The organism is uncultured Arthrobacter sp., from assembly GCF_964021775.1.
Lineage (GTDB): Bacteria > Actinomycetota > Actinomycetes > Actinomycetales > Micrococcaceae > Arthrobacter.
This window is the reverse complement of sequence record NZ_CAXHZI010000016.1, coordinates 1-57,671: the sequence shown is the minus strand read 5'-3', so window position 1 is coordinate 57,671 and position 57,671 is coordinate 1. Positions and strand designations below refer to the sequence as shown.

The window sequence follows — 57,671 nt, the reverse complement described above, 5'->3', positions numbered from 1 at the left end:
GAACTCGACAGTCTCGTAGTTTTGTTTGTCAGCCGATGCCGATGGCTCCGGTGAGGACTCCTACTCCCAGCATGACCAGGGAGATGACGGCGGTGCGCCAGAGGACCTTCTTGTGGTGGTCGCCCAGGTCCACCTTGGCGAGGGAGACCAGCAGCAGGATGGCCGGCACCAGCGGGCTCTGCAGGTGGAAGGGCTGGCCGGTGATTGAGGCTCGGGCCATGTCCGCGGCGCCGACGCCGTAGTGGGCCGCCGTCTCGCTGAGGACCGGCAGGACGCCGAAGTAGAAGGCGTCGTTGCTCATGAAGAACGTCATCGGGATGCTCAGCACGCCGGTGATGACGGCCATGAACGGGCCCATGTCCGCCGGGATGATCGCCACGAGCCATTCGGACATGGCCTTGACCATGCCGGTGCCGTTGAGGACGCCGGTCAGGACGGCGGCCGCCATGACCATGCTGACCACGGCCACGATCGACGGGGCGTGCGCGATCAGCTGGGCCCCCTGGTCCTTGACCTTCGGGAAATTGACCAGCAAGGCGACGGCGGAGGCCACCATAAAGACGAACGGGAGCGGGATGATGTTGGCGACCAGCGTCACCATGACGGCCACCGTCAGGCCCAGGTTGAACCAGAACAGCTTGGGACGCAGCGTCTTGCGGTTGGGATCCAGCGCGGTGTCCGCCATGGCGGAATCGTGCTCGTCGACGAGGTCTTCGGTGCGTTCCAGCACGGCGACGGAGGACCCTCCGCCGGTGGTGGGGACTCCGCCGGCGGGGGTGGTGCCCGTGCGGGTGGTGCCCGTGCGGGTGGTGCCCGTGGGGGTGGTGCCCGTGCGGCCGGTGGAGGAACCGCCGTCGAACTCAACGCCCTCGGCCCAGATTTCCGGGGCCACGGTGCGCAGCCGGTTGCGTTCCTGCAGGCCCAGCAGCCAGGCGAAGACAAACACGACGACGAGGCCGGCGATCAGCGACGGGACCATCGGAACGAAGACCTCGTTGACGTCGATCTTCAGCGCGGAGGCGGCGCGGGCGGTGGGGCCGCCCCACGGCAGGATGTTCATGGTGCCGTTGGCCAGGCCGGCCACGCAGGTCAGGACCACGGGGCTCATCTTCAGCCGCAGGTAGACCGGGAGCATGGCGGCGGTGGTGAGAATGAAGGTGGTGGAGCCGTCGCCGTCGAGCGAGACCGCCGCGGCGAGGATCGCGGTACCCAGGACCACCTTCGCCGGGTCGTTGCCCAGCTTGCGCAGAATGAACCGGACCAGCGGGTCGAAGAGCCCGACGTCGATCATCAGGCCGAAGTAGATGATGGCGAACATCAGCAGCGCGGCCGTGGACGTCATCGACTTCATCGAGTCGAGCACCATGGGGCCGATGCCCAGGCCGGCGCCGGCGAACAGTCCAAAAACGGTGGGGACGATGATGAGCGCCAGCACCGGCGTCAGCTTCTTCGTCATGATCAGCACCATGAAGACCGCAATCATGGCGAATCCAAGTAATACCAGCACGGCCGGCTCCTTCTTCTGTGTTCCGCACCACTCCGCTGTGATGCGCACTACAGACGTTAGGGTGGCGTGCGTCACGGGAGTGCCTTTGCCTCAATTGATTGGCATACTGCTTGTTGGACGCATTTTGCGCATTTAGCTCACAGGTCGATGAGGCCGCCGGATCACCAAAGGAGGGCCGCCGTGCAAGCCCTCAAACGCCGCACTCCGCTGACATTCACGACCCAGACGCTGCTGCTGCAGCTGGGGGTGGTGGCCCTGGTGGTGCTGCTCAGCAGCGCCGTGCACGCGTGGCTGACGTACGAACGGCTGGGCCGCGAGGCGGAGAACCAGGCACTGACCCTGGCCCGCACGGTGGCCTCGGACCCGGCGGTCCGGGCCGAGGTGCAGCAGATCAGCGCCCGGCCCGGCACTCCCCCGCCCGCCGAACTGCTCGCCGGTCCGCTGATGGCCGCCGCGGAGGGCGCCCGGGCCCGCACCGGCGCGTTGTTCGTCGTCATCACCGACGAGACCGGCCTGCGGCTGGCCCATCCCGACGCCGACCGGCTGGGGATGAGGGTCAGCACCGATCCCTCCGAGGCCCTCTCCGGCAAGGAGGTCACCACCCGGAACACCGGCACCCTAGGGCCCTCGGCCGGTGCCAAGGTGCCCGTGTTCGCACCGGGTTCAACCACGGTGGTGGGCGAGGTCAGCGTGGGCTACTCCACCGAGACCATCGGCCAGAGCCTCGCCCGGGACATCGTCCCGATCGCCCTGACCGCGGCCGGCGCGCTGCTGGCCGGCGTCCTGGCCTCCTTCCTGCTGCGGCACCGGCTCCGGCGGCTGACCCTCGGGCTGGAGCCTGAGGAAATCAGCACCCTAGTGCACGACCAGGTGGCGGTCCTGCAGGGCGTGGACGACGGCGTGATCGGCGTGTCCGCCGACGGCCGGATCAGCGTTTTCAACGCCGCGGCCCGGCGGATGCTGGAGCAGCCGGACCTGGCCGGAACCACCTGGGCGTCGGCGCCGGTGCCGGCCCCGTTGAAGGCCCTGACCAGGCCGGACGCCACCGAGGGTGACGCCGTGGAGTTCCTGGCCGGCGGCCGCGTGCTGGTGGCGAGCGCCCGCAAGGCCCTGCACGGCCGGGAGGACCTGGGCTGGGTGGTTATGCTGCGGGACCGCACCGAGCTCCAGCAGCTCACCCGCCAGCTAGACGCCGTCGGCACCATGTCCACGGCTCTGCGTGCCCAGCGCCACGAGTTCGCCAACCAGCTGCACACGATCGCCGGGTTCATGAGCATCGGGCAGCATCAGCAGGCGCGCGACTACCTGGCCCGGCTGGCCGCCACCGGGCCTTTGAAGTTCCCGGTGGACCAGGCCGAGCTGCTGCAGGACCCTTACCTCCAGGCTTTCCTGGGCGCCAAAGGGGTGGAGGCCGACGAACGCGGCGTCAGCCTGCGGCTCGGCCCCGAAACCCTGGTCCGCGGCCACGTCGTGGAGCCGCAGGAGGTGACCACGGTGCTGGGCAACCTGATCGACAACGCCGTGAACGCCGCCGTCGCTGGCGCCGCAACCGACCGCTGGGTGGAGGTCGAGGTGCTGGACGCCCCCGGCGACGGCGGGGCCCCGGGCACCCTGCACATCATTGTGGGCGACTCCGGTGACGGCCTGCCCGCCGCGGCGGACGGCGGGCAAGGCTTCGGCACGGGAGACGGCGCGGACGACGCCGGCGGCACGGAGGGGGTCTTTGCCGAGGGGTTCACCACCGCGGACCAGCCGGCGCGGGCCAGCGGCGGGCAGGGCCTGGGGCTGGCCCTGGCCCGGCAGCTGGCGCGGCGCCGCGGCGGTGACGTGACGGTGCTGGAGCGGGGTGCACCCGGCGGGCCGGGCGCGGTGTTCATGGCGACGCTCCCGGGGACCATCGCCGGTGGCGTTGAGGACGTGGCAGCAGACGTGGCAGAAGGAGACAACAATGTCTGAAGATTTCCGGGTGCTGATCGTGGACGACGACTTCCACGTCGCCAAGCTCCACGCCGCCTATGTGGACTCGGTGGCGGGGTTCCTGGCCCTGGCGCCGGCCGGCTCGGCGTCGCAGGCCCTGCAGTCCATCCACAGCCTTCGTCCGGACCTGGTCCTGCTGGATGTCTACCTGCCGGACGCCTCCGGGCTGGACCTGCTGCACCAGCTGGATGTGGACACGATGATCCTCAGCGCCGCCTCGGATGCGGCGTCAATCCGGGTGGCGTTCCGGCGCGGCGCCCTCGGGTACCTGCTCAAACCCTTCACGGCCGAGTCCCTGTCCCAGCAGCTGCGCTCGTACGCGCGTTACCGCCGGATCCTGGCCCAGCCCGGGAACCTGACGCAGGAGACGGTGGAACGGGCCAAGCGGGCCCTGATCCCCGGCGACGTCACGGCCTCCGCGCGGCCGCGCTCCGCCACGGAGGCGGCGGTGCTGGAGTCGCTGGAACCGGGGCAGCAGTACTCGGCGGCCGAGGTGGCGGCCCGGGTGGGGGTCTCCCGGGCCACCGCGCAACGCTACCTCTCTTCACTGGCGGACGACGGCGCCGTCGATATCCAGCTGCGCTACGGCACCACCGGCCGGCCGGAACACCGCTACGGGGTGCCCGCGGGCTCCGGAAGTTAAGCCGGTCCGTGTCCTCGCGGCCCGCCACGAGGCGGTGCTAGCCGGCGATGTCGCGGGCTTTATGGAAGGCGTTGCGGCGGGCGTGCTCGTGGACGCGGTCCAGTGCTGCGATCTGCGACCGTCCGTCGGCAATGAGGCCGGCGAACGTTGACGGATCGAGCCCGAGTTCCGGCGCCAGCTCCTCCAGTGTCTGCCAGCCGCCGATTTTGCCCAGGATCGCGGCGCGCATCAGTTCGGATTCCAGGACCAGGGTCATGGGCGACCGGCTCAGCACCCGGCCGTTGAGCTTCAGGCGGCCGGCGCGTTCGGCCAGCCAGGCGGCAGCCTGGCGGTGCGGGCGCTGGCGGATGCCGAGCTCGCGGATCAGATCCTTGAGCAGCCCGCGCTCCCGGCGGATCTCCGCCGCCAGGGTGGCCAGTTCGGCGTGCACCGGGGTGTCGGTGAAGTCCTTGGCCATCCGTTCGATCCGGCCCACTCCGGCGGTGGAACCGGTCAGGTGGTCCGACAGGTAGAGGCCGAGCAGTTTTTCGTCGATGGTGTCGGGGATGTGCGGGGCCATGCTTCCTCCGGCTGTACTCGTGCTGTTCCCAGCGTGGGTCACGGTGGTGCTCTGGGTGCATACCTTACCGCAGTGGGTCCCGCAGCAGCGGTGGCTTGTGACACCGCCGGACTGGAGCCGGGAAGGGGTGGGAGCCGGAAGGGGCTAGAGGTCCAGGCGGTAGACCAGCAGCTTGATGTCCGTCTCCGGGACGAACCAGTCGCGTTCCGGGGCCCGCTGGAAGCCCGTCTTCCGGTAGAGGCCGTGCGCGCTCTCCCAAGTCAGGCCGGTGGTCAGCGCCACGCCGGTGATGCCCGGAAGGGACCGGGCGTGCTCGATGATGGCCTGCACCATGGCTTTGCCGGCGCCGCTGCGCTGCACCGCCGGGTCCACCACGAGCATCCGGAATTCCAGCTCGTCCGCCTGGGCGATGTCCGCATAGGGCTCCCCCGCGACGGCGAGCGTCACCGAACCCACGACCCGGCCGGCGCGCTCCGCCACCCAGATGGTCGCGTCCTCGTGCCGCTGCGCGACCTTCTGGATCTGCTGCATGTAGGGGTGGTCCGCGTCCTCGAAGTGGCCCGCGGCCAGGTAGGCGTCCCGGGTGATGCGGGCGACGGCGTCGTAGTCGGCCGGGACGGCGGGGCGGATAAGGATCTGCGGATTCACCTGTCCATGGTACGGGCGCGTCCGGTTGTCGCGCCGCCAAACAGTACTTTCCGTGACTGAGCTATCAGTTCCGGTCCCCGTCGTCAGAGCGGGAACTTGCCGGAGAGCTCCAGGGGGCCGGCGCAGGTCCAGGCTGCGAGCCGTTCCTCGTCGGAGGGCCCGCCGTCGAGCACGCTGGTCAGCCGCGGACGGCGCACCCAGCAGCCGGCCTCCTCCGCGATCAGCGCGCCGGCGGCGAAGTCGTGTTCGTTGAGCCCGCGTTCGCCGTAGGCGTCGTGGGTGCCGTCCGCCACCAGGCAAAGGTCCAGCGCGGCGGATCCCAGCCGGCGGACATCGGCGAAGCCGTCCATCAGGCCGCCCAGTGCGGCGGCCTGCTCAGCCCGGACGCCCCTGTCGTAGCTGAAGCCCGTGGCCAGGATCTGGCCGGTCCGGCCCGGCACCGGCCCGTTCAGCGGCACACGCCGCCCGTGTTCTTCGAGCCAGGCGCCGTGGCCGCGGGCGGCGTAGTAGACCCGTCCCAGCGCCGGGGCGTGGACGACGCCGGCCAGCCAGGCGCCGTCGGGGCCGGCCACCGCCACCGAGGTGCCGTAGTAGACGATGTTGCGGATGAAGTTCGTGGTGCCGTCGAGCGGATCGATCGACCAGCGGAAGCCGCTCGGGCTACCGGGCAGCACGGTGCCGCCCTCCTCGCCGGTGATGATGTCCTGCGGCCGGGCGCGGGTGATGACCTCGCGGACGGCCGCCTCCGACGCGAGGTCGAAGGAGGTCACCCAGTCCCCCGAGTCGCCCTTGTTGCTCACGTCCAGCCCGGCCGCGCTGCGGCCGGCCAGCACCGCGGCGCCGGCGGCGGCGGCCTTCCGGGCCAGGCCCAGGAAGGCCGCGGGCGCGGGGAATTCTGCCGGGCCGGGTCTCACTCGGCCGCCTCCTGGTGGTCTTCGCCGCCGTCCTCGGCCGGGCCGCCCGGCGCTTCGTCGCCGCCGCCCGGCGCTTCCTCGCCGCCCAGGCCCGCCGGTCCGTGGGCGAGCAGCGCGCGGAAGCCGTCCTCATCCAGGACCGGCAGGCCCAGCTGTTCCGCCTTGTCCAGCTTGGTGCCGGCGTTCTCGCCGGCCACCACGTAGCTGGTGTTCTTGGAGACCGAACCGGCGGCCTTGCCGCCGCGGACCAGGATCGCTTCCTTGGCCTCGTCCCGGCTGAACCCTTCCAGGCTGCCGGTGACCACCACGGTCAGGCCCTCCAGGGTCCGCGGCGTGGACTCGTCGCGCTCGTCCTCCATCCGGACGCCGTCGGCTGCCCAGCTGTCCACGATCTCCCGGTGCCAGTCCTCGGCGAACCATTCCTTGAGCGCCACGGCGATCACCGGGCCCACGCCGTCGACGCCGGCCAGTTCCTCCTCGGAGGCCTGGCGGATGGCGTCCATGGTGCCGAAGGCGGTGGCCAGGGCGCGCGACGCCCGCGGCCCCACGTGCCGGATGGACAACGCCACGAGGACGCGCCAGAGCGGCTGGGTCTTGGCCTTTTCCAGTTCGCTGAAGAGCTTTTCGGTGCTGGCGGTCGGCTTGGACGGGGTCTTGGCCGTGCCCTTGGTGTAGAAGTACGGCACCAGCTCAAACTCACCGGTGGCCACGCCCTTGCTGCGCTTTTCACGGCGGATCCGGACCCCGGCGAGATCCTCGGGCTTGAGCCGGAACAGGTTCGCCTCGGTGGTGAGGGGCGCGACGTCGGGCTCGGCCGGCTGGGTCAGGGCGATCGCCGCTTCCCAGCCGAGCGCCTCGATGTCGAAGGCGCCGCGGCCGGCCAGGTGGAAGACACGTTCGCGCAGCTGCGCCGGGCAGGAACGGGCGTTGGGGCAGCGGATGTCCACGTCGCCTTCCTTGGCCGGCGCGAGCGGCGTGCCGCAGGCGGGGCATTCAGTGGGCATCACGAAGTCGCGCACTGGCGGGTCCTGCTGATCGCGGAGCGCCAGCACGGGTCCGACAATTTCCGGGATGACGTCCCCGGCCTTGCGCAGCACCACGATGTCGCCGATTTTGACGCCCTTGGCCTTGACGACTTCCTGGTTGTGCAGGGTGGCCATTTCCACCGTGGAACCGGCCACCTTGACCGGCTCCATCACGCCGTAGGGGGTGACGCGGCCGGTGCGGCCGACGTTCACGGCGATGTCCAGCAGCTTGGTGTTGACCTCTTCCGGCGGGTATTTGTAGGCGACCGCCCAGCGCGGCACCCGGGAGGTGTAGCCGAGGGCGCGCTGGGTGGCGAGATCATCCACCTTGACCACGATGCCGTCGATCTCATGGCTGAGGCTGTGCCGCTTGTCGCCGTAGCGCCGGATGAAGTCCAGCACCTCCGCCAGGCCGGGCAGCACCTCGAAGTACGGGCTGGTGGGCAGCCCCCAGTCGGCGAGCTGCCGGTAGGTATCCGACTGGCTGGCGGTTTCCAGGCCTTCGCGGGCGCCGATGCCGTGCACGTACATCTTGAGCGGGCGCTTGGCGGTTTCCGCCGGGTCCTTCTGCCGCAGCGAGCCGGCGGCGGCGTTGCGCGGGTTGGCCAGCGGTGCCTTGCCGGCCGCGATCAGCGCGTCGTTGAATTCAGCGAACGCCTTGGACGGGATGAAGACCTCGCCGCGGATCTCCATTTCAGCCGGGAAGTTCTCACCCTTGAGCTGCTGCGGGATTTCCTTAATGGTCAGCACGTTGTGCGTGATGTCCTCCCCCGTGGAGCCGTCGCCGCGAGTGGCCGCCCGGATGAGCACGCCGTCGCGGTAGAGCAGGTTCACGGCGAGGCCGTCGATTTTCAGCTCGGTGAGCCACGACGGCGGGTTGCCGCCGTTGCCGAGCTTCGCGACGCCGGCCTCGGCCTTGGCGATCCAGGCCTCCAGCTCCTCGAGCGAGAACACGTCCTCGAGGCTGTACATCCGGGTCAGGTGTTCGACGGCGGCGAAGGCGGCGGAGACCTCGCCGCCCACCTCCTGGGTGGGGGAATCGTTGGCGACCAGTTCCGGGTGCATCGCCTCGATGGTTTCCAGCCGCCGGAAGAGCTCGTCGAACTCGGCGTCGGAGATGATCGGGGCGTCCTCCTGGTAGTACGCGAAGCGGTGCTTGCGGACCGCTTCGACCAGCTCCTCGTACTCTTCGCGGACGGCCTCGGAGGGGACCAGTTCCCCGGCGGGGCTGCGGGTGTCGGTGTCTGTTGAAGTCTTCCCTGTGCTCACAGACCTATCCTGCCCTAGATCCCCGACGTTGTCCGGTCAGCAGCCCGCCCCGTTCCCAGCGCCGGCGCTGCCCGGTCGCCCGGCACTTAAACGGGAGGACCCGGACGCGGGTGCGTCCGGGCCCTCCGTTGACCATGTTCGGCCTTAGTTGGAGGAAGCGCTTTCCTGGTCGGCAGCATTGCGGCTGGCCTGCTGGCTGGCCTGCTGCAGAGCCTGGGCCGCCCGGGTGAGGTTGGCCGAGTGCTCGCCGTTCCACTCGTTGCGGAACTTCGTCGCGTCCGGTCCCATCCAATCGGTCGACCCCAGCGCCTTCGTCAGGAGCGACCTCTGGTTGTCGATCTCCTGCGAACCCGCCAGCAGCTTCGAACCCAGCGCCTTGAGCTGAGTAACATCCGCACCCCACATAGCCATTGAAAAAACTCCTTAGTTCATCGGACCCGAACACTCTCGGCATCCCCAGCGGCCCCCGGCTGTTCCGGAAGATCCAATGCCTCGAACCTACCCTGCCCGGCAAAAACCTGTCGATGGGCAGCACTCCCCATCCCCCGCGGACCCCGGGAGGAAGGGGTCAGGTGCGGTTCTCCGGCGGCAGGGCGACCTGGAGTTTGCGGACCTTGCCGCGGCCCACAATGTAGCCGCGGCCCGGGATGAACTCGCCGCTGACCCGGCCCAGCGAGGTGCTGAGCAGGCTGTCGCCCTCGATGTCGCCCGGGTTGAGCAGCAGCCCGCGGCGGCCGGACTTGAACGGCTGCGCCAGCGACCAGGCCGAGGACCAGGTGGAGGTCTCGGATTCGCCCACCACCCACTGCTCGGCCTTGATGGACGCCGTGACCAGCCGGCCGATGCCGGACTCGGCCAGGGTGTCGGTGAAGTCGGTCAGGCCCTCGATGAAGATCGCCAGCTTGCCCGGCGTGCCGGTGGAGTAATCCACCAGCTCGTCGATGGCTTCCTCGACGTCGTCCGCGCCCACCACGGAGCGGTCCCAGAGCTTGAGCGACGCCGCGGCGGAACGCCGCGAACCGAGGTAGATCAGCTCCACGCCCGGGTTGGAACGGCGCAGCGCGTAGGCCAGGGTCACCAGCGCCACGGTGCGGCCGGAGCCCGGCGGGCCGGCCAGCAGCAGCGGGCCCTTCGCCAGGATCTCGGCCGGCTGCAGCGTCTCATCGTCGACGCCGATTACCGGCAGGTCCGGGCTGCCCGCGGGGAGCAGGTCCAGGTCCACCGAGTCGGGCAGCCGTTCGATCTGCGGCGCCCGCTCCACGCCCTGGCGCAGCATGGCCTCGCGGAGCTTGTGCACCTCGCGGGCCTGCACGGCCAGGTTGGAGTTGCCGCCCAGCACCGCCAGCTGCACCTCGAGGTTGCCCAGCAGGCCGCGGCCCGGCGGCGTGCCGGCCCCGAGGACGTCCTTGGGCACGTCGAGGGACAGGTAGTCGTCCTCGGAGGAGAGCCGCAGCACCAGCCGGCGCTGGATCGAGGCGAGCAGCGAGGCCGGCACCGCGTTGGGCCGGTCGCCGCTGACCACGAGGTGGATGCCGAGCGGGCGGCCGTCGGTGGCCAGCTGCAGGAAGATGTCCCAGAGCGCCGACAGCTTGCTGTACTCATAGCCCTCGCGGAACGCGGACATGCCGTCCACCAGGACGAAGATGCGCTTCTCCTCCGGCATGTTGGCCAGCTTCCGGTACTCCACGATCGTGGCGGCACGGACCTCGGCGTAGCGGGCCGAACGGTCGTCCGCGAGGTCCCGCAGCCAGCGCAGCAGCCGGCCGACCCGTTCGACGTCGTCGCCGTTGATGATCTCGCCGACGTGCGGCAGCTCGTCGAGCATCTTCAGGCCCGAGGAGCCGCAGTCGATGCCGTAGACGTTGACCGGGCCGCCGCGCGGGGTGACGGCGGCGGCGATCGCGATGCCGCGCAGCGCGGCCGACTTGCCGGAACCGCCGGTGCCGTAGATGGCCATATTGCCGTCACGGTCGGGTTCGTAGAAGACCGTCGGCTGGTCCTGGTGCGCGGGGTCGTCCGCGACGCCGAGGAGCAGCCGCTCGTCGGTGCGCGGGTTCGGCAGCCGGGAGAAGTCGTAGGTGGTGGCGAGCTCGTCCAGCCACGGCTTGCGCGGCGGCTCGATGGCGAGCACGTCCGCGGCCTTGATGATGTTGGCCGTCATCCTGGCGATGTCGTTGGGCCCGGCGGGTTCCTCCCGCACCGGCGCCTCGGCGGCGGGCGCGGCCCAGGCTGCACCGGAGCCGAACGCCATCTCGACGACGTCGATCCGCGGCCGCTGCGGCTTCTCCGTGGTCCAGCCGCCGGCGTAACCGGTCTGGAAGCCCTGGATCCGGCCCGGTCCGGTTTTGGCCGCGCCGCGTCCCGGGATGGAGGGGTCGAAGTACGCGGCGGTGGGAACGCCGAGGATGTCCACCGCGTCGTCCTCGTCTGCCATGCGCAGCGCCACGCGCAGGTTGGTGTTGGCGCGCAGGCTGTCCTTGATGACGCCGGCCGGGCGCTGGGTGGCGAGGATCAGGTGCAGGCCCAGCGAACGGCCGCGGGCGGCGACGTCCACCACCCCGTCGACGAACTCCGGCACCTCGGTGGCGAGGGCCGCGAACTCGTCCACGATGATGATCAGGTAGGGCGGCGCTTCCGGGTCCGCCTGGCGCTGGAGTTCCAGCAGGTCCTTGGCTTTCTTGCGGTTCAGCAGCTTCTCGCGGTGGTGCAGTTCGGCCCGGAGCGAGGTCAGGGCGCGGCGGACCAGGTGCTGCGAAAGGTCCGTGACCAGGCCCACCGTGTGCGGCAGGTGCAGGCAGTCCGCGAACGCGGCCCCGCCCTTGTAGTCCACGAACAGGAAGCTCACCCGGTCCGGGCTGTACGCCGCGGCCATGCCCATCACCCAGGCCTGCAGGAACTCGGACTTGCCGGCACCCGTGGTGCCGCCGACCAGGGCGTGCGGGCCCTCGTTCTTCAGGTCGAGGTAGAGCGGTTCGATGCCCTTGGACCCCACCAGGGCCCGGAGCGTGCCGTTGTCCTTGCGGTTCGGTTTGGCGGTGGCGTGCACGGAGTTGTTCTCGCTCCAGCGGTCCGCGACGGCCTGCGGGTTGTCCAGGAAGTCCTTGCCGATCAGCGTCGCGTAGGACACCGCGCGGGGCAGGTCCGAGTCGTCCTCGAGCGGCTTGCCGACGTCGACCACGGGGGCGAGCATGCGCGCCAGCTGGGCCGCCAGCCCGGCGTCGAGGCTTTCGCAGCTGACCGGGAAGGTGTGCCGGCCCAGCCGGACCTGGCCGGTGGTGGTGCCGTGTTCGCCGTCGACCGCCATGAAGTCGCGGCAGGCGGCCGGGAGCTGCTGGACGGAGGTGGCCACCCACATGACGTGGACGCCGGAGTCCGGTCCGCGTTCCAGTACCCGGGTGAGCCGCCCGCGGTCCACCGGGGCGTCGTCCTCCACCACCAGCAGCACGGTGGGCAGCTGCGGGCCTGGCACGTCGTCGCCCTCCAGTTTGAGCCCGGGGCGCAGTTCCGGGCGCGGCGACTGGGCCGCGGCCTCGCGCTGGTCGATCAGGTCTTCGAGCCTGGACAGCAGGGCCGAACCCCCGGCCGGGCCGGCGGCGAGGTGGTCGCCGCTGAGCGGGCTGTGGCCGGAACCGGCGTGCGGCAGCCACTGCAGCCATTCCCAGCGGTCCTTGGACTGGGCCGAGGTGATGGCAGTGAGCACCACTTCGGCCGGCGAATGCAGCCCCACCAGCTGGAGCACCATGCCGCGGGCTACGTCGTCGACGAGTCCGCGGGCACCGGCGAGGCCGAACGAGCCGGCGCTGCGCAGCTGGGAGACGATCGGTACGCCCTCGATGCTGCCGAATTGGGCCATGCACTGCTGGATTTCGGCCATGTACTCGGGCTCGGTCTCGTTGCTTTGCGGCTCCTCGAACTGGATCCGGGACGGTGCCGTGCCGAGTCCGAACCGCAGCCCCAGGAAGCCGGTGTGCTCGGGCCTGTGGGTCCAGAGGAGCGGGCCGAGTTTGTAAATGGAGTCCACGGTGTCGCTGACCGACGGTGCCTCCTGCAGCCGGACGGAGCGTTCCACCTTCTGCAGCGCGGTGATGTCGGCGCGGAACGCGGCCATGGCGGCGCGGAACGCCTTGAGCTGTTCCTTGCGTTCCCGCTTGGACTGCATTTTCTGGTCCACGTAATGGCCCACGATGAACAGCGGCATCATCATCATGAAGATCACCGACATCATGTTCTGCGTAACGGCGAAAAGGACGGCGCCCATCATCAGCGGGGCCACCAGCATGATGTACGGGAACGGGTGGTGCTCCTGGCGTTTGGGACCGGCCGGCAAAGTCCGTTTGTGCGGTTCGAAGCGGGGCACCACGCGCGGCGAGCGGTTGAAATTGATCAGCGGTGAACTCGGCGCGGCGCCCTGGCTGCCGCCCAGGGACACCACGGACACGGTGGTGTCGCCGAGCGTGACGGCGTCCGAGGAGTTCAGCGTGGCGCGGCTGACCGGCAGGCCGTCCATCAGCAGGCCGTTGGCGGAGTTCGTGTCCACAATCTCCACGGTTTCGCCTACCGTGATGCGGGCGTGCCGTTTGGAGGTCAGCGGGTCGGTCAGCCGGATGTCGACGTCGCGGTCCCGGCCGAGGTAGCTGGTGCCGGAGGGCAGCGGGAATTCGCGGCCGACGTCGGGGCCGGAGAGGACGCGCAGGGTCGCGGCCGCGGGTCCCCGGTTTGCCCCGGGGACGTCGAACTGCTCGCTGACCTGGGTCAGCGAGACGATCGAGCCGGGCCGCAGCCCGGATTCGAGCAGGTTGTCCTCCCGGTTCAGGACGCTGCCGTTCAGCCCGCCGGCGGCGAAGGCCTCCTCGATGCTGAGCGAGAGGTTCGAGGGCGGGGCGGTGCCGCGCCGCGCGGGGTCAGCCGCCCAGAGTTCGGTGGCGATGTCCGCCACCGTGGCGAGGCCGTCCACGGTGACGGCGAGGTCCTTGGCCTCGGCGGGGTCACGGCGCAGGGTCAGCCGGATCCTCATGCGTCGTCCCCTCCGCGCTGCGTCTCCAGCAGCACCAGGTCGGCCGCGGTGACGAGGTGGGAGGTCACGGCGTGTTCCACCAGCCGCGCGCGGCGGTTCGTGGCGAGCTTGCCGCTGCCGCCGCGCAGGCCGGCGACGCCCACCCGGTCGAGTTTGTCGCACACGTTGTCCAGCTTTCTGTTGAACCGGGTCAGCGCCCAGCCCAGGGTCTTGGCCGCTTCCGCGGAGGAAGGGATGGCGCTGAAGCCGGTTCCTTCGCGCCGCAGCATCGGTTCGGCGAGGGCCACGATCAGGGCCTTCTGCGAGTCGGTGAAGACCACCGGGCCGATCGTGGTGTCGCCGCCGCTGTCCTCGCTGCGGGCCTCCTGCCGGAACGCAGGCGTCCGGAGGTGGACGGCAAACTCGTAGGTGGTGGGGCCGGCGGTGAAGATGATGTTGGTCTGGCTGAAGACCAGCGGGATCCGGGCACCCGGCGCGAGCCAGGCCTGCATGCCGCCGGAAGCGTCGGCAACGGTCGCGCAGAGCATGCTGCCGACGTTGCTGAGCCACCAGATGCCGTCATACCGGGCAATCTGCAGGAACTGCCGGTGCAGGTACGGGTTGTCGTCCACTTCGAGGTCGCCCTCGCGGCCGATGCTGAAGATGTCCTCGTCGGATGGCTCGTGCCATTCGCCGCAGAAATCTATCGCCAGATCCCCCATTGTGCGTGTCTCCTCAGGGCCATTCATAGTGTCATTTAGGGGTGTAGCAACCAACGGAATTATCAATATCCAGCGGCGAAGACGATCCGTCCCGGCGGACAATCATCACCTGGACGCAGAAAAACTGCCCCGTCCCGAAAACGACGCTTGCCTCCGGCTTCTCGGTGGCTTGAAACGTGCCGTCATCGTAGACACGCCACTTGTAGCTGTCGCCGGGTTTGGGCTGCGGATTCGTCCAGGTGAATCTCAACTTTCCGTCAGCCCCCGGTCTGCCCACGATGTTGGTGACGTCCGGGACGGTGCCCTCATCGATGGCGTCCGCGGGCGGCCTGCTGACCTGCTCGGATGCCCTGGGGGCCGGCTCGGGCCTGGTGGTGCCGGCGATGATGCCGACGACGACGGCGACCGCCAGGACGGCGCCGCCCACGATCGAGAGCACCAGGTTCCGGCGGCCGTGGCCGGCAGGGGCGGCGTCGGCCGGTTCGGCGGCGGTTCCGTCTCCGGCACCGTCCCGCGGTGCGACGCTGGAGCGGTTGACGGTGGCCGCGACGTCGTCGTCCCCAGCCGGTCGCGGCGCGGCAGGCGGCCGGGCAGGGAAGGACGGCGCGGCGAAGCCCGGCAGGGCCGCAGGCCGCTGGACGGTGTCCCTCCCGGCGTCCCTCCCGGCGTCCCTGCCGGTCCCCCTGTGGACGCCGTTGTTGAACGTCGTCGAGTCGTCCGGCACGGCGGCGCCCGGCAGCCGGGTCGGGAACGTCGGGGCGTGTCCGGTGGCGTCCGGGTCGATCGCGGCGACGCTGCGGACCCGGGTTTCCTCAAAGCTGTCATCCGGGTGCGGCTCGTCGGCCCGCGGCTCCTCGAGGACCTCGAACGGTGTCACGGAGAGGTTCAGCTCGGCCTGAATGCGCTGCAGCGCCAGGGCAAAGGCGTGGGCGGAGGAGTACCGGGAGTCGGGCGATTTGGCCATCGCCGTAGCCAGGGCCAGTTCCAGGGACTCCGGGACGTCGGCGCGGCCCAGCTTGGGGACCGGCAGGCTGGTGATGCGGGAGATCAGCTCGCGCTGGGAATTATCCGCGCCCGGCAGCACGAACGGGGACCGGCCGGCCAGCAGCGTGTAGAGCGTGGCACCGAGCGCCCAGACGTCCACCAGGACGCCGTCGACCTGCCGGTCGCTGAACTGTTCCGGCGGGGACCACGGGATGGACATGCCCGCGTCCTCATCCTGGTCCCCCGCCAGGGTGCCGGAGATGCCAAAGTCGGTCAGCGCCGGCCGGTTGTAGTCCGTGACGAGGATGTTTGCCGGTTTGATGTCGCGGTGCGCGATCCCGGCGCGGTGCGCGGTTTCGACGGCGGAGGCCACCTCGATGCCGACGGCCAGGACCTCGTCCACGCTGAAGCGCTGGCGCCGGTACCGGACGTCCAGGCTCGGCCGCGAGCAGTACTCCATGGCCAGGTAGGAGTGGCCGGAATCGGTGATTTCCGCTTCGAAGATCGTCACGATGTAGGGGTGCGAGGACAGCTGCGCCATCAGGTTCGCCTCGGATTCGAAGCGGCGGCGGGCCCCCTCGGTTTTGAGGTCCGAGAGGAGCACCTTCACCGCTACCTTGCGGCGCGGCCGGTCCTGTTCGTAGAGGTAGACGTCGGAAAATCCGCCGGAGCCGAGCAGGCTGATGTAGGTGAACCCCGGGATGCTGGGCGGCGGGGCCACGGGGCGTTTGGCGTTCACAGCAGCTCCTCGAAGCGCAGCTGGATGCCGTCGCCCAGTTCGGCGATGTCGCCGTCGAACAGGATCGCCATCTCGCCCTGGGCAAGCCGGCGCGGGGCCTGGCCCTCGCGCAGCAGCACCGTGCCGTTGGTGGCCTTGAGGTCGCAGAGCATAACGTGCCAGCCCTCGAGCCGGACCTCCACGTGCGAGCGGGAGATGTCCCCGCCGGGGCTCGCCACCTGGACCAGTTTGGGCATCACGGCGCCCTGGACGCGGGAGACCGACGGTTGCCGGCCCACGATAAGCGACTGGTCAAGGTCGATCAGCTCGCCGGTGGACAGCCGCATCCGGCCCAGCCGCGGGCGCCGGACCTGGACGCCGTCGCCGGGGAGCGCCTGGCCGCAGTAGGCGCACTGGGCGTTGGTGGGCGGGTTCGCGTGGCCCTGCGGGCACACCCGGGCCAGCACCATGGGACCGGTGCCGGGGTTTTGGGCGTCCGACGGCGGCGCGGCGCGCTGCCCGGCGGTGCCGGGGCCGTCGAGGTCGTTTTTCATAATGGTCTGGCCGTCGTGGTCCGCGTCATCGGCCGGCGGCCGGGGCGCGGCCGGGGCGGTGGGCACCGGCGGGACCGGCGGCGGGGTAAAGAGCGACGGCGGAGCGTCGGGCCCGGGGGCGGCGCGCGGCGCCGGCGGGACCGGATTCGCCGGCCGCTCACCGCCGGTTCGCCAGGGCACCGAGTCGATCAGGCCGGTGGGGACCGCCGGGACGTGCGCGGGCCCGGCCGCCGGAGCCGCTGCCGGCTCGTCTTCGGCTGGCTCTTCCGCCGCGCCGGGCGCCGGGGCGGCCGTGGGGTCCCCCGCGTCGGCCGGCTCCGGCGCGGCGGGACCCGGGCCGGGCTCCGGTTCCGCCTCGGGGTCCTCGCGCACGGCGGCGTCTTCAATGCTCCGCATCACCGTCTGTTCCCAGAGGTGGTCGTAGCTGCCGGTTGGCTCCTGCTCGGCGGTATCCGGCGCCGGGACATCCTGCATGGTGCCCGCGAGGTCGGGACCGGCGTCGAAGTCCGCTTCCGGGAATTCCAGCACCGTTTCCGCGGAGCTGTCGTGCTCCTCCTGCTCGGCGGCGATGTCCGCCTCGGCGGCGGCCAGCAATTGCTCGTCCCCGGCGGCAACAGTCGCAGCCGCCGCAGGGACGGCAGCACCCGGCGCAGTGGAATCAGGCGCAGCGGAATCAGTCGCAGCGGAATCAGGCGCGGCCGCCACCGGCACGTCCGCGGAACTCCCGTCGCCGGTCAGCGCGCAGTGCAGCCCCTGCAGCAGGACCACGCCGTCGCCCAGCGGCAGCGGCCCGGCCTGGGCGGCCGCCGCAGTGCCGGCAGCATAAGCGGCCTCGGGGACGGCAACGCTGAAGCCGTCCGGGGCTGCGAAGCGCCGCTCGGTCCATGTGGTGACGTCCCGGCCGCTGAGCTCGACGGATTCCCCGCCGTCCAGCCGGACGTTCAGGTCGATCCCGCCGCGCAGGAAGACCTGCAGGGAACCGCGCAGCCCCACGATCCCGAACCAGGGCAGCCGGGCGAGCGGACCGCCCGAGGCCGAGGTCACGGCGTCCAGGACCTCAGGGATCTCCGGACTGCCGGCCAGCAGCGTCCAAAGCGAGTCGACCAGGGCGCGGTCCGTGTCCGGGCGCAGCAACACCACGGTTTCGGAGCGGACCACGCCCAGCCAGGTTCCCGGCGTGTAGCTGACGGCGGCGGTGCGGCTAGCGGGCGCCATGGCGCCCCTCGCCGGACCCGGCCGCGGATCCGCCTTCGTTCCCGCCGACGGCACCGTCGGGGGCCACATCCAGGACCTCGGTGCGCGGCAGGGTGTTTTCGTCTTCGGCTTCCGCCGGTGTGCGCGGAGCGGTCTGGGTGCCGTCCTCGCTGGCGACGTTGCTCGCGTCCACCACGATGCAGGTCACGTTGTCGCGGCCGCCGCTGCGCAGGGCCGCCTGGATCAGCTGGTCCACTGCAGCTTGCGGGTCCGGCTCGGAAACCAGGATGTCGGCAATCTGCTCGTCGTCGAGCTCGCCGTTGAGCCCGTCGGAGCAGACCAGGATCCGGTCGCCTTCCTCAACGGGCAACAGCCAGTAGTCTGCTTCCGTCTCATCGCCGGTGCCAAGCGCCCGGGTGACGACGTGCCGGCGCGGGTGCACCGCAGCCTCGGCCGCGGTGATCTCGCCGGCGTCCACCAGCTCCTGCACCTCGGAGTGGTCCACGCTGACCTGGCTGAGCTTGCCCTGGCTGAGCCGGTAGGTGCGGGAGTCGCCGATGTTCAGCACCAGCCAGTACGGAATCCCCATCTGTTCCACCACAACGACGCCGGAGAGCGTGGTGCCGGCACGCGAGCCGGTCTCCTCGCGGATGCTGGCATCGGCCTGCAGCAGGTACTGCTGGACGACGGCGGCGGTGGCGTCCCGCTCCCCCGTGGCGAGCTGGGGGATCTCGGACAGGGTGCGCACGCAGATGCCACTCGCGATCTCGCCGGCCTCATGGCCGCCCATGCCGTCGGCGACCGCGAACACCGGGTCGGCCGCGATGAAGGAGTCCTCGTTCATCTCGCGGCGCAGGCCGCGGTCGGTGCCGTAGCCGCAGTTGAGCCGCAGGCTGGGAACACTGCCGGGAGCACTGCCGGGAACACTGCCGGGAACACTGCCGGGAGCAGTACCGGAGGAGGCTGCGGAGGCTTTGGCGGGAGGAACGGAAGCCGGCTGGGATGTCATGCCTGTCCTAGGTAGAAGGAGCGGTCACCGAAGTGCACGGTGGATCCGGGGCGTACGTGGGTGGGTTCCCCGGGTGCCAGTGCGGTGCGGATACCGTCCGGCGTCGTGACGGCGCTTCCGTTGGTGGAGTTGCGGTCCGTCACCCAGATGCCGCCGTTTCCGGCCAGCACATGGAGGTGGGTCTTGGAGATGGAGCGTCCCGGGTCGGCCACGGGCAGCAGTTGGACGGATTCCTCGCCGGGGTGGCCGGCGGGGTTGCGCCCGATCAGCAGGGAGCCGTCCAGTTCGACTTCCCGGCCGTCGTCGATCCTGATCCGCAGGATGGCGACCGTGACCGGGGCGGAACCGTCGCCGCGGACCTGGGTGCGGTCGTGGTCGTCGTCCGGGTGCGGGCTGAACGCCCGGCTGTTCACGGCCTGGCTCCGGGCGGCCTCAATCGGCGCGGGCCTGGAGTCGGCGGCAGCGGGCATGGGAGCCGGCTGGAACGGTGCGGGCTGGAAAGGCGCCGGGGCCTCGGGAGCCGGAGCCCCGGCGGGCGCGGGCACGGGCGCGGGCTGCGGCTGGAGCCGGGCGGCGCCCGCCACCGGTGAGGCGACCTGCTGCACCGGGGGAAGGTCCAGCGGGGCAAAGCTGTAGGGTCCCTGGATGCCGCCGGTGGTGATCGGGTTCCGGCCGGCCTTGATATCGAAGACCAGGGTCTTGGCGGCGGTATCGTGCCAGCCGCGCAGCCTGCTGTTGTTGTCCCAGCGGTTGGAGATCACCACCAGGACGGCCCAGCCGGCACCCAGCAGGGCGAGCGGCCCCAGGAGGACCAGTGCGGCTCCGAACCACTGGAAAACCACCACCAGCACGGCGGCGAGGGCGGCGAGCAGCACGCCGGCTCCGGTGATCAGGCCGCGGAGGAAGACGGCTCCCCCGCCGGGCGCGTACCCGTCGGCGTCGGCGCTGCGGATCCCCACGATGCGGTTGCCGAGGGTGGCGCCGGACCGGCCCTCCAGTACGGCCTGGACCAGGATGTACACCAGGGTGGCGCCGAGCCCGATGCCGCCGTAGAGGACCAGCGAGGAGGTGTTGTAGATGATGGAGCCGCCGCTGCGTGTCTGGGTGACCCCGGCGAAGCCGACGGCGAAGAGCACCACGAGGAGCGCCGCCGGGCCGGTCCAGTCCAGCACCGCGGCCCCGAGCCGTTTTCCGGCGTCGGCGGGAACCAGCTCAAGCTTGTTCGGCAAAACCGTACCTCCCCCTTGTCCGCGGACACGCTGTCCGGGGCCCGCCGGCCCCGGTACGGACGGTCCGCCCTGCCCCGAAGGCGCTACCGGGATAGTACCGGGTGTTGCGTCCGGCCGCCGGGCGCTGCGCGCCGAACGGTTGCCCAGCGGCGCCCCGCAGGAGGTGCAGAACGCGGCGCCCGGGCGGATCGGCTGCTGGCAGCGCGGGCAGCGCTCGACGTCGTCGGTCATGGCTCGTTGCGGTTCTTCCTGGCTGTTCCCTGCGGTTCCTGGTTCGGACCGGGCTCCACTGTACTAGCTGGAGCGTTACGGCCCCGGCCCGGCAACACCGGGCGGAGCCCGCGCAGCTTCAGCGCGGCCCGGCCGTCGGCCAGCAGCGAGCGCGGCGAGAAACGGGCCTGCTGCCGGCGCCAGAAACCCACCGTCCCGGTCATCTCCTTCAGCGAGCCGTCCACGATCTCCCAGTATTCACGCACCTGGTCCTCGCTCGGCTGGCCCGCGCCGAAGATCGCGGCGTCGGCCCGGTGCGCCAGCAGCGTGGTGCTGCCCTGGCTTGCCGGGAAGGCCTCGCCGAGCACGGCGGCGGACTCCCGCCGCGTGGCGCGGTGGTCCACCCCGGCGCCCAGGTCGGTCGCCAGGCTCAGGACTTCGTTCCAGCCGCCGCCGACGCGCTGCGCCGGGTGCCCGTCGGTGAAGCGGGCTTTCCGGCGTCGGGACTTCAGCAGGGCAATCAGCAGCAGCGGCAGCGCGAGGACCGCCACCGGGATTAGCGCCGTACCGATCGCGGCGAGCAGGGGCCCCCAGAACAGCCAGGGGTTGTTCTTCTTCTCGTCGGCGTCCAGCGCGTCCGGCGAGGAGTCCGGCGGCAGCTCGGCCGGCTCCTGCGGCGGGGGCGGCGGCTGGAGGACCTGCGGCTTGGGCTTGGACTTGTTCTCCGGGTCCGGCGGGATCGGCACGTTGTCCTTGGGCGGGGTGGGGTCGAAGGACACCCAGCCCACCCGGTCGAAGGCCACCTCGACCCAGGCGTGCACGTCCTTGCCGGTGATCTGCACCTCGCCGGCGCCGTTCTCGGGGCTCTTGGGATCCGGGTAGAACCCCATCACCACCCGGGACGGGATGCCCAGGTGGCGCAGCATCAGGGACATCGCCACGGCGTACTGCTCGTCGTCACCGAGCATCTGCTTGGCCGTGAGCAGGCTGCGGATGCGGTTGGCGCTGTGGCCGGAGACGCTGGGCAGCTGCCCGTCGGCGATCAGGCCGTTGCTGAAGGCGCCCTGCTTCTGGAAGTGCGCCTCGATCTGGCGCACCCGGTCGATCGCGGTGGGCGCGTCCGCGGCGAGGTCGTTGGCCTGCGAGCCGACCACCGGCGGGACCTCGGCCGGGTCCGGCAGCGACACCTTGGCGAAGTCGTACTGGGTCAGCTGCCCGTGTTCGAGCATGGCCGGGTCGGCCACCTGCACACTGTAGGAGTCGCCCTTGCCCAGCCCGCGGGTGGTCACGGCGGTGTCCGTGCCGGAGTTGAAGTACAGCCCGGACGCCGCGCCGGAGCCGTCCCGGGCGAAGCTGATGCCGGTGGTCTTGCGGCCGCCCGGGAGGAAGTACCCCTGGTAGTCCTCGATCGTGATGTCCAGCGTGTAATTGTTGGTCGGCACAATCCCGGTGGTGTCGGCGAGGGTGTTGAGGGACTTCGCGTCGCCTACCTTGCTGAAGCTGCCCGAACCGTTCGGGTCCATGGTGTAGTTGGTGCCGTTGAAGGAGTCCAGGGCGGCGAGGCGGACCCGGCCGTCCTTGGGCAGGCCCTTGACCAGGAAGAGGTTGTCGTCCTTTTTGTCCTTGACGAAGTTGCGGAAGCTCGCCAGCGGGGTCACGTAGTCCTTCGGGTCGAACGGGGGCACGATCGTGTTGCGCAGCACCTTCCGGTCATCGTCCGCGGTGACCAGGGGGGATGCGACGGCGGTGATCCCGACGGCGACGGCGATCACGGCGGCGGCGGTGCCCAGCCGGCGGAGCCGCGCGGCGCCGGCCGCAGCCTGGTCCGTGTCCGACCGGTTCACCGAGACCTTGCGGGTGTCGCCGCTGCGCAGGGCATCGCGGCGGAACGTGGCCCAGGCGATCGCGCCCACGGTCAGCGAGATGCCGCGTTCCACGGTGAGGAACCCGGCGTTGGTGCTGAACGCGATGCCGGTGATGAACAGCACCAGCACCGGCAGCAACGGCCAGTACGGGCTCCTGAGCCGCCAGGTCAGCAGTCCGGCCGCGAGGGCGGTGAGCAGCGAACTCAGGAACGGCACAATCAGGGTGCCGCCGGCGGTACCGACCGGCACGCCAACGGTGAGCATGTCCTTCCAGGCGAAGACCACGCCCGCCAGCAGGGTCCGGAGTGAGTCGAGGGTGGGCAGGACCCCGGCGATCGAGGCCTCCGGGACGGCCAGGGCGGTGCCGAAGACAAGGTAGGCGCCCACCGCCAGCGCCGTGGTGATCAGCACCCCGAGCCGGAAGTGCACCTTGGCGGCGGCGACGCCCAGGCCCAGCAGGATCCCGCCGAAGCCGGCGGCCAGGTAGTAGGGGTCGCCGCCGAAGCTGAGGCTGAAGCCGAGCACGCCGAGCCCCAGCAGCACGGTGAGGGCGCCGGCGTCGAGCGCGTAGTGCCAGGCCGGCTGGCTGCCGGCGAAGCCGGAGCGGGAACGGGCCGGTGCGTTGTTGCGGGGACGGAACCCCGTGGCGGTGCTCATGCGGCCGCCTTCCTCAGCACGATGGCCAGTTCGGAGAGATCGCCCAGGGTGAGCACGGTCAGGTCCGCGATGTTCGCCCGGGCCGGGGCGGCGCCGGCCTGGATCCGGACCGCGAGGCTGCGCACCCCCGGCGGTACCGAGGCGGAGGCGGAGCGCAGCTGGGTGGGTGTCACGTTGCTGCCCACGACGAAGAACACCACGGAGGCGTTCGGGACGGTGTCGGCGAGGGTCCGGGCCAGGTCGACGGCGTTTTTGCGTTCCGGCGCGCCGACCACCCGGGTCAGGTCATCGAGCAGGTTCCGGCCGGTCTCGCAGCGCAGCGGCCCTTTCTGGGTGAGGACGTCGAGGTTGCGCTGCTCCCGGATGGCCTGCAGCCCGATCGAGGCGGCGGCGGAGACGGCCAGCTCGAACTCCTCCTCGGAGGCGTACTCGTCCGTGTTGGTGGAGAGCGAGATGGCCAGGTGCGCCCGGCGGGTTTCCTCGAACTGGCGCACCATGAGCTTGTTGGTCCGGGCCGTGGTTTTCCAGTGGATGTGCCGCCGGTCGTCTCCGGGCACGTAGTCCCGCAGCGCGTGGAAAGAGACGTCGGCGCTGGAGAGGTCCGTGGTGGGCATGCCCTCCAGGTCGCGGATGAAGCCGGCGGCGGAACCGGCCAGGGCCACGGTCTTCGGGTGCACAAAGAGGTCCTGGGGTTCGGTCCAGAGCACCTGGCGGCGGAGCAGGTGCAGCGGGTCGGCGCGCACGGAGCGGACCGGGCCCACCACGATCACGGCCCGGCGGGCGGTGGGGATGGTGAAGAGGTCCTCGTGGACCTGTCCGGGTTTCATCCGGGGCAGGTGGAACACGGCGGTGGCGGCGCCCACCGGGAGTTCCAGCGCGGCGGGCAGCAGCGGCCGCGCCGAGGTGTTGGACACCGCGATGCTGCCGACGGCGCTGTCCCCCACGGCCACCCGTGTCCGGGCGAGATCCAGCAGCACGCCGTAGGAGGAGCGGCCCAGAATGAAGCCGACCGCCAGCACCAGGAGCACAAAACCGGCGATCGCGGCGGCCTTGGCCTCCTGCCAGCCGTAGGCCTGGCCGGCGGTCCAGAGCAGCACCGAGGCCGCCAGCACGGACCAGCCGAGCACGCTCACCACCGAGAGCACGGGCCAGAGGTGCCGGCGGAAGCGCTTCCGGACGGCGCGTCCGGCCGGAGCCAGCGCCAGGGCGGCGGTGCTGCTGGCTTCGGCCCAGACGGCGGACGGATGCAGCCGGGCGGGCCTGCCGCCCCGGGAAAGGGGCTGCTTCAGGCGTTCAGCAAGCCGGGTCAACGGTGTGCCGGTGGACATAGGGTGGCCTTTGTTCGTGCATGGTCCGGGCGCTGGGTCTGCCCGGGGGGGACGGGGTCGGAGCCTAGACGGCGGCCCGCTGCTGCGGGGCGGCGACGTCGGCGAGCACCCGGGCCAGGACAGCGTCGGCGGTGGCGCCGGAGAACTCCGCTTCCGGGTCCATCACCAGGCGGTGGGTCCAGACGACGGCGGCGAGGTCCTTCACGTCGTCGGGCAGCACGAAGTTCCGGCCCTGGCTGGCCGCCCAGACCTTGGCGGCGCGGACCATCGCGAGCGCGCCGCGGACGGACACGCCGAGGCGGGTCTCCGGGGCGCTGCGGGTCTCCTCGCAGAGCCGGGAGATGTATTCGAGCACCGCGGTGTCCACGTGGGTGGTGGCGGCGAGGTCGGCCATGTCCGCGACGGCCTGGGTGGTGATCACGGCCGTGATGTCCTTGGAGCGGTCCTTGAGGTTGGCGCCGCCGAGCAGCTGCACGGTGGAGGCATGGTCCGGGTAGCCGATGGACGTCTTGATCAGGAAGCGGTCCAGCTGGGCCTCGGGCAGGCGGTAAGTGCCGGCCTGCTCGATCGGGTTCTGGGTGGCCATCACCATAAAGGGGCGGCCGGCCTCGTAGGTGGCGCCGTCGACGGTGACGCGGGATTCCTCCATGACCTCCAGCAGCGCCGACTGGGTCTTGGGCGAGGCGCGGTTGATTTCGTCGGCGAGGACGATGTTGTTGAAGATCGGGCCCTTGTGGAACTCGAACTTCTGCGTCTTCTGGTCATAGATGGTCACACCGGTGACGTCCGAGGGCAGCAGGTCCGGGGTGAACTGGATGCGGTTGTTGGAGCCCTGGACGGTGGCCGCGAGGGCCCGGGCCAGCGAGGTCTTGCCGGTGCCGGGGGCGTCCTCGAAGAGGACATGCCCCTCGGCCAGCATCGCCGTGAACGTCAGCCGGATGACGTGGGACTTGCCGAGCACGGCCTGCCCCACGTTGGCAACGAGTTTCTCAAAGGTGCCGGCAAACCATTCGGCCTGCTCAGTGGTCATCGTCATGCGCTGGTTCCTCTTCCATTCGGGTTAAGCATCGGGGGGGGTCCGCCGGCAGGGAGTCCCCGCGTTGTCCGGCGTTTAGTCTAGGCGACGGGATCATGGTCACCGCCGGGGCATTCCGGGCGGCGGGGTGGAGCCCAGGCTGGTGGTGTCGCCCCGGGCAAAGTTGCCGGCGGCGGGCCCGGAGGTCAGGTGGTACCAGAGCCGGCCGGACGAACCCCAGCGGACGTAGTAGTCCGTCTGCGCGGTGATCCCCGTGTCGAACCACTTGCCCGGGCTGATGCACTGGTCCGGGTTGCTGTTCCGGTAGCTGTCCGTGCTGCTGTTGGGCTCGGTACAGGTGCGCACCGGGGTGGCCCGGATCGACCACGAGGTGGGCGGCGGCGGGGCGGGGTTCTTTCCGCTGGTGGCGTTCGCGGAATCCGCCGGTCCGCAGACCACCGTGCAGGCCCGGACCTTGAGGTTCTTCGTGGCGCTCCAGGCGTTGGTGTCCCGGTCGTAGCGGTTGGCCAGGCCCACGCTGGTCCACCCGCCGCCCTCGTAGCTGACCTCGAAGCGCTGGATCGGTCGGCCGTTGTTGGCCGGGTTGTTCCAGGTCCAGTGCACCTGCTGCGTGGTGGAACTCTGGGCCGAGAGCCGGGGCGCATTGGGCGGGCCGTACGGATTCGCCGTGCCGATGGCGGCCGCGTCGCCGGAGATGTTGTTCTTGGTGGAGGTGGCGATGATGTTGATGGTCACGTCCTGGCCGTTGGGCAGGCCCCCGATCGTGCCGCCGCCGGCGGCGATGCCCCCGGTCTTGACCACGCCGCCGGACGTGGCGGCCCGGTAGCTGTACTGGATTTCGCTGGCCTGCGAGCCGTTGCGCTGGGCCGCAGTGAGCGGGGAGAACGTGACCTTCAGCTGGCCGCTGGTGCCGGTTTCCTTGACCGTTCCGCCGGAGGCCCGCCCGGGTTTCCCGGCGGCCCGGATCGCGGCGGAACGGGCGCTGACGCCGGAGGTGCCGGCCTTGTTCGTGGCCGAAACCGTGAAGGTGTAATCCGCCTCCGAGTTGTCCACGGTGACATTCTGCGAGGTTCCGGCGACCCTCTGGCTCGCCACCGGGGAACCGCCGCGCAGGGTGGTCAGGGTGTAGGAGGACACGGCGTCGCCGTTGTTCTCCGGAGCCGTCCAGTTCACCCGGAGCTGGCTCTGGCTGCCCACCGCGCCGGCCGACGCCGCCGAGGGCGCGGCCGGGGTGGCGGGCTTGCCGGCGGGGATTTCGGCGGCGGAGTAGGCGCTCCATTCGGAGGGTTCTTTGGCGTCATTGCGGGCCAGGACGCGCACCTTGTAGGCCACACCGTTCTGCAGGCCCTTCCAGACGTAGCTGACCGACGTAAGGTTCTGGAGCTGGGCGTTCTGGCCGGGCGGCGCGGGCGAGATCTCCAGGTCGTAGGACTTGACCGGCGAGCCCTTGGAGGCGGGGGCGGTCCAGGCGACCGAGAGCTGCCGGTCGCCGAACTTCAGCGACGGCGCGGCCGGGGTTTCCGGTTTGACGTCCGGGCGCACCTCGGCCGACGCCGGGGACCGCTCGGATTCGTCGATGGCGTTGGTGGCCGTGACCTGGAAGTGGTATTTGGTGTTGTTGGTCAGCCCGGTCAGGGTGCAGCTGTTCGCCGGGCAGTCCTGCCGGAAGCCGCCGTCGCCGTAGACGGTGTACTTGGTGATGGGGGATCCCCGGTCTGCCGGCGCCGTCCAGTTCAGCAGGGCGGTGCCGTCCCCCACGCTGGCCGCCAGCGGCGTGGTGGGTGCCTCCGGGCGGTCCTTGACCGTCAGCCGGATCCGGGCGGTGGCCTGCCGGGAGGGGTCGTTGGTCTTGTCGGCGATGGTGTAGGCCACCACCATGGTCCCGGAGAAACCCCCGGCCGGGGTGACCACCACGTTGCCGCCGTCGACGGCGACGTTGCCGGAGCCGGTTTCCGTGGTCGCGGCGACGATTTTCAGCGGCGTTTCCGGGAACGGGTTGGCGTCGTTGGCCGTCGCCGGCACGGTGACGGGTTTGCCCGCGGCGGCGTTCGGTTCCAGGTCGTCGTTCGCCACCGGTTTGGGCCGGTTGGAGGCGGTGACGGTGAAACGGTAGGTCGCGGTGGCCTCAAGGCCGCGCGGGTCCCGGGCCTTGACCTGTACGGCGCCGTCGGTCCCGGCGGCCGTGCCGTCCCGGGCCGCGAGCTTGAGGGTTTGTCCCTCGATGCCGGCGGTGAGGCCGCCGGGGACCTCGCCCACGAGCTCGTACTTCATGTTCTGCACGTCCCCGTCGTCCGGGTCGGTGGTGAGCCGGGCGAGGTCGATGCCGGCGGCGTCGCCGGTGGGCACGTCCACCTCGCTGCCCAGCAGCTCGGGCGGGTTGTTCCGGTTGGGGTCCGGGAGCACCCGGGTGCGGATGCTGAGCGTGGATTTCAGTCCGGCCGGGTCGTCCGGGCCGGTACCGTCGGTGACTTCGAAGCTCAGCGAGCCAGGTCCGGCGTAGTCCTTGCCGGCCGTGTACTTCAGCGCGGTGCCGTTGTTGGCCACGGGGTCCGAGCCGTCGGCGCCGATCAGTTTGATCCGGTCGGTCTGGGTGATCCGCGGCGAGCGGCCCTTGCGGACCCTGACCCATTCCTTCAGGTCCACGGTGACGGACTGGCCCGCCACGACTTCCACGACGTCGTCCTTGGCCAGGGTGGGGACCTGCTGCCCCAGCCCGGGGACCCAGACGATCGCGGTGGACTTTTGCCCGTCGACGTCCTCGACGGTGTACGGGACCAGCTGCGGCTGCTCGGCCAGCTCCACGATCAGGCTGCCGTCCGGGCCGGGCCGCGCCGTTTTCGCCTCGGTGCCGATCTTGAGGTTTTCGCCGACGCCGTCGGGGTCCTCGTCGTTTTTGAGCACCGGGACGTCGACGGCGGTCTTGCCGAGCGTCTGCGCGGAGGTCACGCGGTCGTCCCGGGCGATCGGCGCCTGCAGCGGCACGTCCTTTTGGACCTTGACGGCGACGGCGGCCTGCGCCGTGGCGCCGCGGTCATCGGCCACTTTGTAGCGGACGTTGACGGTGCCTTCCTGGGCGGGGGCCAGCAGGATGATCCGGCCGCTTTGCTTGCTCACGGTGGCCTGCAACTCGGGGGCGGCCTCGATCCCGTTGGTCAGGATCCGGATCGGGTCACCGTCCGGGTCGGTGTCATTGCCGGCGGCGTCGACGGCAATCTGCCGGCCGGGGCGCACTGCGACGGCGTCGTCCACCGGCGTCGGTTTCTGGTTGGCCTCCCCGCGCGGGGCGATGCCAACGGTGACGGTGCCGGTGTTCACGGCGCCCTGCCGGTCAACGACCTTGTAGCGGAAGGTGTCCGTGCCGGCGCCGTCGCCGGCGGCGGTGAAGTCAATGAAGGTACTCCCGGCGGTGGCGGTGCCCATCGCGGGGGTGCTGTCGATGCCGGTGAGTTGGACCGAGTCGCCGTCCGGGTCGATTCCGTCCAATTCCACGGGGATCCGGACCGAACCGCCGGCCACCACCCGGGCGGTGAGGTTTTTGGGCTGCGGCCGCGAGTTCTCGGCGCCTTCCAGCGGCAGGATGTGGATGGTGACGGCGGCCGCGCTCTTTTGGCCCTGCGGGTCCACGGCGTTGTAGATGGCCCGGACGGTCTTGGGCGCGGCGCCAGCGATGAAGCGCAGCGTGTTCTCGGAGACGAAGCTCTTGCCGTCCGCGGCCGGGACGGGCTGCGGCAGCACCGGGTCCACGGTCAGTTTGGCGCCCTGCGGGTGCGTGTCGTTGGCCAGCACCGGGATGGTGACGACGTCCCCGGCGCGCACGTTCACTTCGTCGGGTTTGGGCTGCGGGGCTTCGACCACGGCGGGCGCCGGGACGGGGACCACGGAGACGCTGCCGGTGGCGGACTTGCTGCCGTTGGACATGGTGTAGCGGAAGATGAAGGGGTCCTTGCTGCCGCTGATGTCGGTGACCCGCAGCACGGCATGGTCGATCACGCTGACGGAGGCGGTGGCGTTTTCCGGCAGTTGCACGGACTGCAGCACCAGCACTCCCCCGGCGGGGTCCGAGTCGTTCGCGAGCGGGTCGACCAGCACGCTGCCGCCGGCCGGGAGCAGGGCGACGTCGTGCACGGCGACGGGGTCGCCGGTGTCTTTGCCGGACTCGACGTCCACCCGGATCAGGCCCTGGGTGCTTTGCGGGCCGTTGCTGGCGATGTAGGTCAGGTAGACCGGTCCCGGGGTGTCGCTGCGGAACGTGAAGGTTCCGCCGTCGGTCACGGGCCCCAGCTCGGCGGTCCCGGCGGCTTCCACCTGGGCGAGGCGCAGCGCGCCGCCGTTGGGGTCGACGTCGTTCTTCAGCGGGGCGATGACCAGGTCCTGGCCGACGACGGCGGTCACGTGGTCCGCGTTGACCACCGGCTGCAGGGCTCCGGGGGGCTGGACGTTGACGGTCACCTTGCCCGTGGTGGTGGCGCGGCCGTCCCAGACAGTGACGGTGACGGTCTTTTTGCCAGGGGCGGCGCCGGAGTCCTGGTAGCTGAGCAGGCCGTCGCGGCGGACCTTGACCTGGTCCTGGTCGTTGTCGGCCCTGGCGTCCAGCAGGACCAGGTCGTCGCCGTCGGGGTCGGTCCAGTCGGTGAGGATGTTCTGGCTGACCGTTTTGCCCTGCTCCACCAGCATGGTGGTGGGCTCGCCGCGCTTGAACAGGGGCGGTCGGTTCTCCTCCGGGCCGACGACGTTGAGGGTGATGCTGCCGCCGGCGGAGAGGCCGCGGCCGTCCGCGGCGTTGTAGCTGAAGGTTTCGGTGCCGGGCTTTGCGTCGGCCGGGACGGTGATCTGGAAGGCCGTGCCGCCGTAGATGTTCTGCAGGCTGCCGGCCTTGGGGCCGTCGCCGGCGACCGAGGCGGTCAGCACGTCGCCGTCGGGGTCGGAGTCGTTGTCCAGCACGCTGAGCACGGTGGTGCGGCCCGGGCGGACGCCGACGGCGTCGGGTTTGGTTTCCGGCGGCCGGTTGGGTTTGGTGCGGTCCGGGAGGATGTTGATGGTGTTGTTGTCCGCGGACTCCTGGTCCTGGTCATCGGACTGGTTTTTCGGCGGGATGACGTCGTCCCAGTTGTTCACCAGCTGCATGTTCTGGTTCACCAGCCACACATTGCCCGAATTCACATCATTAAGCACCACCAAATCCCGGTTCACCCGAAACACATAACTGGGCGACGCGCTGGCCTTCGGCACCGCCACGTTCCGGTCAGCGGCATCATCGGCGCAATCCCGCACATACTTATTCGCCCCCGACCACGCCGCATGCACACACCCGCCCAACTGCACCGGCGCCGCCGGAACACCCTGCCCGCCAAACGTGACAGTCCTCGCCGCCGAACCATCCAACGGCACCTCAACCAGCGCCTTCGACGTCGCCACCGCCACCGCATCCGCCCCCGGACCCGGCTGCTGCAACCGCGCATCCCGCGCGTCCGCGAGGGCCACCTCACGCCCGCCCGGCAGGAACAGCTTCCCTGCGCCCGCGTCCAGCACCACCGGCCGGTCCCCCACCACACTCAGCTGCAGATCCCCCGCACCCTTCAACCCCTCCCAGGTCTCCGCCTGCGAATCCGCCACCCGGCCCTCGGCATCCACCGACGTCACCGTCACCCGCCCCGACCCGGGATCAGCACTGTAAATCCGGTCATCAGAGCCCACCGCCGACACCGTGCCCGCCGCCCCCGCCAGCACCGGCTCCGAGCCCTCCTCATCAAAACCATTCACCGTCGACGGCGACAACGCCCACACCCGGCCCCGCGCCGCATCCGTCACCGCAATCACCCGCGACCCGAAACTCACCACCGCCGACCCCGGCAACTTCTTATCCCCGCCCAAGCGCATCTGCGCCGCCGACACCTGGTTCAACGTCGAACCCGAGGCATCATCAACAAACACCGTCCCCGCATCCTGCAACACATCAAACGTCGTCGACGCCGGCGTCACCGCACCATCCAACACCCGCGACGGATAATTCAACCGCCCCACCGCGTTCTTCGCCTTCGACACCACCCACACACCACCATCGTTCAACTCCACCTCAGCAGTCTTGAACCCCGGATAAATAACCGCCCCCGCCACCAACACCGCAGCCACCGCCACCAACGAGGTGCCGGTGACGACCTTGCGGCGCGTGCGCGAGCGCGGTTTCAGAAAACCCGGCTTCCTGGCCCCCAGCATGGCGAAAAGTCGTGTCACAGCGTTAGATTTCCTTCAAGATTGTGGTGTTCGTTCCCCCGGTGGATCCGAGACCGGTCCCCCACTTCCCGCGACAGCCTACCCAACCGTCCCCGGGAGTGCGATGGAGAGGACTGCCCGCCGGCCGGCGCCGGCCCGGGCCCGGGCCGGCTACGGCGTGGCTCCGGTCGGGAAGGTGCACAGCGGCACGCCGCTTTGCGCCGGGGAGCCGAGGGTGGTGTGCAGCGACTGGATCCAGCGTGTCTCGTTGGGCGAGCCGCGCATGATGTAGTACCACTGTCCGTCGCCGCTGTAGGTGGTGCCGTGCGGCTTCCAGCACATGATGTCGAAGCTGTCGAAGTGCGACATCCAGGGCCGGTCGTAGCCGCCCTTGCCGTCGCAGGTGAACTTCTTCGGGTCATAGGACGTGGCGCCGGGCAGGTCGGTGCAGCTGCGGTCCATGCCGGAGTTAAGCCGGGTGGACCAGCGCGTTTTCTCGGCCCCGGACTGGGCGGACGCCGAGGCGACCGGGCCGCCGGTGCCGCGCGAGTTGACTGTCTGGACCTGGATGGTGTGCCGCTCGTTGAAGCCGCCGGTGTTGACGGTGCGGCTGCCGGAGGCGGCCACCCGTTCCCAGCCGCCGTCGTCGATCTTGATCTGGGTGTAGGCGATGTCGTGGCTTCCGGCGTCCGGCGAGGCCCAGTTCAAGGTCAGGTTCCGCTGGTTCTCCGCCCCGTCGCTGCCGGATGCGGACGGGGTGCCGGGCGAGCCGTACGGGGTCGCGTTGGCCCCGGCGCTGGCGTCGGAGCTGGGCGCGACGGACGAGTTGGCCGTCACCGTGATGGTGGTGGCGGCGCCGTTGGCGAAGCCGCCGACGGTCTGGCCGGGCTTGATCGGGCCGGCCTGGCCGGTGCTGGCCCGGTAGGTGTAGCCCACCTCGGAGTAAGCGGAGCCGTTGCGTTCCGCGGCGCTGAGCTCGCGGAAGTTGATGGTGACGGCCCGGCCGGCGCCGCCGGTGTTGGCCTCGGTGACGCTGACGCCGGAGACCTGGCTGAGTTTGCCGGTGGCGCGGCGCGGGGCGGACGCGGCGCTGACGGCGCCCTTGCCGGCCTTGTTTTCGGCCTGGACGGTGAAGGTGTAGGACGCTTCGGAGTTGTTGGCGGTGAAGTTCGCCGTCCGCACGGTGCCGGCGACCCGCTGGGTCTGGTCCGCACCGCCGCCGCCGTGCATGGTGACGTAGTAGTTCTTGATCGCGTCGCCGTTGGTGTACGGCTCGTCCCAGGTCACCTTGAGCTGGTTGGAGGTGCCGACGGCGGACGCCACCGACGTCGTCGGCGCGCCCGGGGCGGCCGGGACGCCGGCCGGGTTGTCCTCGGCGGAGTACTGTCCCCAGTCCGAGGGGCCCAGTTCGTTGACGGCCTGGGCCCGGACCTTGTACCGCACGCCGTTGCTCAGGCCCGGCCAGGTGTAGTTCAGCCCGGTCACACCGTTCTTCACGGCGACCCCGCTGGCCGGCGGCGGTGAGATTTCCAGGTTGTAGTTCTTCACCGCGGAGCCCTCGGTCTTCGCCGCGGGCCAGGCGACCACCATGTTCTTATCGCCGGCCTTGACCGTGGGAGCCTCCGGCGGCGACGGTTTTTCATCCGGCCGGATCTCGTTGGAGGCGGGCGAGGGATCGGACTCGTTGACCTCGTTGGTGGCGGTGACGGTGAAGACGTATTTCACGTCATTGGTCAGCCCGCTCAAGGTGCAGGTGGTGGTGGCGCAATCCTGGCTGAAGCCGTTGCCGGAACGCACGGTGTACTTGGTGATGGCGGCCCCGTTGTCCGACGGCGGTGTCCACTTGAGCACGGCCGTGCGGCTGCGGACATCCGTGGCGGACGGTGCCGACGGCGCGTCGGGCTTGTCCCGGACGGTGATCCGGACCCGGCCGTCGGTCTGCCGGGACAGGTCTCCGGTCTTGTCCATCACGGTGTAGCGCACCACCATCACGCCCTTGGAGCCGGCGGCCGGGGTGACGGTGATGGAGTCGCCGGCCACCGCGGGCTGGCCGGCTGCCGAACCGGTCTCCACCGTGGCGGCGACGATCCTCAGCGGCGTCTCCGCGAAGGGGTTGAAGTCGTTGGCGAGGACGTTGACGGTCTCCGCCTTGCCGGCGTTGGCCTTCTCCACAACGTCCTCGTTGGCGACCGGCAGCGGCCGGTTGGAGGCCGTGACCGTGGCCGTGACGGTCGCCCGGACCGGCTCGGAGCGGCCGTCGGTGACCTTGAGCGGGATGCTCCCCTTCCAGCCGGCGGCCTTGGCGGCGTCCGCGGTCACGGTGAGGGTGGCTCCGTCGATGCCGGCCTTGAAGCCCTCGGGCAGGGTGCCGTCGAGTTCGAACCGGAGTTTCTCCTGGTCCCCGGAGTCCACGTCCTTGGCCAGGTTGGCGAGCTCCAGGCTCGCGGATTCAGCTTTGGGCACGTCCAGGGTGGCGCCGCTGAAGGTGGGCGGGTGGTTGGCGTTGGGGTCCGGGATGACCCTGGTGATGATGCTGAGGGTGGACTTGAGTCCCGCCGGGTCTTCGGGTCCGGTGCCGTCGGTGACCTCGAAGGTGACGGAGCCGGGTCCCACGTAGTCCTTGAGGGCGGCGTAGCGCAGGGCGCTGCCGCTGCCGGCCACGACGTTCTCCGGCTGTGCGCCCTGGACCTTGACACTATCCACCTGGGTGATCCGCGGCGTGCGGCCGTCCCGGACGCGGACGTACTCGGCCAGGTCCAGGGTAATGTCCTTGCCGGCCATCACTTCGACGGGTTCGGTCCTGGCCAGGGTGGGGTGCTGTTCGCCCTGGCCCGGGACCCAGATGACGGCGGTCGCGCTTTGGCCGTCCACGTCGGTGACGGTGTAGGGAACCAGCTGGTCCTTGGGCGCGAGGGCCACCCGGACGGTGCCGTCGCCGGCCACGCGGGCGTTCGGGTTGCCGTCGGGCAGGCCGATCTTGAGCTCGGCGGCGACCCCGTCCGGGTCGGCGTCGTTCTTCAGCACGGGGACGTCGACGGCGGATTTGCCCAGCGTCTCCGCCGGGGTGACCACGTCGTCTTTCGCGAGCGGGCGCTTGAGCGTGGCGTCCGGGCTGACCCGGACCCGGATCACGGCGCTGCCCTGGGCTTTTTTGTCGTCCTGGATCTTGTAGCTGATGCTCTCGTTCCCGGCGGCGCCGGGCGCCGTGAGCAGCACCTTGCCGCCGTCTGCGGGCTCGACGGCGAGCTCCGGCCGGGCTTCGAAGCCGTTGCCCACCAGGCTGATCGGGTCCCCGTCGGGGTCCGAGTCGTTGGTGAGGGCGTCGACGGCGACCTTGCGGCCGGGCCGGACATCCACGGCGTCGTCCACGGCGATGGGCTTCTGGTTGTTCGTTTCCTGCGGTGCGATGCCGACGATCACGGTGCCGGTGTTTTCGGCGCCGATCCGGTCCCGGACCCGGTAGCTGAAGGTGTCCGTGCCGGCGGCGTTGCCGGCGGCGGTGAATTCAAGGTAGCCGTCCTTGACCACGGCCGTCCCCATGGCGGGGGCTTTGTCCACCCCGGTGAGCTGGACCGAGTCGCCGTCGGTGTCCACGCCGTCGAGCGGCACCGGGATGCGCACCGTCATGCCGGCCACCACGCGGGCGGTCAGGTTTTTCGGTTCGGGGCGGGTGTTGCGTTCGTCGTCGCGGGCCCGGATCCGGATGGATACCTGCTGGGAGTCGGACTGGCCGGAAGCGTTGGTGACCTTGTAGATGGCGTAGACCGTTTTGGGGACCTCGCCGGCGATGAAGCGCAGGGTCTGGCCGGAGGTGAAGATGCGGCCGTCGGCGGCGTCCGGTTTTTGCGCGAGTTCCGGTTCGAGGGTGAGCTTGCCGCCGTTGGGGTCGGTGTCGTTGCCCAGCACGGGGATGGTGACGACGTCGCCGGCGCGGACGGTGGCCTCGTCGGGTTTGGCCTGCGGGGCCTGGAGCTTGGACGGCGCGGGGACCACCAGGACGGCGATTTCGCCGCTCGCGGAGGACTTGCCGTTGGAGATCGTGTACTTGACGTTGAGCTGGCCCTGGGCGCGGATGTCGGTGATCCGGATGACGGAGTGGTCCAGGACGGCCACGCTCAACGGCAGTCCGTCCGCCGCGGTCACGGACTGGACCACCAGGACGCCGCCGGAGGGGTCGGAGTCGTTGCCGAGCACGTCCACCAGCACGCTGCCGCCGGAGGGCAGCAGCGCGGTGTCGCGGACCGCCACCGGAGCGCCGTCGCCGCCGCCGGGGACGACGTCGACGCGGACCAACTGCTGGGCGCTGGCCGGTCCGTTGGTCACGAGGTAGGAAACGTAGTGGGCGCCCTGGGCGGTGGAGTTGAAGGTGAAGGTCTGCTGGTCGGCGCCCAGGGTGGCGGTGGAGTTGCCGTCCGGGGTGACCTGCGCCAGCCGCAGTGCCCCGCCCTGCGGGTCGGAGTCGTTCTTCAGCGGCGCGATCACCGTGTTCACGCCGGCGACGGCCACGAGGTGGTCCGCGTTCGCGATCGGCGGCAGGGCCCCGGGCGGGCGCACCTCGACGGTGACCTTGCCCTCGGACGTGGACCGGCCGTCGGAGACCGTGACGGTAACGGTTTTGCGGCCGGGTTCGGAGCCGGAGTCCTGGAAGCTGAGCAGGCCGTCGGGCCGGACCTTCACCTGGTCACGGGGGTCGCTGCCGGCCGCGCCGACGACGAACAGGTCATCGCCGTCGGGGTCGGTCCAGTCGGTGAGGATGTTCTGGCTGACCGCCTTGCCGGCCTGGACCACGAGCGTGGTGTTCCGGTTGGGTTTTTGCCGCGGGGCGGAGTTCTCCCCGGGCGGGACGATGTTGAGCGTGACGTCGGCGGAGGCGGAAAGGCCGCGGCCGTCGTCGACGGTGTATTTGAAAGTTTCGGTCCCGGTCTTGTCCGCGCCGACGCTGACCTGGTAGCCGGTGGCGCCGTAAATCGGCGCGACCACCCCGGATTTAAGCGGCTCCGGGGATCGGACGGTGAGGATGTCGCCGTCGGGGTCGGTGTCGTTGTCCAGCACCGGAAGGATGGTGGTTTTGCCGGCGCGGACCCCGAAAGTGTCCGGTTTGGCCACCGGCGGGCTGTTCGGTTTGGTGCGGTCCGGCAGGACGGTCTGCTGCACCTCGTCGGCGGAATCCTTGTCCGCGTCGTCCGAGGTCTGCTGCGGCGGGATGACGTCGTCCCAGTTGTTCACCAGCTGCATGTTCTGGTTCACCAGCCACACATTGCCCGAATTCACATCATTAAGCACCACCAAATCCCGGTTCACCCGAAACACATAACTGGGCGACGCGCTGGCCTTCGGCACCGCCACGTTCCGGTCAGCGGCATCATCGGCGCAATCCCGCACATACTTATTCGCCCCCGACCACGCCGCATGCACACACCCGCCCAACTGCACCGGCGCCGCCGGAACACCCTGCCCGCCAAACGTGACAGTCCTCGCCGCCGAACCATCCAACGGCACCTCAACCAGCGCCTTCGACGTCGCCACCGCCACCGCATCCGCCCCCGGACCCGGCTGCTGCAACCGCGCATCCCGCGCGTCCGCGAGGGCCACCTCACGCCCGCCCGGCAGGAACAGCTTCCCTGCGCCCGCGTCCAGCACCACCGGCCGGTCCCCCACCACACTCAGCTGCAGATCCCCCGCACCCTTCAACCCCTCCCAGGTCTCCGCCTGCGAATCCGCCACCCGGCCCTCGGCATCCACCGACGTCACCGTCACCCGCCCCGACCCGGGATCAGCACTGTAAATCCGGTCATCAGAGCCCACCGCCGACACCGTGCCCGCCGCCCCCGCCAGCACCGGCTCCGAGCCCTCCTCATCAAAACCATTCACCGTCGACGGCGACAACGCCCACACCCGGCCCCGCGCCGCATCCGTCACCGCAATCACCCGCGACCCGAAACTCACCACCGCCGACCCCGGCAACTTCTTATCCCCGCCCAAGCGCATCTGCGCCGCCGACACCTGGTTCAACGTCGAACCCGAGGCATCATCAACAAACACCGTCCCCGCATCCTGCAACACATCAAACGTCGTCGACGCCGGCGTCACCGCACCATCCAACACCCGCGACGGATAATTCAACCGCCCCACCGCGTTCTTCGCCTTCGACACCACCCACACACCACCATCGTTCAACTCCACCTCAGCAGTCTTGAACCCCGGATAAATAACCGCCCCCGCCACCAACACCGCAGCCACCGCCACCAACGAGGTGCCGGCCAGGTGTTTTTTCCGGTTCCGGGCCTGGGTGCCGGTCCGGGTGTTGGTGGGGTTGTTCTTCCAGGCAGGACGGAAGCCGGGGCGTGTTTTTGCCCGCACGGCATCGAGGATGCGTTTCATGTTTCCTGCTGTCCCCCAGTGTCACGCCCGCCGGGCGTGGTGAAGTGCTCTTGGCGTGGCCGGATAACCACGACTATGACATATTGACCATCGAATTGAGAAACCCTTACCGCGGGTTTGCGGGGGCCGCGCCCGGCCGTTGCCGGGACCCCTAGTCCAGGACCAGGCCCCTTCCGCTGCCGCGCTGCAGCTCCACGGGGTGGATCTCGCCGAAGCCGCGGACGTTTTCGGCGTCCCGGGGCAGCAGCACAAAGCGTTCGTCGTGTTCCAGGGCGGCGGCGGTCATGGAGTCGACCAGCACGGTGCCCGGGTCGGCGAGCGCCGTGAGGCGGGCCGCCAGGTTCACGGTGGGCCCGTAGATGTCGCCCAGCCGGGAGAGGATGCGGCCCCACACCATCGCGACGCGGGCCTGGGGCAGGATTTCGTCCTCGTTGAAGGCGTGTGAGAGGGCCAGCGAGATCTCGGCGCCGGCGGCGGGTGTTTCAGCAATGTAGAGCACTTCGTCGCCGACCGTCTTGACGAGGCGGCCGCCGCCGACGGAGATGATCTCGGCGCACTTGTTCTCAAAGCGCTGGACCAGCTGGGCGAGGGTCTTTTCGTTCATCCGGCGGGACAGGCTGGTGTAGGAGACCAGGTCCGCGAAGCCGACGGCGCGCGCGAGCGGCAGCGGGGCGTCGTCCTCGTCCCCCTCGCGGCCTTCCTCGCTGGAGGCCAGGCCGGCCTCGGCGCGCACGGCGAGCCGCTGCACCCCGGCGTTGAGCTGGCGGCGCCAGGAGTAGACCAGCATTTCCTCAAGGGCGTCCACGAGGGAGGGCAGTTCGTTGACCAGCCGTTTCCGGGCCACAGCGTCGGTGACCCCCTGCTTCTGGACCATGTCCTCCACCAGGGCCTCGATCTGCCAGACCACCATGCGGTCCGTCATCTGGCCGATGGCGCGGGTGACGGAGATGGCGGCTTCCTCGGTGAGTTTGCCGGTGCGGACCAGGTCCACGATCGTGTTCAGCGCGGTCTGGTCCTTCTCGGTGAATGCCACGTCCTCGTCGCCGAGGTTGGGGAAGCCGAGGGCACGCCAGAGTTTCCGCGCGGACAGCAGCGACAACCCGGCGCCGGCGGCCACCTCGCGGCGGCGCAGCTTGCGTTCGCCGCCCAGCAGCCGCTGTTCCAGGGCCTTGGCGGCGAGGCGTTCGGCGGACATGGTGCCGGTGGGCGGCGTGGCCGGCGGCTCTTCGACGAGCTCCGGCTGGGCGTCGTCTGCGTCGTCTGCTGCCGGGTCGTCGTCGCCGTCGTCGTCGGCGTCGACGTCGGAGGCATCGGCGCCGGGAGCACCAGCAGCGCCGGCGGCAGCGTCGTCGTCGGAGGCGGCGACGGAGTCCAGCACCGCGGCTTCGAGGGAGGCGGTGTCCAGGACCGCCTCGGGGAGGTCCGAGGGCTCGGCCGCCAGGAGTCCGGTGTCAGGGTGCACGTGCTCAGCGTTCATCTCTTCCACCTTCTCTCATTTCCCATGGCCACCCGCCGGAGCCGGGCATCGTGTCGTCGGCCTCAAGCAGTTCGCCCTCCGGCAGTTCGTCGATCGCGTCGAGGATGAAGTTCCGGAACGTCATCACCTCGGGGACGTCCGGAATCACCGTGCTGGAGGGGTACCCGGTCTCCAAGGATATATTCCCCGAGCGCAAGGACCGTTGGAGCAGCGTCTGTTCGATGAACACATTACGGACCGCGGCCAGCGGAACCTGCTGGTCGCGCCGGCGCAACATGCCGTAACGGGCAACCAGGCGCCGGCTGGTCAGCGTGTAGCGGCTGGCGTGCCAGGTCACGACTTTGGGCAGGCAGGCAGCCAGCAGCACCCACGCGGCGAGCGCCAGGGAGGCGCCGATCAGCCACGGCGTCCACTCCGGGGTGATGAGCGGGACGAGCCTGGCCGGGCCGCCTTTCAGGATCCAGGCGCAGGCGAAGGCGGTCAGGGCGCAGACCAGGATGAACAGCAGTGCCGGGACAATCAGTGTCCGCGGTTGCGGGCGGGTAACCACAATGACTTGCTCGCCCGGGAGGAGCTCTTTACGCATAGCCGCTTTCGCCGCCGGCTTCGCCGGGAGGGGTCCAGGGGCGCAGGTGCACAACGTCGCCGGCGGTTACCACGTGCTCATGCCCGGCGGAGTCGACCACCAGAAGGGAGCCGTACTCGTCCAGGCGGGTGGCGTGGCCGATGATCTCGTGGTCGCCCGGGAGCTGGGCCCGGACCTGCTTGCCGAGGGTGGTCAGCACGTGTTCCACCCGCTTGTGCAGCGAGGGACCGCCGGCCATGCCCGCGGCGGGGTCGCCGTCGGCGTTGCAGAAGCTGCGGTAGAGCGTGGCGAACCGGGAGAGGTAGCTCTTCAGCAGCGCGGTCCGGTCCAGTGTCGTCGGGTGTTCCAGCAGCACGGAGGTGGCCGTGGGCACTGGAAGCTCGGCCTCGGTCAGGGTGACGTTCAGGCCGGTGCCAAGCACCACGGGCGGCACGGCCCCGTCACCCATCGGGCCCAGCTGCGCGAGGATCCCGGCGATCTTTTTGCCGCGGACCAGGACGTCGTTGGGCCATTTGAGCTCGGCGGGGATCCCGGCGGTTTCCAGCAGCGCCTCCCGCAGCGCGAGGGCGGCCAGCAACGAGAGCCAGGAATAGCTCTGGGTGGGCAGCGGGCGGCCCTCGGCGTTGACCGGCCGGAGCACGATCGAGACGGAAACGGAGCTGCGGGCCGGGGCTTCCCAGTGCCGGTCCAGCCGGCCGCGGGCGGCGCTCTGGAACTCGGCGGTGAGCACGGACAGATCCGGCCAGGCGCGAGGGTCCACGGTCACGCCGCGCAGCAGGTCCGCGTTGGTGGAGCCGGTGGACTCCACCACGGTCAGCTGCGGGATGCCGCGGGCGGAGAGGAATGCGGCGTCGCCCAGCGCCTCCTGGTCCAGGGGTGGACGGTCCGGTGTCTCGTGCGCGGCGTGCATGCTTGAATCCTACCGAGTAACCGGCCCCGCGACGCCGGGCCGGGCCCGGCAGTGGCGGCCGCACGCCCGGCAGTGGCGGCCGCGCGCCTGGCGGAACGTCCCCACCTTTGGACGCCGCCCCCGGCGGGTTGCACCGACACGCCGCGGTATTCCGGCGTCGAACCCGCAATAGCGGGGAGTTTCGGCGGCCCGCACCGCACCGCCCCGGAGCGGTGGCTGGCGGCAGGAAACTCAGAGGAAAATGTCAGGAACCAGCTGGTCCTCCGGCGCACCCAGGCTGTACGGCGCGAAGTCCGTGACGCCGGCCGCGGCCAGGACCTGCTCGTCGGTGTAGAAATTGCCGCTCCAGCTGCCGGATTCGGGGATGGCGTTGCTGGCGGTCAGCACGGCGTGGGCGGCGTCGGCCATGATCTGGGGGCCGCGCGCGCCGCGGACGATCTGCTCGCCGCCGGGCATATTGCGGATCGCCGCGGTGTCGATCAGGGTGCAGGGCCAGAGCGAGTTCACGCTGATGCCGTCCACCTTGAGCTCCTCGGCCAGGCCCAAGGTGGTCAGGCTCATCCCGTACTTGGCCATGGTGTAGGCCAGGTGCAGGCCGGCCCATTTGGGGTCCAGGTTCAGCGGCGGGGAGAGCGTGAGGATCTGTCCGGCCGCGGATTCACGCAGCGCCGGCAGGGCGAGCTTGCTGAGCAGGAAGGTGCCCCGGACGTTGATGTCCTGCATCAGGTCGTAGCGCTTCATGTCCACGGCGTCGGTCTTGGACAGGTCGATCGCGGAGGCGTTGTTGATCACGATGTCGATCCCGCCGAAGCGTTCGACGGCGGCGGCGACGGCGCCGGCGACGTCGTCGTCGTTGCGCACATCGCCTACCAGCGGCAGCGCCTGTCCCCCGGCCGCCTCGATATGTTCGGCGGCGGAGTAGACGGTGCCCTCCAGCTTGGCGTGCGGCTGGCCGGTTTTGGCCAGCAGCGCGACGTTGGCGCCGTCCCGGGCGGCTCGGACGGCGATCGCCAGGCCGATGCCGCGGCTGCCGCCGGACATCAGGATGGTGCGGCCGGCCAGGGAACCCGAGGCTTGGTACGGCCCCGGCTGGCCGGAGTGCGGGGACGTGGCCGAAGCGTCGTTGCTTGAAGTCATGGCCCCAGCTTAGCCGATGTTACTGGTCAGTAACATATCCGGCGGCGCCCGGCTGTGGCGTTCCTGCCCGGTTGTTGGCGGACCTGTCCGGAAAATGCGCCCCGCGGCCGCGGAAATCCGGGGGCCCGGCCGGGCGCCGCGGGGTGCCACGGGGAAGAACCGGGCGGGAACGCACGGGCCGGAGGCGGCACGTTCCCGGGGCGGGCAGACCGCGCCGGCCGGGGTGCAGGCCGGGCCGGGTCCGGGGCCCGGGACGGGCGGTCCGGCGAGAGTCGTGGCGAAAATTGTAGGTTTTCTACAGCGGCGCGGGCGAATACCGTCACTAGACTTGCCAACACGGCCATGTTTTTGTGTGGAATCCACTTAAGCGCCACCGCACGGGCCATAGTGACAGCCGTAACGAAGAACAGCACAACAGAGCCGGAGACACTTGATGAGCCACGATCTGACCACGACTGCGGGAAAGATTGCCGATTTCCGCGACCGCCAGGCCCGTGCCGAGCAGCCCTCCGGCCCGGAAGCGATTGAGAAACAGCACGCGCGGGGCAAGAACACCGCCCGCGAGCGCATCGACCTGCTGCTCGACGCCGGCTCCTTCGTGGAGTTCGATGCCCTCGCCGTGCACCGCTCCACCGCGTTCGGCATGGAGAAGAAGAAGCCCCTCGGCGACGGCCTGGTCTCCGGCTACGGCACCGTGGACGGCCGGCCCGTGGCCGTCTACAGCCAGGATTTCTCCGTCTACGGCGGGTCGCTGAGCCAGGTCAACGGCGAGAAGATCGTCAAGGTCCAGGAGTTCGCGCTGCGCAACGGCTGCCCCGTGGTCGGCATCCTCGACGGCGGCGGCGCCCGCATCCAGGAAGGCGTCGCCTCGCTGGCCATGTTCGCGGACATCTTCCGCAACAACGTCCACGCCTCCGGCGTCGTCCCGCAGATTTCACTGATTATGGGGCCCTCCGCCGGCGGCGCCGCCTACTCCCCCGCCCTGACGGATTACGTGGTCATGGTGGACAAGACCTCACACATGTTCATCACCGGCCCGGACGTGATCAAGACCGTCACCGGTGAAGACGTGGACATGGAGACCCTCGGCGGGGCGCGGCAGCACAACGCGAACACCGGCACCTCCACCTACCTAGCCGCCGACGAGGCGGACGCCGTCGAGTTCGTCCGCGAACTGCTGGACTTCCTGCCGTCGAACAACCTCGCCGAGGCGCCGGTGCTGGAGCACAGCCAGCAGCCGGAGCTCGACGACGACGACCTCGCCCTCGATGCGCTGATCCCGGACTCCGCCAACCAGCCCTACGACATGCGCAAGGTGATCGAGCAGATCGTCGACGACGCGCATTTCCTGGAGATGCAGTCGCTCTACGCGCCGAACGTGATCATCGGGTACGGCCGCGTCGAGGGCCACACCGTGGGGATCGTGGCCAACCAGCCGATGCAGTTCGCCGGCACCCTGGACATTGCCGCCTCGGAGAAGGCCGCCCGGTTCGTCCGTAACTGCGACGCCTTCAACATTCCGATCATCACGCTGGTGGATGTGCCGGGCTTCCTGCCGGGCAAGGACCAGGAATTCCAGGGCATCATCCGCCGCGGCGCCAAACTGCTCTACGCCTACGCCGAGGCCACCGTGCCCAAGCTGACCGTGATCACCCGCAAGGCCTACGGCGGTGCCTACATCGTGATGGGCTCCAAGAAGCTCGGCGCGGACCTCAACCTTGCCTGGCCCACCGCGCAGATCGGCGTGATGGGTGCCCAGGGCGCTGTCAACATCCTGTACCGCCGCGAACTCGCCGCGGTCGCGGAGGCCGGCGGCGACGTCGAGGCCAAGCGCGCCGAGGTCATCCGGCAGTACGAGGAGGAACTGCTCAACCCGTACCAGGCCGCCCAGCTGGGGTATGTGGACGCGGTGATAGCCCCGTCCGAGACCCGGCTGCAGATCGTCAAGGGCCTGCGGGCCCTGCGCGACAAACGGGCCAGCCTGCCCGCCAAGAAGCACGGGAACATCCCGCTGTGACGGCACCTGAGGCCGAACCCGGCGCCCAGCCGGCGGAACAGCCGCTGCTCGCCGTCGTCAAGGGGGAACCGACGGCGGAGGAGCTCGCGGCGCTGACCGCCGTCGTCCTTTCGCTCGGCAGCAGCGAATCCGCCGCCCCGGAAAAGCCGGGCGTACGGCACTGGCTCCGCCGGCAGCAGCTGCAGCTGGCGCCGAAGCCTGGCCCTGGCTCGTGGAAGCGCAGCCGCGGCTAAGAAAAGTTCAGTAACCCTTTCATAACCGCCGCGGCCCGGCTAGTCTCGTTCGGGTGACTACCGAAACAACTGAGAACACCACGCCCGACACCCCGGTTCCGGCGCGCCCGCAGACCGCGATCGACGCCGTCGCCGACGCCTTCACGGACACGCTGATCCGGCTGAACCCGAGCTTCGCCACCGAACTTGGCCTGCCCGGCCACGAGACCGAGTACCAGGACTTCTCCCCCGCCGGGCACGAGGAGTTCGCCGCCGCGGCGCGCGAAACCCTCGCGGCACTGGAAGGGCTGGAGCCGGCTGACGACGTCGACGCCGTCACCCTGGATGCGATGCGCGAGCGCCTCGGCCTGCAGCTGGAAATCCACGACTCCGGCTGGGACCTGGCCGAGCTGAACAACATCGCCTCCCCGGCGCAGGAGATCCGCGCGATCTTCGACTTGATGCCGACGGACACCGCCGCGCAGTGGGAGCACATCGCCGGCCGCGCACACAACGTGCCGGCCGCCCTGGACGGCTACATCGAATCGCTGCGCGCAGCCCGGAACGCCGGCCGGGTCTCCGCCGCCCGCCAGGTGCGGATCGTGATGGAACAGACCACCAAGCACGCCGCGGACGACGGGTTCTTCGCCAAGCTGGCCGCCGAGGCCAAGACCGCCGAGGGCCCGCTCCCGGCGGACGTGCAGTCCAGGCTCGACGCCGGCGCTGCCGCCGCCCGCACGGCCTACGCCCGGCTGGCCGGATTCCTGGAATCCGAACTGCTGCCTGCCGCCCCGGAGAAGGACGCCGTGGGCCGGGAGCGCTACGCCCTGGCCTCCCGCTCCTTCCTCGGCGCCACCGTGGACCTCGAGGAGACCTACGCCTGGGGCGTCCAGGAACTCGACCGCCTGATCGCCGAACAGGAGCGGGTGGCCGAGCAGATCCGCCCCGGCGCCACGGTCGAAGAGGCCAAGGAGATCCTCAACAACGACCCGTCCCGCCAGCTCAAGGGCACCGACGCGCTCCGCGCCTGGATGCAGGAGCTCTCCGACAAGGCCGTGGCCGACCTCGCCGGAGTGCACTTCGACATCCCGGACGCGATGAAGACGCTCGAATGCAAGATCGCCCCCACCCAGGAAGGCGGCATCTACTACACCGGCCCGTCGGACGACTTCAGCCGGCCGGGCCGCATGTGGTGGTCCGTGCCGCCGGGCGAGGACACCTTCACCACCTGGGCCGAGACCACCACGGTCTACCACGAGGGTGTTCCGGGCCACCACCTGCAGGTCGCCACCGCCACCTACCGCCGCGAACTGCTGAACAAGTGGCGCCGGAACGTCTGCTGGACCTCCGGTCACGGCGAGGGCTGGGCGCTGTACGCCGAGAAGCTGATGCAGGAACTGGGCTATTTGAAGGATCCGGGCGACCACATGGGCATGCTGGACATGCAGCGCATGCGGGCGGCCCGGGTGGTGTTCGACATCGGCGTGCACCTGGAGTTGGAGGTGCCCGAGCGTTGGGGGTCGGGCACCTGGACGCCGGACACGGGGTACGAATTCCTGAAGCAGAACCTCGCGATCAGCGAGGGGCAACTGAAGTTCGAATTCACCCGCTACCTCGGCTGGCCGGGGCAGGCGCCGTCGTACAAGGTGGGCCAGCGGCTCTGGGAACAGATCCGCGCCGAGCTCGAATCCCGTCCGGGCTTCGACCTCAAGGCCTTCCACACCAAGGCCCTCAACATGGGCTCGGTGGGACTGGACACCCTCAAGCGCGCGCTGCTCGGGTAAGCGCACGCGCCACATGGCAGTTCGCGGCAGTGTTCTTCGGAAACACTGCCGCGAACTGCCACCTCGGTCCGCCCGCGGTCTCATTGTCCGGACGCGGTGGACGTGGGCGAGGCAGTGGACTATTCTCTGTGGAACATATCGCCGGGCTATCAAGGCCCACGTCGACGGCTGGGGACGGCGACGCGAATGCACGGAGGCCCTGCGCCTGGTCGCGGGCCCGCCGTCGGGCAAGAACTACCGTATCCAAGGTGACTCTTGCCTGCTGTCAGTATGCGCGCGTCGTCGCAGCGGTCACCACGCAGGACGATCCTTCTCTATGAGGCGCGCAGCCGATGAGCTGTCCAGCACCCTGGTCTCCGGTGCAACGCACCCGACCTGATACTGGAGCATTCCATGAGGACTTTCGCCGAACACCCGAGACCAACGACGCACGGCCAGGAGCCGGAACGGCGCCGAAGCCGACGGCGGACGACGGCGTCCGTAGTTGCGGCCGCCGTTTTTGCGGCCGCGGCGACGGTTGGTTCCCCCGCTCCCCTGCAAGCGGCGACACCGCTGGCCACGACGGCCGCCTGCAACCCCCTGCCCATCAGCCTGCCGGCCCCCGCGAACCGGCACACCTCGGTCAAGAAGGCCTGGGCCTACTACTTCCCGCCGTTCCCGCTCGCCATCGACAGCCCCGACCCGAGCCGCGACAAATATGCGTCCTGGCTCAATACCTACAACTCGACCAACGGCGCCTATGACCTGCGGGACCGGCCGCTGCCTCCGCTGCGTCCGAGCCCGACGACCTGGCGGCAGGCCGACTTCGAGAAAGAAATCCGGCAGGCCGTCGGCGCGGGCCTGGACGGGTTCATCTGGGAGTACCACAGCTCCAGCGACATCCGGTGGCAGCAGTTGCCGGCCATGCTGGCCGCCGCCAAAGCGGTGGACCCGGGCTTCAAGATCATGCTCAGCCCGGACTTCAACACCGCGGCCGGTTCCACGTCGGACAGCGTCTACAACAACGTCATGAAGGTCAAGGACGATCCTTCCATCTACCGGAACAATGCCGGGATCGTGCTGGCGCCGTTCTATCCCGAGCGCAAGACTCCCGCGTGGTGGGACGGACTCCGGAGCCGGCTCGCCTCCTCCGGCGTCAAGTCCAACCTCGTCCCGATCTTCCTTTCCTGGGGCGGCGGGACCCAAAAAACGGAATGGAACAACTCGGTGTCCGGCTACTCGCAGTGGGGCACACGCTTCGCCGGCGGCGTCCCTACGCTCGCCCGGGAAAGCGCCGAAGCCCACCGCCGGGGCAGGACGTACATGCAGCCGGTGGCGTTCGAGGATTCACGGTCCTACGACGGGCGCTACTGGGAGTCGTCCAACAGCTCCACCCTGCGGGATTCCCTGGCCTCGGCGATCACGAGCAACGCCGACTCCATCGCACTGATGACCTGGAACGACTACACGGAGTCGTGGGTGGCGCCGTCCAAACAACGCGGCTATGCGGTGCTGGACATGGCCGCCTACTACATCTTCTGGTTCAAGAACGGCGCAAAGCCCACGGTCAGCCAGGATGCCTTGTACTGGAGCCACCGCTCGCACCCCGCCAACGCCCCGTATTCAAAAACGCCCATCGGCCGCAACGGCAAGCCCGCCCCCATGTTCATTCCTAACGGCGACGCGGCGAAGAACCAGGTGGAACTCGTGGCCGTGCTGAAATCTCCGGGCCGCCTGAGCATCACGCAGGGCAGCAACGTCAAAATCCTGGACGCCCCGGCCGGCCTGACGTCCTTCAAGGTCCCGCTCGTGGCCGGCACGACGCCGTCCTTCAAGCTCTCCCGCAGCGGGGCGACGGTCCAGACGGTCACCAGCAACACCCCGGTACGCTCCGCCGTGGTGTACCAGGACATGATCTACCACGCGGGCGGCGGCGTTGCCGTGAGCTGCCCGCGCTAGCACCTGCGCCCCGGGTAACCGCACCGGCGCGGTGAGCTTCGCCGAGGTGGCAGTTCGCGGCAGTGTTCTTCGGAAACACTGCCGCGAACTGCCACCTCGGTCCCCTCGCCCCGCGAGACTATCGCCACACCGCGAGCTGGAATAACTTCACACTTAGGCCGTCCTTCGGCCCCAATTCGCGGTTCTTGCGGACAGGTGGGAAATCAGGGCGCGTAACATTTCTCAACATCCGTTCGTCGTGTTATGGACCGCGGTCCTAGCGTATTCGGGTGACCACTCAGACAAGCACCCCCGCAACCGCAGGCAAGCCAGGTTTCCGGCTGCCCAAATGGGCCGGCTCTTTCGGCTTCCAGATCATCGCCGCCCTGATCGTGGGCCTGGGCCTCGGCCTGCTCGCGAAGTACACGGGCAGCACCAAGGCGAACCCCAACGCCCTCGGCGCCACGCTGCAGACCATCGGCTCGAGCTACGTCTCGCTGCTGCAGACCGCCGTCGTGCCCCTCATCTTCACCGCCGTCGTCAGCTCCATCTCCAACCTGCGCGCCGTGTCCAACGCGGCCCGGCTGGCCTGGAACACGCTGCTCTGGTTCGCGATCACCTCGCTGATCGCGGTGCTGATCGGCATCGGCCTGGGCGTGTTCCTGCAGCCCGGCGCCAACACCGGCCTCACCGGCCAGGGCGAAGCGCCGTCGAAGGTCGGCAGCTGGTGGGCCTTCTTGGTCGGGCTGTTCCCGAAGAACTTCCTGGGCCTGGGCGCCAGCACCACCGTCACTGACGGCGTCACCACCACCGCGGTGAGCTTCAACGTGCTGCAGATCCTCGTGATCGCGATCGCCGTCGGCATCGCCGCGCTCAAGGTAGGCAAGGCCGCCGAGCCCTTCCTGAACCTCAATGCCTCGGCCCTCGCCGTGATCCAGAAGGTCCTTTGGTGGATCATCCGGATCGCCCCGCTGGGCACCGTCGGCCTGATCGGCAACGCCGTGGCCGTCTACGGCTGGGACACCATCGGCTCACTCGGCAAGTTCACCTTCGCCATCTACGTCGGCGTGGCCCTCGTGCTGTTCGTCGTCTACCCAATCCTGGTCCGCAGCCACGGACTGTCGATCAAGCAGTACTTCTCCGGCGTCTGGCCGGCCGTGCAGCTGGCTTTCGTTTCCCGCTCCTCGGTGGGAACCCTGCCGCTGACCCAGCGCGTGACCGAACGTTCCCTGGGCGTCCCCCGCGCCTACGCCTCCTTTGCCGTGCCGCTGGGCGCCACCACCAAGATGGACGGCTGCGCCGCAATCTACCCCGCCGTATCCGCCATCTTCGTGGCCCAGTTCTTCGGCATCCAGCTGGACTTCAGCCAGTACCTGCTGATCGCCCTCGTCTCCGTCCTGGGCTCCGCCGCGACCGCCGGCACCACCGGCGCCGTGGTCATGCTCACCCTGACGCTCTCCACGCTGGGACTGCCGCTGGCCGGCGTCGGCCTCCTGCTGGCGATCGACCCGATCCTGGACATGGGCCGCACCGCGGTCAACGTGGCCGGACAGGCCCTGGTCCCCACCATCGTGGCCAAGCGCCAGGGCATCCTGGACGAGTCGCTCTACAACGCCCCGCGCAACGGCGACCCGTTCAGCGACGACGTCGTGGACGCCGATGTTGTTGACGCCGACGGCGACGCCCCGGCCCCCGCCGCCGGCCGCCAGGCGTCCGGTGCCTCCGACGCCCGGGAACTGGCCGGCGCGAAGGCCTAGGCACCATTTCATCGCAAAAAGTAGTCCCCGGGATCATCTTCCCGGGGACTACTTTTATGTGGCCTTAGTGTTGCTGCTCCCTAGTGGCCGCCGCCGATGACGCCCTTCTCCACGGCCTTGGTGACCGCGTCGGCCTCGGCCTGGGTCAGGGTGCCGTCGCTGACGGCCTTGTCCAGCCTGGTCTTCAGCTCGGCGGCGCGGTCCGCCTGTGCGGCGGTGCGGAGTTCCGTCAGGGCCGCGGTGACCTTGGCTTCGTCGATGCCCAGCGACGCTGCGAGCGACTTAGCCAGTTCCGCCTCCATGGCCGAGCGGTCCGGCCGGGTTCCCTCGGCCGGCGGGGTGGCGGGCTTGTGGGCGTCGCGGAAGGCCTTCAGCGCGTCGGTGACCTTGGCCTCATCGACGCCGAGCTTGGCGGCGAGTTCGGAGGCCTTCGCCCCGCCGAAGCCGCCGCGTTCGCCACCGTGGCCGTGGCCGCCGCGCATGCCCATCCCCATCCCGTCACCTTTCGTGCTGCTGCCCTCCGGGGAGGCGGTGGAGCTCGGGGTGGGGGTCGGCGTCGTGGTGGCGGAAGCCATCCCGGCGACTCCGACGCCGGCGCCCAGCGCCAGGGCGGCGGCCGAGATGCCGAGCGTGATTCTCTTGGTACGTGACATGTGCGCTCTCCTGGATCTGCCGTACGGCGACGGCTTGCGTTCTCGGAAGTCTTTTTCAAGACGTGACTCCAGTGTGTCCCGCCGGCTTCGGCGGGAGCTGTCCAGAACCTTTCATCTTCCTGTGAATGTTCCCGGCCAAATTGTTCCCCGGACCCTCCCTTGCCCGGGCGCCCAAAGTGGCTAGGCTCGCATCATGCTGATCGTCACCTCGAACGACATACCCGGCCACCGGATCGACGCCGTCTTCGGCGAAGTCATGGGTCTCACCGTCCGCTCGCGGGACGTCGGCGCCCAGGTCGTGGCGGGATTCCGTTCGCTGGCCGGCGGCGAGCTGCGCGAACTTACCCAGGTTCTCTACGAGAGCCGGCAGGAAGTCATGGCGCGGATGGTCGCCGAGGCGGCCCAGCGCGGCGCCAACGCAATTGTGGCGATGCGGTTCGATACCGCCCACATGGCCAACAACTGGACGGAGATCTGCGCCTACGGCACGGCGGTATATGCGATCCCGCTGGCCGACGGCGAGGCCGGCGCCACCGGGCAGTCCATCCAGCTGACCGGCACAGGGACCGGCGCCAGGACCGCGGGCCCAGTAGGGCCGGGCGCCGCCGGCCTCGCCCAAGGCACCGCCGGCAAATAAACTTGCCCGGAGTGCAAACATGCACATAGTCTAAGTCCATGCCCACTCCACCCCTTTTTGGCCCCGATGAGGGGGCCGCGGCGCCGTCGCGGCGCGAGCTGAACAAGGCCGCCACCCGGCAGGCCATCACGGACGCCGCCCTGGGCCTGCTCCGCACCCGGGGGCCCGGCAACTTCACGGTGGAAGACATCGCCGAAGCAGCCGGCATCTCCCGCCGGACGTTCTTCAACTACTTCAGCAGCACCGAAGTGGTCATCGCCTCGGTGACCCGCGGATTCCTTGACACCGCGCTCCAGCAGTTCCGCCTCCGGCCCGCCGGCGAGCCCGTCCTGGAGTCTGCGCGTGCGGCCCTGGTGGCACTCGCCGACCCGATGACGATCGCCCCGCTGGCCGAGCTTTACAGCCTTGGCCAGTCCAATCCGCAGCTCAACCGCTCCGAGCTGGAAGCCTGGGACCACTGCACCGCCGAGATCATCGACGCCGCCCGCGAGCGCTTCGCCCAGGGTTCCGCCCGGGGTTCCGACCAGGGGTCCGGCGTCGAGATTGACGAACTGTACCTGCGCGCCCTCGCCGGCTCCGTCATCTCCTGCGGCAAGGCCGCGATGGACGTCTGGTTCGCGCGCTGCAAGGGCTCCCTCTCCCCCGAATCACTCTCCACCCTGCGCCAACTGCTGATCGACTCCATGAGCTTGCTGGGCTCCGGATTCGCGTCCCCGGCGGCCGCCCCGGCCGCCAGCCCCACCGCCACCCCTTCCCCAGATCGGTTCTGACATGGCCCTGTTGCTCTATCGTCTCGGCAAGTTCTCCTATCGCCACCGCTGGCTGGTCATCTCCCTCTGGCTCGCCGTGATGGTGGCCGTCGGCGGTGCCGCCGCAGCGTTCCACGGCACGCTGTCCAACAACTTCCAGATCCCCGGCACCGAAACCCAGCAGATGGCGGACAAGCTCAAGAAGGACCTCCCGTCCTCCTCCGGCGGCTCGGCGAGCATCGTCTTCGAAGCCAACGACGCGCAGTTCAGCCAGGCCGGCAAGGACGCGGTCTCCGCCGCGCTGGCCAAGCTGAAAACCATCCCGGACGTCCAGGGCACGGTAGACCCGTTTGCCACCCAGGCCCAGCTGGACAAGGCCGGCACGGACCTGGCCGCCGCCGAACAAAAGGCCGCCGCCGGCAAGGCCCAGCTGGATAAGGCCGCCGCGGAGCTCGCCGCCGGCAAGGCCCAGCTGGCCGACGCAGAGCAGCAGATGGCCGCCGCCGGGCTGCCGCCCGCGGCCATCGAGGCCCAGCTCGGCCAGCAGAAGGCCGCCCTCGCCGCCGGGCAGGCAAAACTCGACGCCGGCACCAAGGAACTCGACGCCGGAAACGCCAAGCTGACGCTCGGCAAACGCCAGCTCGAAGCGTCCCAGGGCCTGCGCTTTGTCTCCGAGGACGGCAAAGCCGCCATCGCCCAGGTCCAGTTCAAGACCTCGATCAACGGCCTCAAGCCGGAGGTCCGGCAGGAAGTCCAGGACATCGTCAAGGAGGTCTCCGCCGCCAACGTGACCGCGCTGCCCAGCAAGGAAATCAGCGAGGACATCTCCGAGATCTTCGGTACCGCGGAGATTATCGGCATTGCCGTAGCCGCGCTGGTGCTGATCGTCATGCTCGGCACCCTCGTCGCCGCCGGACTCCCCCTGCTGATGGCCATCGTCGGCGTGGCCGTCGGCGTGGGCGGCACCTTCGCGCTCAGCGGCGCCGTGGACATGAGCTCCATTTCCCCGATGCTGGCCCTCATGCTGGGCCTGGCCGTCGGCATCGACTACTCCCTGTTCATTGTCAACCGGCACCGCGGCCAGCTGCTCGCCGGCATGGATCCCGAGGAGTCCGTGGCCCTGGCCACCGGCACGTCCGGCAACGCGGTGCTCTTCGCCGGCCTCACGGTGATCATCGCCCTCGCCGCCCTTGTGGTGCCGGGGCTGCCGTTCCTGGCCGTGATGGGCCTGTCCGCCGCCGCCACGGTGGCCGTCGCCGTCGTCGTCGCCCTGACCCTGACGCCGGCTGTGCTCTCCCTGGTGGGCCGCAAGCTGATTTCCAAGCGGGCCTGGGCCAAGGCGGAGCGGCACAACGCCGCGCCGGGCCACGAGTCCGAGGACCGGGCCCGGGACGAATACCGCAGCAGCCACGGCTGGGGCGGCGTCGTCACCCGGCACCCCTGGCTCTCGCTGGTGGCCGGCGTGCTGCTGCTGGGCGTGGTGGCCCTGCCCGCCAGCCAACTCCGGCTCGCCCTGCCGGATGCCAGTTCCGAGCCGGTCGCCTCGCAGGCTTTCAAGGCCTACGACGTCACCAAGCGGAGCTTCGGCGAGGGCATGACCGGGCCGATCATCGTCGTCGGCGATTTCCCTGCCGGGCTCAGCGCCGAGGAGGCGCAGGCGAAGCAGTTCGACGTCGCGGACATCCTGCGCAAGACGGACAACGTCACCGCCGCCGTGCCGCTGGCGCTTAGCGAGGACCGCCGCACCGCGGTCTTCCAGGTCCTGCCGAAGGAAGGCCCGGCCAGCGCCAGCACCGTCGACGTGGTCTCCGAACTCCGCGCCGAAAAGGCCCGGATCAACGACGCCACCGGGGTCAGCATCGGCCTCACCGGCCAGACCGCCGGCAACGTGGACGTCTCGACCAAGCTGGGCGACGCCCTGCCGCCTTACCTGGCGATCGTCGTCGGGCTCTCCCTGGTCCTGCTGCTGCTGGTGTTCCGTTCCATCGTGGTTCCGCTGCTGGCCACCGGCGGCTTCCTGCTCTCGCTTGCTGCCGCGTTCGGCGGTGTCGTGGCCGTGTACCAGTGGGGCTGGCTGGGAACCGTGTTCGGCGTCGAGAACCCCGGCGCGGTGCTGAGCTTCCTGCCCATCATCCTGATCGGCGTGCTGTTCGGCCTGGCCATGGACTACCAGGTCTTCATCGCCTCCGGCATGCGCGAGGCGTACATGCACGGCGAGACGGCCAGGCACGCGGTCCGCTCCGGCTTCAGCCACGCGGCGGCCGTGGTCACCGCCGCCGCGATCATCATGGTCAGCGTGTTCTCCGGCTTCATCTTCTCGCACTTGAACATGGTCCGGCCGCTGGGCTTCGCGATGGCCTTCGGTGTGCTGGTGGACGCCTTCGTGGTGCGCATGACGATCGTCCCGGCCGTGATGTACCTGCTCGGCCGCAAGGCCTGGTGGCTGCCGCGCTGGCTGGACCGCATCCTGCCGGACGTCGACGTCGAGGGTGCCAAGCTGCGCAAGCCGGACGCCGACGGCGGTGCGGCCGCCGACGGCGGTGCGGCCGCCTACGTGGAGCCCGCCGCGGCCGAGGCACGGTAGCCCCATCCCGTCCCCCATTGCCGCCCGTCGATCCTTGCGATCGGCGGGCGGCTTTGTTGTCGGCCGGCTCCGGCCCCCGTCCTTCCCGCCAGCGAGCCGCCCGGCAGTGCACTTCCCGGCAGTGGTGGGGCGGTCGAGGAGTAGGCGTGGCCGGTGGGGGTGGTGAGCTGGATGGTGTGCCGCCCGGGTCCGGGGCGTGGTTGTGCGCTCCAGCCAGGGGTCTCCTTGGTGTGGTTGCAGGCTTCGCAGAGTCCGGCCCCGTTTCCGCTGGTGGTTGGGCCACCGGTGTGCCACGAAACGATGTGGTCCAGGTGCCGGATGGGGGCGTCGCAGTAGGGTGTCCGGCAAGTGTCGTCGCGAGCCTGGATGAACCGGCGCAACCCGGACGGGAAGAGCCGGGCGCGGGAGTCCATCCCGAGGAGTTCGCCGGTGGCTGGGGCCGTGTAAAGCCGGCGGACCCAGGTTGCGAAGGCCGGTTCGTTGCTGGCAAGACGCGCGCCGCCCGTGCCCCAGACCTCATCCGTGCGCTTGCCCGTACCCGCGTTCTTAAGCAGTGCACGAGCCCAGCCTGCCGGGACGATGCCATACCCCGGCAGCCGTGCAGGTTCGCTGTCGCCCTGGAAGAAGGTGCGGTCGGTCATGACCAGCTGGATCTCGATGCCGCTGATCCCGCCGGCCTTCCCGGTGGTGCGTTCGACCAGGGCGTCGGCCATGAGCTGGGCCCGGGAGCGGGGATCACCGGAGCTGCGGGCCGAATCGGCATGCTGGGTCAGGGCCGCCTGCACGGCGACACCGGCCGCGACCGGCAGCAGTGCCGTGAGGTAGCACATGGTGTCCGGCGCCGGGCGGAGACTGACACGGCGTTCGGTCGCGGCATGAGCCGCGCGCTGAGTGACCGATCGCGGGTCGCGGCGGTACGCCGCCGCCCTGGCCGCGGCGACGATGGCCCGGTCTCCGGCGCCGTCGAACGTCCCGGCGTCGGGCGCGAGTTCCTCGTCGACGGCGGCCCGCTCCTCCGGGGACAGGCACGCGGTTTCCCGCACGAGCAGCGTGGCGCGCCATTCGTTGAGCTGCCCGGTCTCGAGCGCGGCGAGGGTGTGCGGCATCTCCGTCACCAAGGCCTTCGCCAATCCGAGGAGCCGTCCGCCGTGGGCCGGTGATTCCCGCCGGGCCAGTGCGATCTGCGCGGCAATCCCGACGCCCAGGTCTGCGGCGGGCATGCCGGCGTCGGCCTGTTCACCCCGCTGCAGCAGATCAAAGGCAACGGACAGCCGCGCCTGACGGGCGGCCAGGGCGGACTTGCGGTCTTCCACGGCCCGGATCTCGGCGATCAAACGGGCGCTGTCCGACTCAGGCACGTCGCCGCTCAGCACTGTGGCTGCATCGTCTGATGCCGGCCTCTTCCCGCAATTGCAGGCACAGCCGCACCCAACTGCTGCTTCGAGGACCGCCGCCTGATGACCGTGCATGACTTAAGTGTCCTGGAGGGCTAAGACATTGATGAGGGCCAAGAGCAGCCGATCCACCGCTTCGGTCGCCATCGGGGTGGTGCCCGCTTCGAGGGCAACTGCGGGACCACGACATAGCACTGCGGCCACTTCGAGACGGGTCGTGACAGTCGTTAGGGCGGACTGCAGCTCCTCCAACCGCAACACCTCTTCGATCAGTCCGGCGCCGCTTTCGGGCAATGCCATCTCCTCAAGTGCCCGGCAACACAGGGCAATGACGCTGCGAAGATTCCCTACGACCGCTCGGTTACCATCCATGGCCTAACTCTCCCAGCGACCTCTGACAGAAAGCGCTCACCGACGACCAGCCCCAGGAACTAGGCTGGTGCCGTGACCCGCCTCATTCTTGCCTCCCAGTCCCCCGCCCGCACCAAGCTGCTCAGCAACGCCGGGATCGCCCACGACGTGCTCGTCTCCGCTGTCGATGAGGACGCCGTGCAGGCCCGCTACGGCGTGACCGACCCGCACGACACCGCCCTGCTGCTGGCGCGGGCCAAAGCCGAGGCGGTCGCCTCGCTGCCGGAGGCGGACGGCGCCCTGGTGATCGGCTGCGACTCCGTCTTTGAGTTCGACGGCGAGGCCCACGGCAAGCCCTACACCGCCGACGTCGCCAAGGAACGGATGCTCCGGATGAGCGGCGGCATGGGCGTGCTGCACACCGGCCACTGGCTGGTGGACTGCCGGGACACCGACCCGGGCTCGCCGGACGACGGCACCGGCACCGGCGCCGGCACGGGCGCGACGCTCGGCGCCGTCTCCTCCGCCGAGGTGCACTTCATGGAGATGAGCGAGGCGGAGATCGACACGTACATCGCCACCGGCGAGCCGCTCCAGTGCGCCGGCTCCTTCACGATCGACGGCTACGGCGGGGCCTTCATCCGCAAGGTCGACGGCGACCCCCACACCGTCGTCGGGCTCTCCATCTCCACCCTGCGCAGCCTGCTGGGCCAAGCCAAAGTGAACGTCACCGAACTCTGGACCGGCGGCGCCGCGGACCCGGCCGACATCCGCGCAAAGTGAGCCATTTCGCACCGCCTTGTAGGAACCCCACAAAGGATCGGCTGTTTACGCGCGGGATCCGCAAGTAATATCGGCGGAACCCACAAAACCGCGCTAGGCTCCCTGAAGGAAAGAAGGAGACGCCTTGTCAGCAAATTCGGAGCAGTCCGCCACGCAAGTGCCCGCAAACACCACGCCGGGCACCCATCCCCTGAGCAAGGTGCTGATCGCCAACCGCGGCGAAATCGCCGTGCGCATCATCCGCGCCGCGCGCGATGAAGGCATCGCCTCCGTGGCGGTCTACGCGGATCCGGACCGCGACGCCCTGCACGTCAAGCTCGCCGACGAGGCCTACGCCCTGGGCGGCAACACCGCCGCCGAGTCGTACCTGGTGATGGACAAACTGATCGAGGTGGCCCGGCGCTCCGGCGCCGACGCCATCCACCCCGGCTACGGCTTCCTCGCCGAGAACGCCGACTTCGCCGCCAAGGTAATCGACGCCGGCATCACCTGGATCGGCCCCTCCCCGGAGGCCATCTCCGCCCTGGGCGACAAGGTCCAGGCCCGCCACATCGCCGAAAAGGTCGGCGCCCCCCAGGTTCCCGGCACCGCCGACCCGGTGCAGTCCGCCGAGGAAATCCTCGAATTCGTGGACAAGTTCGGCCTGCCGGTCGCCATCAAGGCGGCCTTCGGCGGCGGCGGACGCGGCATCAAGGTGGCCCGCAGCCGCGAGGAAATCCCCGAACTGTTCGAATCCGCCGTGCGCGAAGCCACCGCAGCGTTCGGCCGCGGCGAGTGCTTCATCGAACGCTTCCTGGACGCCCCGCGGCACGTTGAGACCCAGTGCCTGGCCGACGCGCACGGCAACGTCGTCGTCGTGTCCACCCGGGACTGCTCGCTGCAGCGCCGCAACCAGAAGCTGGTGGAAGAGGCCCCCGCCCCGTTCCTCACCGAGGAGCAGAACCAGCGGCTCTACGAATCCTCCAAGGCCATCCTCAAGGAAGCCGGCTACCTCGGCGCCGGCACCTGCGAATTCCTCGTGGGCCAAGACGGCACCATCTCCTTCCTCGAGGTCAACACCCGCCTCCAGGTGGAGCACTGCGTCTCCGAGG

37 protein-coding genes are annotated in these 57,671 nt (G+C 69.9%); 13 read left to right on the top strand and 24 right to left on the bottom strand.

Features of this window, described 5'->3' with window-relative positions; genetic code table 11:
* Positions 1-28 precede the first annotated feature (28 nt).
* A complete protein-coding gene (locus tag ABIN76_RS13125; protein WP_346960134.1) occupies positions 29-1,507 on the bottom strand; it encodes a CitMHS family transporter in 1,479 nt (492 codons plus the stop codon).
* Positions 1,508-1,687: 180 nt separating this feature from the next.
* Between ABIN76_RS13125 and ABIN76_RS13120 the strand changes: the two genes are divergently transcribed.
* Together ABIN76_RS13120 and ABIN76_RS13115 are read left to right on the top strand one after the other, a co-directional pair.
* Complete coding sequence (locus ABIN76_RS13120; protein ID WP_346960133.1) at positions 1,688-3,463, top strand: ATP-binding protein; 1,776 nt, start codon at positions 1,688-1,690, stop codon at positions 3,461-3,463.
* Positions 3,456-4,127, top strand: a complete 672-nt coding sequence (locus tag ABIN76_RS13115) for a response regulator (protein ID WP_346960132.1) — start codon at positions 3,456-3,458, stop codon at positions 4,125-4,127. The genes ABIN76_RS13120 and ABIN76_RS13115 overlap by 8 nt, the downstream gene beginning before the upstream one ends.
* A gap of 37 nt (positions 4,128-4,164) precedes the next feature.
* On the opposite strand, the gene ABIN76_RS13110 is transcribed toward ABIN76_RS13115, so the two are convergent.
* The 15 genes from ABIN76_RS13110 to ABIN76_RS13040 all read right to left on the bottom strand — a co-directional run bounded on the left by ABIN76_RS13110 (position 4,165) and on the right by ABIN76_RS13040 (position 30,681).
* A complete protein-coding gene (locus ABIN76_RS13110) occupies positions 4,165-4,686 on the bottom strand; it encodes a hypothetical protein (protein ID WP_346960131.1) in 522 nt (173 codons plus the stop codon).
* Between the two features lie 144 nt (positions 4,687-4,830).
* Positions 4,831-5,334: a GNAT family N-acetyltransferase gene (locus ABIN76_RS13105; protein ID WP_346960130.1), complete on the bottom strand. Its 504-nt coding sequence runs from the start codon at positions 5,332-5,334 to the stop codon at positions 4,831-4,833.
* Between the two features lie 83 nt (positions 5,335-5,417).
* The gene (locus ABIN76_RS13100) at positions 5,418-6,248 is read right to left on the bottom strand and encodes an inositol monophosphatase family protein (protein ID WP_346960129.1); all 831 of its coding nucleotides are present in this window, start codon (positions 6,246-6,248) and stop codon (positions 5,418-5,420) included.
* Positions 6,245-8,542, bottom strand: coding sequence for an NAD-dependent DNA ligase LigA (gene ligA, locus ABIN76_RS13095; protein WP_346960128.1), 2,298 nt, complete (start codon positions 8,540-8,542; stop codon positions 6,245-6,247). Before ligA ends, ABIN76_RS13100 begins: the two co-directional genes overlap by 4 nt.
* 144 nt (positions 8,543-8,686) lie before the next feature.
* Positions 8,687-8,953 carry a hypothetical protein gene (locus ABIN76_RS13090; protein ID WP_346958786.1) on the bottom strand — a complete coding sequence of 89 codons (267 nt, stop codon included), beginning with the start codon at positions 8,951-8,953 and terminating at the stop codon, positions 8,687-8,689.
* A gap of 157 nt (positions 8,954-9,110) precedes the next feature.
* On the bottom strand, positions 9,111-13,556 hold the full coding sequence (locus tag ABIN76_RS13085; RefSeq protein ID WP_346960127.1) for an FtsK/SpoIIIE domain-containing protein: 4,446 nt from the start codon (positions 13,554-13,556) through the stop codon (positions 9,111-9,113).
* Positions 13,553-14,257, bottom strand: coding sequence for a hypothetical protein (locus tag ABIN76_RS13080; RefSeq protein ID WP_346960126.1), 705 nt, complete (start codon positions 14,255-14,257; stop codon positions 13,553-13,555). The genes ABIN76_RS13085 and ABIN76_RS13080 overlap by 4 nt, the downstream gene beginning before the upstream one ends.
* 31 nt (positions 14,258-14,288) lie before the next feature.
* The gene (locus ABIN76_RS13075) at positions 14,289-15,980 is read right to left on the bottom strand and encodes a serine/threonine-protein kinase (protein WP_346960125.1); all 1,692 of its coding nucleotides are present in this window, start codon (positions 15,978-15,980) and stop codon (positions 14,289-14,291) included.
* Positions 15,977-17,728 (bottom strand): FHA domain-containing protein, encoded by a 1,752-nt coding sequence (locus ABIN76_RS13070; RefSeq protein WP_346960124.1) that lies wholly within the window; start codon positions 17,726-17,728, stop codon positions 15,977-15,979. Before ABIN76_RS13070 ends, ABIN76_RS13075 begins: the two co-directional genes overlap by 4 nt.
* On the bottom strand, positions 17,715-18,716 hold the full coding sequence (locus ABIN76_RS13065; protein WP_346960123.1) for a protein phosphatase 2C domain-containing protein: 1,002 nt from the start codon (positions 18,714-18,716) through the stop codon (positions 17,715-17,717). The genes ABIN76_RS13070 and ABIN76_RS13065 overlap by 14 nt, the downstream gene beginning before the upstream one ends.
* Positions 18,713-20,176 (bottom strand): RDD family protein, encoded by a 1,464-nt coding sequence (locus ABIN76_RS13060; RefSeq protein ID WP_346960122.1) that lies wholly within the window; start codon positions 20,174-20,176, stop codon positions 18,713-18,715. The genes ABIN76_RS13065 and ABIN76_RS13060 overlap by 4 nt, the downstream gene beginning before the upstream one ends.
* Positions 20,173-22,677, bottom strand: a complete 2,505-nt coding sequence (locus ABIN76_RS13055) for a transglutaminase-like domain-containing protein (protein WP_346960121.1) — start codon at positions 22,675-22,677, stop codon at positions 20,173-20,175. Before ABIN76_RS13055 ends, ABIN76_RS13060 begins: the two co-directional genes overlap by 4 nt.
* A complete protein-coding gene (locus ABIN76_RS13050; protein ID WP_346960120.1) occupies positions 22,674-24,005 on the bottom strand; it encodes a DUF58 domain-containing protein in 1,332 nt (443 codons plus the stop codon). The genes ABIN76_RS13055 and ABIN76_RS13050 overlap by 4 nt, the downstream gene beginning before the upstream one ends.
* Before the next feature lie 64 nt (positions 24,006-24,069).
* Entirely contained in the window at positions 24,070-25,041 is a 972-nt protein-coding gene (locus ABIN76_RS13045) for a MoxR family ATPase (RefSeq protein WP_346960119.1), read from the bottom strand.
* Between the two features lie 99 nt (positions 25,042-25,140).
* Positions 25,141-30,681, bottom strand: a complete 5,541-nt coding sequence (locus ABIN76_RS13040) for an Ig-like domain-containing protein (protein ID WP_346960118.1) — start codon at positions 30,679-30,681, stop codon at positions 25,141-25,143.
* 64 nt (positions 30,682-30,745) lie between these two features.
* Here ABIN76_RS13040 and ABIN76_RS13035 point away from each other — a divergent pair, with 64 nt between their 5' ends.
* On the top strand, positions 30,746-31,048 hold the full coding sequence (locus ABIN76_RS13035) for a hypothetical protein (protein ID WP_346960117.1): 303 nt from the start codon (positions 30,746-30,748) through the stop codon (positions 31,046-31,048).
* A gap of 374 nt (positions 31,049-31,422) precedes the next feature.
* Here the strand turns inward: ABIN76_RS13035 and ABIN76_RS13030 are convergent, their stop codons facing one another.
* The 5 genes from ABIN76_RS13030 to ABIN76_RS13010 all read right to left on the bottom strand — a co-directional run bounded on the left by ABIN76_RS13030 (position 31,423) and on the right by ABIN76_RS13010 (position 41,742).
* Entirely contained in the window at positions 31,423-37,632 is a 6,210-nt protein-coding gene (locus ABIN76_RS13030) for an Ig-like domain-containing protein (protein ID WP_346960116.1), read from the bottom strand.
* A 151-nt stretch (positions 37,633-37,783) separates the two neighbouring features.
* Positions 37,784-39,109, bottom strand: coding sequence for an adenylate/guanylate cyclase domain-containing protein (locus ABIN76_RS13025; RefSeq protein ID WP_346960115.1), 1,326 nt, complete (start codon positions 39,107-39,109; stop codon positions 37,784-37,786).
* Positions 39,099-39,695: a PH domain-containing protein gene (locus ABIN76_RS13020; protein ID WP_346960114.1), complete on the bottom strand. Its 597-nt coding sequence runs from the start codon at positions 39,693-39,695 to the stop codon at positions 39,099-39,101. The genes ABIN76_RS13025 and ABIN76_RS13020 overlap by 11 nt, the downstream gene beginning before the upstream one ends.
* Positions 39,688-40,605 (bottom strand): biotin--[acetyl-CoA-carboxylase] ligase, encoded by a 918-nt coding sequence (locus ABIN76_RS13015; protein WP_346960113.1) that lies wholly within the window; start codon positions 40,603-40,605, stop codon positions 39,688-39,690. The genes ABIN76_RS13020 and ABIN76_RS13015 overlap by 8 nt, the downstream gene beginning before the upstream one ends.
* 231 nt (positions 40,606-40,836) lie before the next feature.
* On the bottom strand, positions 40,837-41,742 hold the full coding sequence (locus ABIN76_RS13010) for an NAD(P)-dependent oxidoreductase (RefSeq protein ID WP_346960112.1): 906 nt from the start codon (positions 41,740-41,742) through the stop codon (positions 40,837-40,839).
* Positions 41,743-42,175: 433 nt separating this feature from the next.
* Here ABIN76_RS13010 and ABIN76_RS13005 point away from each other — a divergent pair, with 433 nt between their 5' ends.
* The 5 genes from ABIN76_RS13005 to ABIN76_RS12985 all read left to right on the top strand — a co-directional run bounded on the left by ABIN76_RS13005 (position 42,176) and on the right by ABIN76_RS12985 (position 49,429).
* Positions 42,176-43,759, top strand: a complete 1,584-nt coding sequence (locus tag ABIN76_RS13005) for an acyl-CoA carboxylase subunit beta (protein ID WP_346960111.1) — start codon at positions 42,176-42,178, stop codon at positions 43,757-43,759.
* On the top strand, positions 43,756-43,992 hold the full coding sequence (locus ABIN76_RS13000; protein WP_346960110.1) for an acyl-CoA carboxylase subunit epsilon: 237 nt from the start codon (positions 43,756-43,758) through the stop codon (positions 43,990-43,992). The genes ABIN76_RS13005 and ABIN76_RS13000 overlap by 4 nt, the downstream gene beginning before the upstream one ends.
* Positions 43,993-44,045: 53 nt before the next feature.
* A complete protein-coding gene (locus ABIN76_RS12995) occupies positions 44,046-45,755 on the top strand; it encodes a DUF885 domain-containing protein (protein ID WP_346960109.1) in 1,710 nt (569 codons plus the stop codon).
* Positions 45,756-46,148: 393 nt separating this feature from the next.
* Positions 46,149-47,693 carry a glycoside hydrolase family 71 protein gene (locus ABIN76_RS12990; RefSeq protein WP_346960108.1) on the top strand — a complete coding sequence of 515 codons (1,545 nt, stop codon included), beginning with the start codon at positions 46,149-46,151 and terminating at the stop codon, positions 47,691-47,693.
* Positions 47,694-47,962: 269 nt separating this feature from the next.
* Positions 47,963-49,429, top strand: coding sequence for a dicarboxylate/amino acid:cation symporter (locus ABIN76_RS12985; protein ID WP_346960107.1), 1,467 nt, complete (start codon positions 47,963-47,965; stop codon positions 49,427-49,429).
* Between the two features lie 80 nt (positions 49,430-49,509).
* Here the strand turns inward: ABIN76_RS12985 and ABIN76_RS12980 are convergent, their stop codons facing one another.
* A complete protein-coding gene (locus ABIN76_RS12980) occupies positions 49,510-50,082 on the bottom strand; it encodes a hypothetical protein (protein ID WP_346960106.1) in 573 nt (190 codons plus the stop codon).
* A gap of 193 nt (positions 50,083-50,275) precedes the next feature.
* Between ABIN76_RS12980 and ABIN76_RS12975 the strand changes: the two genes are divergently transcribed.
* The 3 genes from ABIN76_RS12975 to ABIN76_RS12965 are packed head-to-tail and all read left to right on the top strand — an operon-like array spanning position 50,276 to position 54,052.
* Entirely contained in the window at positions 50,276-50,719 is a 444-nt protein-coding gene (locus ABIN76_RS12975; RefSeq protein ID WP_346960105.1) for a YbjQ family protein, read from the top strand.
* Between the two features lie 38 nt (positions 50,720-50,757).
* On the top strand, positions 50,758-51,489 hold the full coding sequence (locus ABIN76_RS12970) for a TetR/AcrR family transcriptional regulator (protein ID WP_346960104.1): 732 nt from the start codon (positions 50,758-50,760) through the stop codon (positions 51,487-51,489).
* A gap of 1 nt (position 51,490) precedes the next feature.
* The gene (locus ABIN76_RS12965) at positions 51,491-54,052 is read left to right on the top strand and encodes an MMPL family transporter (protein WP_346960103.1); all 2,562 of its coding nucleotides are present in this window, start codon (positions 51,491-51,493) and stop codon (positions 54,050-54,052) included.
* Here the strand turns inward: ABIN76_RS12965 and ABIN76_RS12960 are convergent.
* Positions 54,019-55,410: an HNH endonuclease gene (locus ABIN76_RS12960; protein ID WP_346960102.1), complete on the bottom strand. Its 1,392-nt coding sequence runs from the start codon at positions 55,408-55,410 to the stop codon at positions 54,019-54,021. The two genes, ABIN76_RS12965 and ABIN76_RS12960, sit on opposite strands and share 34 nt — an antisense overlap.
* A 114-nt stretch (positions 55,411-55,524) precedes the next feature.
* Positions 55,525-55,818, bottom strand: a complete 294-nt coding sequence (locus ABIN76_RS12955) for a hypothetical protein (protein WP_346960101.1) — start codon at positions 55,816-55,818, stop codon at positions 55,525-55,527.
* 72 nt (positions 55,819-55,890) lie between these two features.
* Here ABIN76_RS12955 and ABIN76_RS12950 point away from each other — a divergent pair, with 72 nt between their 5' ends.
* Together ABIN76_RS12950 and ABIN76_RS12945 are read left to right on the top strand one after the other, a co-directional pair.
* Positions 55,891-56,580, top strand: a complete 690-nt coding sequence (locus tag ABIN76_RS12950; protein ID WP_346960100.1) for a nucleoside triphosphate pyrophosphatase — start codon at positions 55,891-55,893, stop codon at positions 56,578-56,580.
* A gap of 157 nt (positions 56,581-56,737) precedes the next feature.
* On the top strand, positions 56,738-57,671 hold a 934-nt coding region (locus ABIN76_RS12945; RefSeq protein WP_346960150.1), incomplete at its 3' end, for a biotin carboxylase N-terminal domain-containing protein.

Coding starts and splice junctions, on each gene's coding strand:
- ABIN76_RS13085 (WP_346960127.1), bottom strand. CDS start 13,556: ATGAGGATCCGGCTGACCCTGCGCCGTGACCCCGCCGAGGCCAAGGAC.
- ABIN76_RS13065 (WP_346960123.1), bottom strand. CDS start 18,716: ATGACATCCCAGCCGGCTTCCGTTCCTCCCGCCAAAGCCTCCGCAGCC.
- ABIN76_RS13055 (WP_346960121.1), bottom strand. CDS start 22,677: ATGAGCACCGCCACGGGGTTCCGTCCCCGCAACAACGCACCGGCCCGT.
- ABIN76_RS13090 (WP_346958786.1), bottom strand. CDS start 8,953: ATGGCTATGTGGGGTGCGGATGTTACTCAGCTCAAGGCGCTGGGTTCG.
- ABIN76_RS13030 (WP_346960116.1), bottom strand. CDS start 37,632: ATGAAACGCATCCTCGATGCCGTGCGGGCAAAAACACGCCCCGGCTTC.
- ABIN76_RS12980 (WP_346960106.1), bottom strand. CDS start 50,082: ATGTCACGTACCAAGAGAATCACGCTCGGCATCTCGGCCGCCGCCCTG.
- ABIN76_RS13080 (WP_346960126.1), bottom strand. CDS start 14,257: ATGGGGGATCTGGCGATAGATTTCTGCGGCGAATGGCACGAGCCATCC.
- ABIN76_RS12955 (WP_346960101.1), bottom strand. CDS start 55,818: ATGGATGGTAACCGAGCGGTCGTAGGGAATCTTCGCAGCGTCATTGCC.
- ABIN76_RS13110 (WP_346960131.1), bottom strand. CDS start 4,686: ATGGCCCCGCACATCCCCGACACCATCGACGAAAAACTGCTCGGCCTC.
- ABIN76_RS12970 (WP_346960104.1), top strand. CDS start 50,758: ATGCCCACTCCACCCCTTTTTGGCCCCGATGAGGGGGCCGCGGCGCCG.
- ABIN76_RS13050 (WP_346960120.1), bottom strand. CDS start 24,005: ATGTCCACCGGCACACCGTTGACCCGGCTTGCTGAACGCCTGAAGCAG.
- ABIN76_RS12975 (WP_346960105.1), top strand. CDS start 50,276: ATGCTGATCGTCACCTCGAACGACATACCCGGCCACCGGATCGACGCC.
- ABIN76_RS13005 (WP_346960111.1), top strand. CDS start 42,176: ATGAGCCACGATCTGACCACGACTGCGGGAAAGATTGCCGATTTCCGC.
- ABIN76_RS13015 (WP_346960113.1), bottom strand. CDS start 40,605: ATGCACGCCGCGCACGAGACACCGGACCGTCCACCCCTGGACCAGGAG.
- ABIN76_RS12965 (WP_346960103.1), top strand. CDS start 51,491: ATGGCCCTGTTGCTCTATCGTCTCGGCAAGTTCTCCTATCGCCACCGC.
- ABIN76_RS13045 (WP_346960119.1), bottom strand. CDS start 25,041: ATGACGATGACCACTGAGCAGGCCGAATGGTTTGCCGGCACCTTTGAG.
- ABIN76_RS13115 (WP_346960132.1), top strand. CDS start 3,456: ATGTCTGAAGATTTCCGGGTGCTGATCGTGGACGACGACTTCCACGTC.
- ABIN76_RS12990 (WP_346960108.1), top strand. CDS start 46,149: ATGAGGACTTTCGCCGAACACCCGAGACCAACGACGCACGGCCAGGAG.
- ABIN76_RS13060 (WP_346960122.1), bottom strand. CDS start 20,176: ATGACCGACGACGTCGAGCGCTGCCCGCGCTGCCAGCAGCCGATCCGC.
- ABIN76_RS13010 (WP_346960112.1), bottom strand. CDS start 41,742: ATGACTTCAAGCAACGACGCTTCGGCCACGTCCCCGCACTCCGGCCAG.
- ABIN76_RS13070 (WP_346960124.1), bottom strand. CDS start 17,728: ATGGCGCCCGCTAGCCGCACCGCCGCCGTCAGCTACACGCCGGGAACC.
- ABIN76_RS13020 (WP_346960114.1), bottom strand. CDS start 39,695: ATGCGTAAAGAGCTCCTCCCGGGCGAGCAAGTCATTGTGGTTACCCGC.
- ABIN76_RS13025 (WP_346960115.1), bottom strand. CDS start 39,109: ATGAACGCTGAGCACGTGCACCCTGACACCGGACTCCTGGCGGCCGAG.